This is a genomic window from Amycolatopsis sp. NPDC051371 (assembly GCF_040682155.1).
Lineage (GTDB): Bacteria > Actinomycetota > Actinomycetes > Mycobacteriales > Pseudonocardiaceae > Amycolatopsis.
The window spans coordinates 27952-83895 of record NZ_JBFBAG010000042.1; the positions used below are offsets into that span (position 1 = coordinate 27952).

Sequence of the window (55944 nt, forward strand, 5' to 3'; positions counted from 1 at the left end):
GACTTTCTCCTTTGCGGTACGGCGCGGCGGAGGGAGGATCGTCCGATGGTGAGCCCGTGCCCGTTGAGTGGGAAACAGTGTTCTAACCCTGTTTCCCACTCACGACGGCGTTGTGGTGGTAACGGCAGATCAGCGCGTCGCTACTTCTTCAGGACCTCGATGGACGGGTAGTCCGGCATGCGCCGGAAGTCCAGGGCCGCGGACTTGAGGTTCTTCGACTTCGCCGCGACGCCCTTCTCGTCCCACGTCGGGATCGACGGCAGGTCCTTCGCGATCAGGTCCTCGGCCTGCTGGTACAGCTTGACCGCGGCGTCCTTGTCGGCGGTGGCGTCGGCCTGCGCAAGGAGCGCGTCGACCTGCGGGTTCGAGTAGTTGGAGTCGTTCGAGGAGCCGCCGGTCTTGTAGATCGGGTTGAGGAAGTCCTCGATGGACGGGTAGTCCGCGGACCAGTCGGAGCGGCCCATGCCGGTCAGCTTCTTGCCCGTGACGATGCTGCGCCACTGGCCGAAGTCGGTGGCCGGCACGAAGTCGCATTCGACGCCGAGGGTGTTCTTGATGCTGTTGCACGCCGCGACCAGCGGTTCCTTGCGGCCGCCGTCCGCATTGGACGCGATGGTCAGCTTGCCCTTGAAGCCGGACTTCGCGAAGGCCTCCTTGGCCGCCGCCGGGTCGAACTTGCAGTACTGGCAGACCCCCGAGCGGGCACCGGTGATGCCCTGGGCGACGTACCCGTCCAGCGGGACGTAGGTGTCGTTCATGACGGTCTTGGTGATCTGCGCGCGGTCGATCGCCATCGAGATGGCCTTGCGCAGCTCGAGGTTGTCGTAGCCCGGCACGTAGTACGGCACGGCGATGGTGCTGACCCCGAGCAGGTGGCCGGTGACGAGCCGGTCGCCGAGGTCGGCCTTGTACTTGCCGCCCGCGACCGCCGACGGCGGCAGCGCCTCCATGAAGTCGAGCCGCCCGCTCAGCAGGTCCTGGTAGGCGGTCTCCTGGCTGGAGTAGATCTTGATGTCGAGGTCCTTGAAGTGGACCTTGTCGTCACCCTTGTAGTCGTCGTTGCGGGTGAGCTTGATGTCCTGGTTCGGCGTCCGCGAGACGAACTTCATCGGGCCGTTGCCGATCGGGTGCTGCTCGAAGGCCTTGGGGTCCTTGAAGAACGAGTCGGGCAGCGGCGCGAACGCCTGGTAGCCGACCTTGATGTCGAACACCGAGAACGGCGAGCTGAGCGTCACCTGGAACTCGTAGTCGCCCTTCTGCACCAGGCCGGACATCTTGTCCGTGGCGGGCTTGGCGTTCTCGTCCTCGGGGTGGACGTCCTGGTACCCCTGGATGTTCGAGAAGAAGTCCGTGTTGAGCTGGCCGTTCGGCGCGTAGGCGCCGTAGTTCCAGGCGTCGATGAAGTTGTGCGCCTTCACCTCGGTGCCGTCGTGGAACTTCCAGCCCTGCTTGATCTTGATGTCGTAGACCTTGGAGTCGGTCGTGGTGATCGAGTCCGCCATCAGGTTGAACGGCTTCGCGTCCGCGCCCTTGAAGCCGACCAGCGTGGCGAACATCGCCTGGATCGCCTTGGTGCCGCCGAGGTCGTTGATGTTGGTCGGGACCAGTGCGTTCTGCGGTTCGGTGCCGTAGACGCTGACCGTGCCGTCCGGGTCCGTCTCGCCGGCGCCCGCGGAGCTGCCCGAGCCGCCGCCGCACGCGGCGAGCGCGAGCGCCAGCGAGGTCATCACCACCGTGGGTCCCCAGAGCCTGCGCGAACGACGCATGTCCCCTCCATCTCCGTCTGTCCGAAAGGTGAGACGCACGCTATCGGGGGCGGCGAAGCTGATCACAGGACTGCGGTGTTGCAAATCAGTGACGACCGTCAGGACCACCTGGTTGGAGCACAACCAAGGTAGGAAACCGGGTACTCCGGACGGCCTAGCGCGGACACGTGGTCATCACGCGCTCACGTTCGGTTCGTTTTGGATTCTCGTTGCGGCACAAGCCCTTTCGGATGTCCGAACAGGCCGGCGGGGAGGTTGTCAAGGCCCCGGCGTGACCAGAACCGGAACTCGCGTGACCAGACCCGGATCTCGCGTGATTGGAGCCGTAACTCGCGAGTCACGGGCTCAGTCACGCGAGTTACGGGCTCAATCACGCGAGTTACGGGCTCAGTCACGCCAGTTACGGCCTCGATCACAGCGGGTCAGGCGAGCGAGAGGGCGATGCCGTCCAGGATGTCGTGCTCGCTGACCACCAGCTCGGTCGGGCCGCCGCGGGCCGCGAGCTGCTCGGCGAGGGTCTGGACCACCACCGCGCCGCCGGCGATCACGTCGACGCGGCCCGGGTGGATCACCGGGTTCGCCGCCCGGGTGGCGTGGTTCTCGGCCAGCAGCTTCGTCGCGAGCCGGTCGATGTCCGCGGGGCCGAGCTTCGACAGGTGGACGCGCTCGCTGTCGTACTCCGGCAGCCCGAGCGCGATCGCCGAGAGCGTGGTCACCGTGCCGGCGACGCCCATCCACGTGCGGGCGCGGGCGACGTCGACGACGTCGAACGCCTCGGTGAGGACCTTGCCGGCCAGGTCGCGGGCGGCGGCGATCTCCTCGGCGGTCGGCGGGTCGCTCCTCAGCGCGCGCTCGGTGATCCGGACGCAGCCGATGTCGACCGACTTCGCCGCGATCACCTCGGCCTGCTTGCCGTCCCAGGTGCCGAGGACGAGCTCGGTCGAACCGCCGCCGACGTCGGCCACCACGAACGGGCCGTCGTCCGGGTCCTGCTCCCCGACCGCGCCGGTGAAGCTGAGCCGGGCCTCCTCGTCGCCGGTGATCACCTCGGCCTCGACGCCGAGGGTCTCGCGCGTCATGCGGAAGAAGTCGTCGCGGTTCTTCGCGTCGCGGGTGGCGGAGGTGGCGACCATCCGCACCTTCTCGACGCCCTTGCGCCGGGCGGCGACCGTGTAGTCGGCGAGCGCCGCGCGGGTGCGCTCGAGTGCCTCGGGAGCGAGCTCGCCGGTGGCGTCGACGCCCTGGCCGAGCCGGACGATCCGCATCTCGCGGTGCAGGTCGCGCAGGTCGACCGTGCCGTCGTGGCGCGGCGTCAGCTCGGCGACGAGCAGGCGGATGGAGTTGGTCCCACAGTCGATCGCGGCAACACGAGGCATGCGATCACCCTAACCGGCGGCACCCCGCCGACTCAGCTCGACGGCCCCGTGGTGATCGTGGTCGGAGTGGTCGTCGTGGTGACCGAGGTGACCGTCTCCCCGCACGTCGGTGTCGTCGACGGCGGAGGCGGCGTCGTGGTCGGCTGGCCGGTCGTCGTGTCCGGTGTCGTCGACGGCGGCGGGGTCGTCGTCGTGGTCACGCTCGTGACCGTCGTCGTGGTGGTCGTCGTGGTCGGCGGCACGCACGTCGGTTCCTCGGACGTCGGCGGCTGGGACGTGGTCGGCGGCGGGCTGGTCGGCGTCGTCGTCGGGACCGGGGGCGGCGGGATCGACGGCGGAGCCGGGGCCGAAGCCGCGTTCGGGGCGCCGATCGGGACCGTGCTGTCCGGCACCTGCATGATCCCGTCGCGGTAGGCCTCAGCCCACAGGATCACGGTGTTCACGTACGTGTCGGAGTTGTTGTAGCGGTAGATCGCCCCGCGCAGCTGGTCCGGGTTCGCCAGGTCGAAGCCGCCGGAGCAGAGGTAGCGGCCTGTTGCCAGGGCCGCGTCGAAGATGTTGTTGGGGTCGGACTTGCCGTCGCCGTTGCCGTCGGAGGCGTAGCCGCGCCAGGTCGCCGGGATGAACTGGGTCGGGCCGACCGCGCGGTCCCACACCGGGTCCGTGTCGAGCTCGCCGTGGTCGGTGTCCGGGATCGCGGCGAACGCGCCCTGGCCGTTGAGCTCAGGGCCGAGGATCGGCTCGCGGGTCGTGCCGTTCGCGTCGACGTACCCGCCGCGCGCGTGGTTCGACTCGATCCGGCCGATGCTGGCGATCAGGGCCCAGTCGATGTGGCACGCGGCCTGCTCGCGGCCGAGGATGTCGGCGGCGTTCTTGTACGCGGCGAGCGCGGTGGCGGGGATGCCGAGGGGGCCGTCGGGGAGTTCGTACGCCGGGAGCGGCAGCGGGATGGGCGCGCCGGGGAGGGTGCCGTCGACGGCGATCTGCTGGATGGCGGCGTGCCCGGGGTCGTAGCCCTGGCCGAGCGCGGCGTCGCGGGTGTGGTCACCGGTGCCGCCGAGCCAGCCGAGCGTGACGCCGCCTGCGAGCAAGGCCGGGATCACCGCGAAGATGCCGGTGATCAGGGGGTACGCCGTGCGGTGGCGGATCCCGAATCTTCGGGTGTGGCTTCCGACTGCGTCAGGCAGTCGCCGCACGCGCATAACTCTGAGCCCTCCTGGCCGGTCGGTCACCCACCCTCGGGTGACAGCCTGCCGTACCCGGGGCGCGGTTTCACCCCTTCGGGAGTCTGGATCTCGCCGGACGGGGGTTTTCGCTCACCCAGCCCAGTTATCTGTTTACGCGGCGCGAGCGTTACTCGGCACAGTCCCCCGAGGGCCACCCGTTCGCCTTAAGGAGCTCCAGCGTCTCGTCACCGAACGGATTCACCCCCGGACCGACCGCGAGGGAGTGGGCGACGTGCACGTGCAGGCACTTGACGCGCCCGGGCATGCCGCCGGCGGTGACCTGGTGGCCGAGCGGCTCGATCGCGTCGCGCTCGGCCAGATACGTCTCGTGGGTGCGCTGGTAGCGGGCGGCCAGCTCGGGATCGGTGGAGAGCCGCTCGGTCATCTCCTTCATGATCCCGGACGCCTCGATGGTGCCGATCATGGAGTTCAGCTTCGGGCAGGTCAGGTAGTAGAGCGTCGGGAACGGCGTGCCGTTCTCCAGCCGCGGGCTGGTCTGCACCACCGACGGGTGCCCGCCCGGGCACCGCGCGGCCACGGCCCGCAGCGCCCGCGGCGGCCGTCCGAGCTGCTCCGCGATGATCTCGCGGTCGGCGTCGGTGACGGGCTCGAACCGGTGCTGCTGCGTGCTGTTCACGCGCTCCAGGTTAGAGCGTGACCCGGCCACCGGCCCCAAGCGCCCCAATGTGGCCTTCGGTGCGTCCAACGCACCCAAGGGGCCCTTCGGTGCGTTGGACGCAACCAAGGCCACATTGGGGCGCTGGAGACTCAGCCGCCGGAGACCTGGTTCCAGAGGTTCTCGTACCAGGAGCCGTCCGGGATCTGCTGCTGTCCCTGCTGCGGCGCCGCGTCCGGGGCCTTGTCCTCGGGCAGCTGGACGATGTACGGCGTCTCGCCCGGCTTGACGTACCGCAGCCGGCGCCGGGCCTCGGCCTCGATCTGCGCCGGGTCGCTCAGCTCCGCCTTGCGGCCCTGGAGCTGGGCGACCGTCTGCTGCAGCTGGGCCTGCTGCGCCTGCTGTTCGCGGATCTCGGTGCGCTGGGCGAGGTACGTGCGCAGGGGCACGGCGATGGTGAACGCCAGCGCGCACACCACGATCGCCACCACCGCCGCGCGGCGGGTGGTGGACATGCCGAGCACCTTCGCCGCGCCGGACGCCCGCTTCGCCGCCAGGCTCCGGCGCAGCCGGGTCCGAGTCGTCTCCACGTCGCCGGTGCGGCGCCGCGCCGCCTCGGGACGGCGGGCCGGCGCGGGCCGGTTGGCCCGCGTGGCCCCGCCGCCGCCTCGGCGGTTGCGCGTCGTCCTCCCCCGGTCGGCCATTCCCGGCTCAGCCCTCGGCGCTGAACCGCGGGAAGGCCAGCTCGCCGGCGTACCGGGCGGCGTCACCGAGGGTCTCCTCGATGCGCAGCAGCTGGTTGTACTTCGCGATCCGCTCGCCGCGCGCCGGGGCGCCGGTCTTGATCTGGCCGACGCCGGTCGCGACCGCGAGGTCGGCGATGAACGTGTCCTCGGTCTCGCCGGAGCGGTGGCTCATCATCGACTTGTAGCCGAACGACGTGGCCAGCGAGATCGCGTCGAGCGTCTCCGACAGCGTGCCGATCTGGTTGACCTTCACCAGCAGCGCGTTGGCGGCGCGGCGGGTGATGCCTTCCTCCAGGCGGTCCGGGTTGGTGACGAACAGGTCGTCGCCGACGATCTGGACCTTGTCGCCGACCTCGGCGGTCATGGTGACCCAGCCGTCCCAGTCGTCCTCGCTCAGCGGGTCCTCGATGGACACGAGCGGGTAGTTCGCCAGCAGCTCGCCGTAGTAGGCGGACATCTGCTCGGCGCTCTTCTTGCTGCCCTCGAAGGTGTACGCGCCGTCGGCGAAGAACTCCGTCGCGGCGACGTCGAGCGCGAGCGCGACGTCGCGGCCCGGGGTGTAGCCGGCCTTCTCGATGGCCTGCAGGATCAGGTCGAGCGCCTCGCGGTTGTTCGCCAGGTTCGGCGCGAAACCGCCTTCGTCGCCGAGACCGGTCGAGAGGCCGCGGCCCTTCAGCACCGACTTCAGCGAGTGGTAGACCTCGGTGCCCCAGCGCAGGGCCTCGCGGAAGGTCTCCGCGCCGATCGGCGCGATCATGAACTCCTGGACGTCGACGTTGCTGTCCGCGTGCGAACCACCGTTGAGGATGTTCAGCATCGGCACGGGCAGCACGTGCGCGTTCGGCCCGCCCAGGTAGCGGAACAGCTCCAGCTCGGCCGACTCGGCGGCGGCCTTCGCGACGGCCAGCGAGACGCCGAGGATGGCGTTCGCGCCGAGGCGGGACTTCGCCGGCGTGCCGTCGAGGTCGACCAGCTTCTGGTCCACGATCCGCTGGTCGACGGCTTCGATGCCGACCATCTCCGGGCCGATCTCGTCGAGCACCGCGGCGACCGCGCGCTCCACGCCCTTGCCGTTGTAGCGGCCGGTGTCGCCGTCGCGGAGCTCGACCGCCTCGTGTTCGCCGGTGGACGCACCCGACGGGACCGCGGCCCGCGCGAGCGTGCCGTCGTCGAGAGCCACCTCCACCTCGACGGTCGGGTTGCCGCGCGAGTCCAGAATCTCGCGCGCGCCTACCTGCTCGATGAGAGCCACGCCATGCTCCTCGGTGCGTCGTGCCTGCGGTTTCGCGCCCAGCCTAGCCGTCGTGGCAGTTCACCCGTTGGAGGCACGGCCGGTCAGTCCCCCGCTCGCACCGCCTGCCAGCCCGGCGGCAGCTCCACGGTCTCGGACGTCTGCTGCCAGAACGTCCAGCTGTTGCCGCCGAGGTCTGCGACGGTGAACACCCGGGCGCCGTAGGGCTGGTCCTGCGGCGGCTCGAGTTCGCCCTCGTCACCGAGCGCCACCTCGATCCGCTGGTACGCCTCGTCGACGTCGTCGACGTACAGGATGTTGAGCTGGCCGACCGGCCCGTCGACGCCCTTGGCCTGGAAGTAGTCCGGCCCGACGCCGGCGATCTGGATGCGCGCGTCGCCCGCGCGCAGCGTCGCCTGGAAGACCTCGCCGGCCCCGTCGCAGAACCGGACCTCCTCGCTGAACCCGAAGACCCTGGTCAGCCAGGCGAGCGCCGCCGTGGCATCGGAGTAGTACAGGTAGGGCGCCAGGCCCCGGTACGGGCTGCTCATGGCGGGACAGTCCATCACGTCCCGATCGGCGGCGTGTGCAAGCCCCTCTTCCGAGGTACTGCGCCGATGGTTACCAATCCGGCCACAGTCACGGCCAAATGGCTCCGTAGCAGCGGTCACGCGCCGCCCGAAGGGTTGGCCTCCTTTTGGTCGGATTGGTAACGTGGGATGACCATGACGGACGCCGCAGCTGCTTCGCAGCCTCCCGAGGAGTCGCGGTTCCATGCCTTCCGCCAGGCCGAGGATCTGGTCGCCCGCCGCCGCCCGCTGGAAGCGCTGAAGGCGTTGCAGCCCTTGCTGGAATCCGAGACGGACAAGCCGTCGGTCCACCTCCTGGCCGGGCGCGCGTACTTCCACTCCGCCCAGCTGCGGCGCGCCGAGCAGGCGTTCACGCGGGTGCTCGAGCTGGACCCCACGGACCACTACGCCCGGTTCATCCTCGGCCGGACCCTGCAGCGCCTCGGCCGGTTCGTCGAGGCGCTCGCCCAGATGCGGATGGCGGCGGCGATGAACCCGGTGCCGGAGTACCTCGAGGCGATCAGCGAGGTCAAGGCGCGCATCGCGCTGCACGGATCCTGACCACCAGTGCCGATCGGCCCCCCGGAGATCAGACTTTCGGCCGATCGGACCGGGCCCCTCGGCCGATCCGCGGCACCCCTCTTCCGGCGAAGCTGGTTCCAGACCGAATGAGGGAGGAACCGGAAATGTCGATCTTCGCCACGCTGGGTGCTTACGCCGGCTTGCTGCTGCTGGTGCTCATGGCCGTCACGCCGCTGTTCGCCGACCGGGAGCTCTGACTCAGGGCGCGACGCTCGCCTCCGCGTAGGCGTCCGCCGCGCTGAAGACGTCCTGGCCGTACGCGACTCCCGGGTTGTAGAACAGGGTCGCGCGCCACCAGCCTGCCGGGGTGCCCAGGTCGTCGCCGCCCGAACACAGGTAGCGCGCCGCCGTGAAGGCCGCGTCGTCGACGTTCTGCGGGTCCGGCGTACCGCCGTCGCCGTTGGCCCGCTCCTGGTACTTCTTCCACGTCGACGGCAGGAACTGCAGCGGGCCGATCGCGTGGTCCCACGACTTGTCGCCGTCGAGCTTGCCGCCGTCGGTGTCGTGCACCGCCGGGACGCCGGGCGAGCCGTCCAGCGGCGGGCCGACGATCGGCTTCGCGACGCGGCCGTTGGCGCCGATCGCCGAAAGGTCGAAGTCCCCGCGCCCGGCCTCGACCCGGCCGATGCCCGCCAGCGTCGCCCACGACAGGTGACACGTCGGCTTCTGCCGCTGCATCCACATCTCCGCCCGGCCGTACGCGGCGAGCACGCGTCCCGGGAGGTGCGTCTTGTCCGCGACGCGCGTCGCCCACGCGTCCAGCTCGGCCTGGTCGGACACCGCCGGCCGGTCGACCGGGGCGGCGAGCCCGGCGCGCGGCGACTCGGCGCCGGGCTGCGGGCGCTGCTCCGGGATGGACAGCGCCGGTTGCGGCGGCGGGGAGGCGGCGGCCGGCGCGTCCGGGTTCCGGATGCCGATCGTGACGACGAGGACCACGCCGGTGACCACGAGCCCGAGCGCGAGGGCCACCCGGCCGACGTACCGCCTGGGCGGGCCGCCCGAAGGCGACGACGGAGGCGTGACGGTCGGCTGAGCGGTTTCGGCCACCCGAACAGGTTACGGAGCCACTCAAGGGGGTCCCCTGACAGCCTGACCAGGCAAGCGGAGGGTAAAAACAGGTCCGCTGCCAGCGACGTCACAAAATTCGTTATCGAGTCGACGCGCAAGCCCCTGACCTGCGGTTACCCTAACCTAACTTCGTAGCCGAGTCCTGTTTGTCCGATTGCATCGTTTCGGGCCGACGTAGGCTCGCTGGACTTACAGGTGAGCCTTACCTAAAAACTTCCTGGACGCACACAGAAACATCCAAGGGAGGCGGACCGGTGTTGTTCTCGAGCGCGCTGATCGGGCTGCGCGAAGGCCTGGAAGCCGCACTGGTCGTCAGCATCCTGGTGGCCTTCCTGGTCAAGACCGAGCGGCGGCACGCGCTGCGCTGGGTCTGGCCGGGCGTCGGCGCCGCGGTACTGCTGTCGGTCGCGGTCGGCGCGATCCTCACCTTCACGACCGCCCAGCTGTCCTTCGAGCACCAGGAGCTGCTCGGCGGGAGCCTGTCGATCGTCGCCGTCGTGTTCGTCACCGCGATGATCTTCTGGATGCGCAAGGCGGCCAAGAGCATCGCCGCCGAACTGCGCGGGAAGATGGACGACGCGCTGGACGTCGGCCCGGCGGCCGTGCTGCTGCTGTCGTTCCTCGCGGTCGGGCGCGAAGGGCTGGAGACCGCGGTCTTCTTCTACTCGACCGTCCAGGCCGCGCAGTCGGACACCGTGCAGCCGCTGATCGGCTTCGCCGTCGGCATCGCGGCCGCGGTCGTGCTCGCGTACTTGCTCTACAAGGGCGCGGTGCGGTTCAACCTCTCGAAGTTCTTCATGATCACCGGCGTCCTCCTGGTGTTCGTCGCCGCGGGCGTGCTCGGCTACGGCCTGCACGACCTCCAGGAGGCCGCGTTCCTCCCGGGCATCCACACGCTGGCCTTCGACGCCTCGGCCACGCTGCCCGAGACTTCCTGGTACGGCGCGCTACTGAAGGGCATCTTCAACTACTCGCAGCAGACGACCGTGCTGCAGGCCGTCGCCTGGGTCGCCTACGTCGTCATCGTGCTGCCCCTTTTCCTCAAGCCCAGCAAGAAGACCGCGCCGGCGCCCGCCGCCGCGGCCGCCTCGAAGGAGTGACCGTGCGCAAGTCCCCCAAAACCCCGCTGGCCGTGCTGGCCGGCGCCGCCGTGTTGGTGACGCTGGCCGCGTGCGACAGCCGGGGCAGCACCGGGAACGAGACGGGGACCACTCCCGGCCCCGTCAAGGTCGAGGCGTCCGACACCGCGTGCAACGTCTCCGTGAACACGGCCGCGGCGGGCAACGTCACCTTCGAGATCACCAACAAGGGCACCAAGGTCACCGAGTTCTACCTCTACGCCGAGGGCGACCGGATCATGGGCGAGGTCGAGAACATCGCGCCCGGGCTCAACCGGCGGCTGATCGTCGAGGTCGCCGACGCCGGCAAGTACCAGACCGCGTGCAAGCCGGGCATGGCCGGCGACGGCATCCGCGGCGACTTCACCGTCACCGGCGGCGCGCCGAAGCAGAGCGACGCCAACGCGCAGAAGGCCCAGGCCACCAAGAGCTACGCCGACTACATCGCGAACAACACCGCCGCGCTCGAAGAGGAGACGGGCAAGTTCGTCGACCTCGTCAAGGCCGGCAAGGTCGACGAGGCGAAGGCCGCGTACGCCCGCACGCGCACCTACTACGAGCGCATCGAGCCGGTGGCCGAGAAGTTCGGCGACCTCGACCCGGCCATCGACGTCCGTGAGGCCGATCTCGAGCCCGGCCAGGAGTTCACCGGCTTCCACCGGCTGGAGAAGGACCTCTACGTCTCCGGCCTGCAGGCCGACAGCACGAAGATCGCCGACAAGCTGCTGACCGACGTCAAGGACCTGGTCGCGAAGTCGAAGACCCTGCAGCTGACGGCGCTCGACCTGGCGAACGGCGCGAAGGGCCTGCTCGACGAGGTCGCGACCGGCAAGATCACCGGCGAGGAAGAGACCTTCTCGCACACCGACCTCTGGGACTTCCAGGCCAACGTGGACGGTTCGAAGGGCGCGATCACCGCACTGCGGCCGCTCCTGCAGCAGCGCGACGCCGCTCTCGTGTCCACTTTGGACAAGGAGTTCACGAACGTCCAGGGTCTGCTCGACAAGACGCGCGTCGGTGACGGCTTCAAGCTCTACAACGAACTGTCCCAGGACCAGGTCAAGGAGTTCGCCTCGGCCGTCGACGCGCTGAGCGAGCCGCTGAGCAAGGTTGCGGAGGTCGTCTCGCAGTGACGTCGACAGAGGGCACGCGGGTATCGCGACGGAAGCTCTTCGGCCTGGCGGGCGCGGGTGTCGCGCTCGCCGGAGCGGGGGCCGCCGCGGGAATCGGGATCGACAAGGCGACCGGCGGCAGCGCCGAGGCGGCGGTCACCACCGTCGACTTCCACGGGGAACACCAGGCCGGGATCGTCACGCCGGCCCAGGCGAACCTGCACTTCGCGGCTTTGGATGTGACGGCCACCGATCCCGAGAAGCTGCGGCAGTTGCTGAAGACGTGGACCGACGCGGCCCGCCGGATGACGGCGGGCCAGGAGGTCGTGGCGAACGGCGCGGTCGGCGGCGGCGAGTTCGCCCCGCCCGGCGACACCGGCGAGGCGCTCGACCTGCCCGCGTCGCACCTGACGCTGACGATCGGCTTCGGGCCTTCGCTGTTCGACGGCCGCTTCGGCCTCGCGGGGAAGCGGCCGCCGCAGCTGATCGACCTGCCGCTGTTCCCGAAGGACAAGCTCGACCCCGCCCGCGGCGGCGGCGACCTGTGCATCCAGGCCTGCGCGGACGACCCGCAGGTGGCGGTGCACGCGGTCCGCAACCTGGTGCGGCTCGGCTTCGGCGTCACCGAGGTCCGCTGGTCGCAGCTCGGCTTCGGCCGCAGCTCGTCGACGTCGCGGGCGCAGCAGACGCCCCGGAACCTGTTCGGGTTCAAGGACGGCACGAACAACATCAAGTCCGAGGACACCGACTTCCTGCGCGACCAGGTGTGGGCCACCGCGGCCGACGGCCAGGCGTGGATGGCCGGCGGCAGCTACCTGGTGGCCCGCCGGATCCGGATGCACATCGAGACGTGGGACCGCGAAACCCTCGACGGCCAGCAGCAGATCGTCGGCCGCACGAAGGGCACCGGCGCCCCGCTGGGCCAGACCGCGGAGTTCGACGAGCTGGACCTCGACGTCGGCGGCGCGGGCGGCGAGAAGGTGATCCCGGAGGACGCGCACGTCCGGCTGGCCTCGCACCAGGCGCTGAACGGCGTGCGGATCCTGCGCCGCGGCTACAACTTCGTCGACGGTTCCGACGGCGTCGGCCACCTCGAGGCGGGGCTGTTCTTCCTGGCGTTCAACCGCGACACCCGGAAGCAGTACGTGCCGATGCAGCAGTCGCTGTCGTCGAAGGACGCGATGATGGAGTACGTCCAGCACACGGGTTCGGCGCACTTCGCGGTGCCGCCGGGCGTCTCGAAGACCGGCTACTGGGGCGAAGGGCTCTTCGCCTAGCCGACCTGTTCGGTCGGATACACGTCCCGGATCTTCTGGTTGAAGAAGCGGCCGTGGCTCGAGGACGCCATCAGCTCCCGGTGCACGGACTCGGGCACCAGCCGGTACCGGTAGACGCTGCCGTTGACGAATTCGATCTCCAGGAGGTGCTCCTCCCGGGCGTAGCCGATCGACGCGATCGTCGAGGAGCTGACGGCTTGCCTGCGCATGACCGTCATCATATCGCCTTGCCTAAAGCCTTTAGGAAGTTCTATGTTGGGCTTAGGCAAAGGAGGTAGTGATGATGGCACGCGCCGGGGTGACGACCGAGCGGCTGGTCCACGCGGGCGCCGAGCTGGCCGACGAAATCGGGTTCGACGCGGTGACGCCGTCGGAGCTGGCGCGGCGGTTCGACGTCAAGGTCGCGAGCCTGTATTCGCACGTCAAGAACGCACACGACCTGCGGACGAGGATCGCGTTGCTCGCGCTGGACGAGCTCGCCGACCGGGCCGCCGCCGCGCTCGCCGGCCGGGCCGGGCGGGAAGCGCTGGTCGCGTTCGCCGGCGTCTACCGCGACTACGCCCATGAGCACCCAGGCCGGTTCGCCGCGGCGCAGCTGCGGCTCGACCCGGAGACCGCGGCGGCGAGCGCGGGCGTGCGGCACGCGGAACTGATGCGCGCCATCCTGCGCGGCTACGACCTGACCGGGCCGGACCAGACGCACGCCGTCCGGCTGCTCGGCAGCTTCTTCCGCGGGTTCGTCGCCCTCGAAGCCGACGGCGGCTTCGACCACAGCCTCCCCGCGTCCACCGACAGCTGGACCCGCCTCCTCGACGTCCTCGATTCCCTTCTCCGTGATTGGCCACGACTGTGATCACCACCCCGCTGACCGCCGGCCTGGTACGCGGCGCCCTCGAACTCGAAGACACTCCCCGCGGTTTGGTGCCGCACCGGTTGCCCGCTCGCGCGCGGGCTCGGAACACCGATCCGCGGCTCGCGATGGCCGAGGCGCAGCCCGCCGGAGTCCGCCTGCGGTTCCGCACGACGGCCGCCGTCATCGAACTGGAGACGCTGCCGACGAAGGTCGAGTACCCGGGCGCGCCACCCCGTCCGGACGGCGTGTACGACCTGCTCGTGGACGGCAAGCTCGCCGCCCAGGCGACCGCGGCCGGCGGTGTGCGGTTCCCCGGCCTGCCCGGGCACCTCAAGGACGTCGAGATCTGGTTGCCGCACAACGAGCTGACGGCGCTGGTGGAGCTCCGGACGGACGCTCCGGTCCTGCCTGCGTCGTCCCGGGATCGGGTGTGGCTGCACCACGGCAGTTCGATCAGCCAGGGCTCGAACGCTCTCAGCCCCTCGACGACGTGGGCCGCGCTGACCGCGGTCTCCGCCGGGGTCGAGCTGGTCAACCTGGGTTTCAGCGGCAACGCGCTGCTGGACCCGTTTACCGCCCGTGCGTTGCGGGACACCCCGGCCGACGTGGTCAGCCTCGAACTCGGCATCAACATCGTCAACGCCGACCTGATGCGCCTGCGCGCGTTCGGCCCGGCGGTGCACGGGTTCCTGGACACGATCCGCGAGGGCCACCCGTCGGCGCCGCTGCTGGTCGTCTCGCCGTTGTACTGCCCGATCCACGAGCGGACGCCCGGTCCGGGCGACTTCGACCACGCGGCGCTGGCTTCCGGGGTCGTGCGCTTCCGGGCCACCGGCGACCCGGCCGAGGTCGCGGCCGGGAAGCTGACGCTCGAGGTGGTCCGCGAGGAACTGACGCGCATCGTCGCGCAGCGCCAGGACCCTCATCTGCACTACCTGGACGGGCTTTCGCTGTACGGGCCGGCCGACTACGCCGAGTTCCCGCTGCCGGACGAGCTGCACCCGGACGCGGCGGCGCACCGGGTGATCGCGTCGCGCTTCACGGAACTCGCCTTCGGCGGCCCGCTCGCTTGACTTCAACCTCTCTTGAAGTTGAATGCTTCGGGCATGTTCACCGAAGCAGAGCTCGCCTACCTCGACGCCCAGCCGCTGGGCCGGCTCGCCACCCGGCAACCGAACGGAACCCTGCAGGTCAACCCGGTCGGCTTCCGGTACAACCCGGACGAGAAGACGATCGACGTCACCGGCCACAACCTGCGCGGCAGCAAGAAGTTCCGCAACCTGGCGGCCGACGACCACGTCGCGTTCGTCGTCGACGACCTGCCGTCCACGAACCCGTGGCGGGTGCGCTGCCTGGAGATCCGCGGCCGCGCGGAGGCGCTGACCGAGGTGAACCTCCCGGACAACCACTTCGACGACGCCGTGATCCGGATCCACCCTTCGCGGATCCTCGCGTTCGGAGTGGAGGACTGGAACCGGGAGCCGCTGGAGCTGGAGACGAACATCCGCGACGTGTGACGTCCGGTCCGGCGGAGGCCACCACGGGACTCCGGGGGTTCTCGTGGCGGCCTCGCCGGGTCACCAGAAGCGGCACCTCGCGTGACTGGGCAGGCATCTCGCGTGACTGGGCGGGCATCACTCCGGTCGCCGCTGGAAGTCGCCGGGTCAGCGGCGGCCGCCCCGTGCGGTGTAGGTCGCTGTGCCAGCGGTAGCCAGCACCAGCGCTGTCCAGGTGGCCGGTGCCGAGTGCGGCGGCTGCGTCATCCAGGCGACGATGTGGCTCGTCGTCGTGCCGTCGTCCTGGACGAAGGGCGTTATGCCTGCCCACAGCAGCGGGAGCGTCCAGCCGTACTGGCCGCCCGCGATCGTCGCCGCCAGGCCGGTCAGGCCCAGCACTCCGGCCGCGTCGCGTAGGATGATCGACATGTCGACAGTGGTCGCGCCCAGCTCCTGGACCGCCAGCACCGCGCCCCCGGCCGCCAAGCCGATCAAGGCCAAGTGCGCGAAGCGGCGGGCCGGCCACGGGAGCGCCGCGGTGCGGTCGAGGTCGGTGTCCTGGCCGCTGAGCCCGATCGCCGCCACCGCGATGCCCGCCGTCAGCGTCAGCATGACCGGCAGCGGTGACCACGAGTCGCGCGCCAGGAACCACACGCCCGCCGTGGCCACCAGCAGGGCCGTGATCGCCGCCGGGACCTGGCGCGAACGCGCGTAGAGCGTCGCCCACCTCATCCCATCGCCCCCGGCACCAGCGTGTCGAGCGGGTCGCCGTGGCAGGTCAGCAGCACCTGGCGCACGGCGACCACCCGGGCGAACTGGACCTCCGGCGGCAACGCGCGGAACTTCTCCCACGCCTGCTGGACCGGCCCGGACTCCTGGCGGAACCAGCTTCGGGCGTACTCGGGCAACGCCCGCAGCTCACCGGTGAAGTACGCCGCCGCGATCATCCGGCCGCCCTGGTCGCTCATGCTCCCCGAGTTCGGCATCTCGCACGACGGCACCCCGGCCCCGGACAGCACCGCCAGCCGCAGGTCCGTCGCGTCCGCCGTGAGCAGCGGCTCGTGGCGCTGGAAGTCCAGGTAGACGACACCGGGATCGCGGACGGGCGGGCTGGCGAAGGAGTTCGGCGCGATCTGCTCCTCGATCCGCGTCGGTGCGCCGGGCAGCTTCGCCAGCATGGCCAGCGCTTCGCGCCCCGGCCCGGCCAGCGCGGCGAGCCTGTCCTCGTGCGCCCGGCTGAGGCAGATCGGGCCGTCGCAACGCTTTTCGACGGCAACGCTGTCCGGAGTCAGGAGCCCCGCGTCGGAAGCCGGGAAGACGGGCAAGGCGATCGCGGCGCCGGCCACCACCGGCAGCAGGCCGAGGAGCCGGGCCCGCACGGAACCGGCCGCCAGCAGCAGGAATCCCGTCGCGGCCAGACCGGCGAACCACACCACCTGCCCGACGTCCACCGAAGCCGCCGTCGTCACCAGCGAGCCCTCCGGCTGCCCGAGCGGCGGCGCCAGCAACCCGAACCGGCTGTACGACATCGACAGCACCGACGCCTCGAGCGACGTCCACGCCAGGATCGACCCGATCAGCGTCAGCACGGCCAGCGCGGGTGCGGTCAGCGGGTGCGGCAGCAGCCGCCCGATCGCCAGGCCCACCCAGCTCCCCGCCACGACGGCGAGCAGGCCGACGAGGACGACCGGCAGGAAGCTCGCCGAGACGAACCCGCCGTGCCCGAGCACCTCCGCGAGGCCGACGACGAACACCAGCAGGAACGCGAGCGCGCTCAGCGCTCCCATCGCACCGGCCAGCCTGATTGCCCGGTGCCAGCCCGGCCGCGACGTCGTGGACAGCAGCTCGACCATCCCGGAGCGGCTGTCGCGCATGCCTTGGATCGCCCCGGCGCCGACGACGATCGGCCACAGGAACACCAGCAGGAACCGCAGCCACAGCGCGGTGGTCGTCGTGTTCGCCGTCCACGGCGCAGGCACCTTCCACCACGGCCCGGACAGCAGGAACAGGAACCCGAGCGCCACCACGAGCAGCGCCAGCCCGGCCCAGGGCGCGATCGAGCGCCGCAGTTCGATGCGCAGGATCATCACCAGGCCCCCTTGCCCGTTTCGTGGTTCAGCAGCGCCGAGTAGCCACGCTCGATCGGGCTGTCCCCCACGTGAGCCGCGGTGCCGGCCGCGGCCAGCTCGTCCGGCGTCCCCTGGAACACCAGCTTGCCCTCGGCGAACAGGACGACGTCGGAGCACGCCGTGCCCACGTCCTCGACCAGGTGCGTCGAGATCAGCACGCACGAGTCCCGGCCGAGCTCCTGCACCAGCTCGCGGAACCGCACGCGCTGCGCCGGGTCGAGCCCGGCGGTCGGCTCGTCCAGCAGCAGGATGTCCGGGTCGTTGACGATCGCCTGCGCGATCCCCACCCGCCGCACCATGCCCCCCGACAGCGTCTTCATCCGGTCGTCCGCGCGGTCGGCGAGCCCCACCCGCTCGATCGCCCGCTGCACCGCACCGGGAATGTCCTCTTTAGACACTTCCTTGAGCCACGCGATGTACTCGACGAACTCCCGGACGGTGAACCGCTTGTAGAACCCGAAAGTCTGCGGCAGGTAGCCGATCCGCCGGCGCAGACTGCGCTGCCCGGTGTGCCCCCCGGCCTGCGCACCGAGCAGCGACAGCCTGCCTTCCGCCGGCCGGAGCACCGTCGCCAGCGCCCGGATCAGCGTCGTCTTGCCCGCGCCGTTGGGCCCGAGCAAGCCGTGCACCCCCTTGCCGAGCGACAGGTCCAGCCCGTCCACGGCCATTTTCCGCCGTCCCACCCGCACTTTCAGCCCTTCGGCCTGGATTTCCCAGGCGTAGGCCGTTGGCGCGACCTCGGCGGCCCCTACAGCACGCATGTTCTTCCTCCCTAGTTGCGCGCACCGAGCCGGGTGAACGCGCCCTTGTGCAGGGCGACGACCACCGACGTCAGCGCGAAGATCCCCGCCCAGACCGGCACCGCGCCGGTGCTGAGCGCAAACGTTTGCTGGTGGGCCGCCACAGTGGGCAGCACCAGTCCCGCCACCCACACCGCGACCAGCGCGTACGCCGCCCGGGTGACCCCGATCAGCCCTCCCAGCGCGAGCGTTCCCGTGGTGAAGGCCAGGCTCGGCACCAGCCACAGCGCGAGGGCCGTCCCGGTCAGCCAGCCGGCGACCCCCAGCACCGGCAGGACGACGATGAGCACGGCCAGCGTCCGCCGCGCGATGAGGTACAGCCCGGCCCGCGGCGTCGCGACGACGACTTCGTACGCCGGGTCCAGCCCCCGCGCCCACGACGCGGCTACGCCGAGCACCGGCAGCACCGGCGCGAAGAGCTGCACCGCCGTCACGTCCAGCATCGAGTGCGCGACCTGGTCGAACGCCACCGCGAGCAGCGTGACCAGCACGATCATCCCCAGCCACGGCAGCATCACCGGGGTGATCCACGTGTCGAGCCACCGCCGCCGCCTCCGGTAGGGAGCCCGCGCCGGAGGCGGCGGCCCGTGGAACGGAACGCCCGACAGCTCGATTTCGACGCCGAGCCGGTTCCAGACGGCGTCCACCACCGGCTGGACGGGCGCCACCGCGGCGAGCCGCGCCCGGCACACCGGACACGTCTCGAGGTGCGCTTCGAGGCCCCACAGCCGGTCACCCGGGAGGTCGTCACCCGCCACGTAGCCGGCGATGAGCTCGTCCGACGCATGGGTCATGACAGTGCCTCCTTCATCGCGAACCGCGCCCGGCGCGCGCGGGTCTTGACGGTTCCTTCCGGCAGCCCGAGCAGGACGGCGGTCTCCCGGACGGTCAGCCCGTCGAGCACCATCGCCTGCAGCACCGCCCGCAGTTCGGGCGCGAGATCCCGCAGTGCGTCACCGACCTCGTCGCCGATCGTCGCCGCCAAGGCCACGTCCTCCGCCGCCGGCACGGGCGCGACGTCGAGGGCCACCTCCGCCGGCAGCTCGGCGTGGTGCGCCCGGCGCCGGAACGCGTCGACGAGCCGGCGTGCGGCGATCGTCCACACCCAGCCGACCGCGGTACCGCCGGTCGAGGCCCCCGCGAACGACGCCGCCGCGCGCCACACGGCCAGGTACGTCTCCTGCATGACCTCGGCGACGACCTGGTCGTCGGCGCACCGGCGGCGCAGGCGCACGGCGAGCCAGGGCGACGTGCGGCGGTAGAGCTCCTCGAACGCCGCGCGGTCGCCCTTGGCCGTGCGCCGGACGAGGTGCTCCTCGTCGGCGTCCTCCAGTGGCAGTTTCCTCACACCAGGCAAGACGCCGGATCGCCCGGAACGGTTCTCACTCGATTGTGTGCTGCGTCACACCGAGGGCGGGGGCCAGAACTTCCGCCAGCCGTCGGCCTCCAGGGTCGTCGGCTCCAGCCCGGCGTCCCGCGCCGCCTGCTCGGCGGCCCGGACGTCGGTCGCGAACTGCTTCGCCAGCGCCCGCAGCTCACCCTCGGGGTCGACGCCCGCGCGCCGCGCCGTCGCCGCGATGCGGAACAGCTGGGCGGCGGCGTCGGTGCCGGCTGGGAAGAGGTCGAGCGGGATGCCCGCGCGCCCGGAACGCTGCCCGAGCTTGCCGGCCAGCGCCACCGCGGGCTGGCCGAGCGCGACCCCGTCCACAATGGACTTGCGTTGCTTCTCCTGCTGCTTCAGCTCTTCCCACTTGACGTTCTGGTGCTCGACGGTGTGCACCGAATCGGTCCCGGCGAACACGTTCGGGTGCCGGCCGACCAGCTTCGCGACGAGCTCGGCGGCGACGTCGTCGATGCCGAACGGGTCGGTGGCGTCCTCGGCCGCGACGCGCGCGTGGAAGAGCACCTGGAGCAGGACGTCGCCGAGCTCCTCGCGCAGCGCCTCGCGGTCGCCCGACTCGATGGCGTCGAGTAGCTCGTAGGTCTCCTCGACCAGGTACTGCCGGAGCGAATCGTGCGTCTGGGCCGCGTCCCACGGGCAGCCGCCCGGCGAGCGGAGCCGGTCCATCACCTCGGCGGCCTCGACGAGGGGCGGCGCCGGCGTCTCGATGACCTCCGCGCCGGTCGCGATGAGCAGCGACGCGGCGGGCTCGTCGCGGGACCCGGCGAGCAGCACGATGTCCTTCAGCGAAGGCGCCTCGGCCACGGACGGGACACCGAACACGCTCGCGTCCACGTCCGTGCCCGCGTACACGGTGGTGACGTCACACAGGATCTTCAGCGCCGCGGCGGGCAGCGTCGCCCCGCGGACGACTACGACGACGCCCGTGCTCACTGCTGTGTACGGCCGGAACCACCCGGGGGCAGCACGAGGCCCTGGGCAGCGTCCTCGTTCGGAACGACGTCCATACCCACGACGTCCCACACGCCGTAGCGCTTGTTCACCCGCACGTCGAGCTGGTCGAACAGCGGCTGCAGCTGCCGCATGCCGATCGCGGCCTTCGTGGCGTCGTCGAGGGCCGGCGCCTGCTCCGTGGCCACGGGCTTGTTGTCCACGCGCTGGCGGACCACCGCGACGAACCAGGTGCCCTCGCGGTTCGGGTACGGGAAGACCGTGACGGCTCCGACCGGCGAGCCGAAGATCGGGCCGGCGGCGAGCACCCCGGCCTGCGCCGCGGGCACGGCCTCGCCGAGGCCGGTGAGCGGCGGGATCGAATCGGTGTTCTGGCCCTGCTGGGCCGCCTGCTGCCGCAACGACGCCTCGTACTGGACGTCGGCGCCGATACGCTTGGTCGCGGCCGCCGGATCGGCGGCGAACTGCCGGGCGAGGTCGAAAGCCGCCTTCTTCGCCTCAGGCCCCTTCGGTGTGTCGCCGGTGTTCGAATCCGGCATCGAACCGATGGACGTGTAGTCGAAGGTGACCGACAGGTCGGGGATGGCCTTCTCGGCCAGCGCCTGGGCGAGGTAGGTGTCGGTCAGCGCCTCGCGGTGGTCACGGCTGCGGGCGACGACCTCGCTGACCGCCTGGGCCTCGTTGCTCGAGTTCGCGGGGACCGTTCCGTTGAGGGGGTCCTTGGCCAGCTGGGCCTCGATCCGCCCGTAGTTGGGCGTGATGCCCTGCTTTTCCGCGGCCGCGGCGAGCATCTCGTGCAGGGCGAGCTGGCTGACGGCCGCCCGGCCGAGCTCCTCGAGCTTGTGCTCACCGGCGAGCTTCTGCGCGTACGGCTGCTCGCGGACGGCCTTGTCGATGAGCGCCTGCACCTGGTCGAGGGAAACCGAGCGGTCGCCGACGAGGACGGCACTGCCGACCTGACTGGGGCCCGAGCCGCACCCGGCGAGCAGAAAAGCACCGGCAACAACCGCGACCAGCGCGCGAGGGCGCCCCATGATCCGCATCACAGCGCATACCCTCTCACACCATCGCACCCGAAACGCAACACCCGTACGGTGTCGCCGGGCGTAACCTCGACGACATGGACCACTGGCTGACCATCGAGGTCTTCGATGGCGAGTCCACGGCTTCCTTGTGGCGGCTCGCCCGCGGTGACGCACTCACCGAAGCAGCTTTGACGAACGGCGCGGAACAGTGGGTGTGGCACGAACACCGCTGGGGCGTGGTGCTGGAGATCGAGTTCAAATCGGAGGAAAGCCGCGACGCGTTCCGCGCGCTGCCGGTGGTGACGGCGGCGTTGGACGCCGTGCCGGATCCGACGCGGGGACTGCTCGTGTACCCGGGGCGCGGTGGAGGTGCGGGGTCGCGGATGCCGCGGAAGCCCCGGCCGTTGCCGATGGCGGGGGCCGGCGCGGTTCCGGTGCCGATGGAGTCGGTGAAGATGGGGTTGGCGGAGGCTGTGCCGCCGATGTTCAGCGAAGTCTGCTGAGCAGCCGGCTGCCGAGAAACCCGGGCGCCACAACGGAAATCTCCGATGTGGCGCCGGGCTTCCGCTCGTCTACACCGCCGCGGGTTTCTTGGTGAGCTGCGTCAGCAGCTTCGTGCACCAGTCCAGCAGCTCTTCGTCCCGCAACGTCGGCGCGCCGATCCGGCCACCCGCCGGGCCTTCCGTGGGCTTCGGCACCGACACCGTGTTCGTCACGGCCTTGAACAGCGCCTTCGGGTACAGCCTCTTCAACCGGACCATCTGCGAATCCTGCAACGGCAGCGGCGCGAACCGGATCGTGCTGCCCTGGACCGCCACCTCAGTCACGCCCGCCTCGCGGCACGTGTGCCGGAACCGCGCCACCGACAGCAGCTGGTTCACCGGCGCCGGGGGCTGGCCGTAGCGGTCGATCAGCTCTTCGCGGACCGCGTCCAGGCCCTCGGTGTCCGGCGCCGCCGCGATCTTGCGGTACGCCTCCAGCCGCAGACGCTCCCCCGGCACGTAGTCGTGCGGGATGTGGGCGTCGATCGGGAGGTCGACGCGGACGTCGGCCATCTCCTCGTCCTCCGCCGGCTCCGCGCCCGCGTGGCGTCGGAACGCGTCGACCGCCTCGCCGACCAACCGCACGTACAGGTCGAACCCGACACCCGCGATGTGCCCGGACTGCTCCGCCCCGAGGATGTTGCCCGCGCCGCGGATCTCGAGGTCCTTCATCGCGACCGCCATGCCCGCACCGAGCTCGGTGTTCTGGGCGATCGTCGCCAGCCGGTCGTGCGCGGTCTCCGTCAGCGGCGCCTCCGGCGGGTACAGGAAGTACGCGTACCCGCGCTCGCGCCCACGTCCGACGCGCCCGCGAAGCTGGTGCAGCTGCGCCAATCCGAGCAGGTCGCCGCGCTCGACCAGCAACGTGTTCGCGTTCGAGATGTCCAGCCCGGTCTCGACGATCGTGGTGCACACCAGGACGTCGTACTCGTTCTCCCAGAAGCCCTGGATGATCTTCTCGAGCTTGTCCTCGTTCATCTGCCCGTGCGCGGTGACGACCCGCGCCTCCGGCACCAGCTCCCGGATCCGCCGCGCGGCCTTCTCGATCGACGAGACGCGGTTGTGGACGTAGAAGACCTGGCCGTCCCGCAGCAGCTCACGGCGAATCGCCGCGCCGACCTGCTTGTCGTCGTACGCGCCGACGTACGTCAGGATCGGGTGGCGGTCTTCCGGCGGGGTCAGGATCGTCGACATCTCGCGAATGCCCGCCAGCGACATCTCCAGCGTCCGCGGGATCGGCGTCGCCGACATGGTGAGGACGTCGACGTGCGTGCGCAGCGCCTTGATGTGTTCCTTGTGCTCGACGCCGAAGCGCTGCTCCTCGTCGACGATCACGAGACCGAGGTCCTTGTAGCGGATCCCCGTCTGCAGCAGGCGGTGCGTGCCGATCACGATGTCGACCTCGCCGCCGGCCAGCTGCTCCAGGATGATGTCCGACTCGGTCTTGTTCGTGAACCGGGACAGGCCCTTGATCGTCACCGGGAACGAGCGCATGCGCTCGTGGAAGGTGTTCAGGTGCTGCTGGGCGAGCAGCGTCGTCGGGACGAGCACCGCGACCTGCTTGCCGTCCTGCACCGCCTTGAACGCGGCGCGGACGGCGATCTCCGTCTTGCCGTAGCCGACGTCGCCGCAGATGACGCGGTCCATCGGGACGCCGCGTTCCATGTCCGCCTTGACCTCGTCGATCGCGGCGAGCTGGTCGTTGGTCTCGGTGAACGGGAAAGCGTCCTCGAGCTCGCCCTGCCACGGCGTGTCCGAGCCGAACGCGTGTCCGGGCGCGGCTTGGCGCGCCGCGTACAGCTGGACGAGCTCGGCCGCGATCTCCTTGACCGCTTTCTTGGCCTTGGCCTTGGTGTTCTTCCAGTCGGAGCCGCCCAGCTTGTTGAGCGTGGGCAGCTCACCCCCGACGTAGCGGGAGACCTCGTCGAGCTGGTCGGTGGGGACGAACAGCCGGTCGCCCGGGTGGCCGCGCTTCGACGACGCGTACTCGAGCAGCAGGTACTCGCGGGTGGCACCGGCGACCGTGCGCTGGACCATCTCGACGAACCGGCCGATGCCGTGCTGGTCGTGCACGACGTAGTCGCCGGTCTTCAGCGCCAGCGGGTCGACGGCGTTGCGCCGCCGGGACGGCATCTTGGTGTTGAAGTCCTTTGTGGACGTTCCGGCGCCCGCGCCGCGGCCGGTGAGGTCCGCTTCGCTCAGCACGACCAGGGCGCACTCCGGCGAGACGAAGCCGTCCGTCAGGCCGCCGCAGGTGACGGTGACCATGCCGGGCGACGGGGCGCTCTTCAGGCCGTCGCCGGCCTGGGTCGCGGGGACGTCCGCGGCCGAGAGCTGCTCGACCGCGCGCGCCGCGGTGCCCTGGCCGGCGACGACGAGCACCGCCGTGCCGCCCGACGCCGTGTGGGCGCGCAGGTCCGTCATCGCGCGCTCGAGCTCGCCGCGGTACGACGGCGCGGCCTCGACCGAGACGCGGTAGACGTCCGGGTCTTCGCTGGTCAGCTGCGTGAGCGTCCACCAGGAGCGCTTGGTGTCCTGCGCGCGGGACGCGATTTCGTCGAGCGCGCGGTACGCGGACGCGCCGAGGTCGATCGGGGCCTGGCCGCCCGCCGCGGCCGTCGTCCACGACGCTTCGAGGAACTCCTGGCCGGTGCGGACGAGGTCGGCGGCCCGGGCGCGGATCTTCTCGGGGTCGGCAAGGAGGACGTGGGTGCCGGCCGGCATCGCGTCGGTGAGCAGCTCCAGCTCGCCTTCGCAGAGCACCGGGATGAGGGCCTCCATGCCCTCGACCGGGATGCCGTCGGCGAGCTTGGTGAGCATCTCGGCCAGGTGGGCGTCGGCCTCGTACGTCTTCGCCAGCTCCGCGGCCTTCTCCTTGACCGGCGGCGTGAGCAGCAGCTCGCGGCACGGCGGCGCGGTGACGCGCGGGATCTCGCCGGGCAGCGACCGCTGGTCGGAGACGGCGAACGCGCGGATCTCGCTGACCTCGTCGCCCCAGAACTCGACGCGTACGGGGTGCTGCGCGGTCGGCCCGAACAGGTCGAGGATGCCGCCGCGGACGGCGAACTCGCCGCGCTTCTCGACCATGTCGACGCGGGTGTAGGCCAGCTCGACGAGCCGTTCGAGCAGGCCCTCGAAACTTTGTTCTTCGCCGACGACGAGGTCGATCGGGGCGAGGGACCCGAGACCGGGCGCCATGGGCTGGATGAGGCTGCGGACGGTCGCGACGACGACGCGCAGGGTGTCGTCCTCGGTCTTCAGCCGGTGCAGCACCTCCAGCCGGCGGCCGACGGTGTCGGCGCGCGGGGAGAGCCGCTCGTGCGGAAGGGTCTCCCAGGAGGGGAAGTCGGCTACTTTGTGCGCGCCGAGCAGCGCACCGAGGGCCGCGGTCAGCTCGTCGGCCTCGCGGCCGGTGGCGGTGACGGCGAGGACGTGTTTCGCGGCCCCGTCATCGGCGGCGAGGGCGGCGGCGACGAGCTGCCGGGCGGCGATCGGGCCTTGCAGCTCGAGCAGCGGCGCACCGGCGCGCTCGACCACGCCGCGCAGGGCCGGGTCGGGAAGGATGGCGGTGAGGAGTCCGGACAATGGAGCGTTTGTCACGGTCCCAGCCTACGTGCCACCCCCGACAGGTTTCCGATCACGGCTGGTCGGGGGCCGGAACGCAGGCCGTCAAGAGCGGAGCAGGTCCGCCACCTCCGCGAGCCGCGGCAACTGCTCGTCGAACACCTTCGGATCGGTGCTCGCGATCCGCAGCAGCACGTGCTCCGCCCCTTCGTACTCGCGTAGCCGCGCAGCCACCTCCGCGGCGCTTCCCGTCACCTGCATCTGGATCCCCTGCACGAAGTCCGCCGGCATCCCGTAGTTGCGCTGGCAGTACTCCTCCAGCAGCGCGCGTCCCCGGTCCACGTCGTCCTCGACCAGGACCGTCGCGAACAGCGCCGGGGTCGCCGGGCGGGACGAAAGAGCACGGATCCGCGCCAGACCGGACACGTAGTCCGCGGGGTCCGGCGGGTAGGGCAGCCACCCGTCGTACAGCCGGCCGACGCGCTCCAGCGCCCCCGGCGTGTACGCCGCCAGCCACACCGGCGGACCACCCGGCCGCGAAGGCGCCGGAAAGGACGGCAGCGAGTCGTAGTGCAGCACCGATCCGTGAAACGACGCAGAGCCGCTCCACGCCGCCCGCCACAAGCCCACGATGTCGTCCAGCCGCGCTCGCCGACGCTCCCAAGGCACCCCCACGAACGCGAACTCCGGCTCGCTCCGCCCGGCGAACCCCGCGCCGACCGCCACGGTCAGCCGGCCGCCGCTGAGCAGGTCGAGCGAAAGCAGCTGGTTCGCCGAAAGGACCGGGTCCCGCAACGCCGGGAGCAGCGCGGACGTCCCCAGGGTCACCCGCGAAGTCCGGGCGGCGAAGGCACCCAGCACGGTGAAAGCGTCCAGCGGAGCCCGGGCGAGGGTGTCGCCCACCCAGACCGAGTCGAGGCCGAGCTCCTCGGCGGAGACGGCGACGTCGACCAGCTCGGGCGCGGTCCGCCCGGCGTCGAGGATGGGCTGGTAGGTCGGCACGACCAAGCCGAATTTCGTCATACGGGAAGCGTCGCCGAAGCGGGGAATGCCCTCAATTCCCCGCGGGGAATGGCGCGGTGCGAGCAGGATGGAGCCGTGGACTTCGGAACGGCGCTCAAGGACTGGCGCACCCGGCGGCGGCTGAGCCAGCTCGACCTGGCCCTGCGCGCGGGCACGACGCAGCGGCACGTCAGCTTCATGGAAAGCGGGCGCTCGGTGCCCGGCCGCGGCATGGTGCTGCGCGTCGCCGAGTCCCTCGAACTGCCCCTGCGCGAGCGCAACGGCCTGCTCCACGCCGCCGGCTACGCGCCGACCTACCCCGAGACCAAGCTCGGCGACCCGGCGATCCGGCCGGTGCTCGACGGGCTGCGGCGGCTGCTCGACGGCCACCGGCCCTACCCCGCGATCGTCGTCGACCGCTACGGCCTGCTCGTCGCGAAGAACGACGCGTTTTCGCTGCTCGTCGAGGGTGTCGCGCCGGAGCTCCTCGAAGAACCGGTCGACACGCTGCGGCTCGCGCTGCACCCGCGCGGGATGGCGCCGCGCGTGCGGAACCTCGACGACTGGGCCCGGCACATCCTCGAGCGCCTTCGCAACGACCTCGCGCGCACCCCGGACGACCGGCTCGCCGCGCAGCTCGCCGAGCTGACGGGGTACCTGCCGCCGGAGCGGCCGCCGAGCGCGGACCACCTCGGCTTCGCCGTGCCCGTGCGACTGTCCACTTCGGCCGGTGAGCTGCGGCTGATCACGGCGATCACGACGTTCGCGACCGCCGCCGACGTCACGGTGTCGGAGCTCAAGCTGGAGACGTTCCTGCCCGCGGACGCCGAAACCGCGGAACGCCTTCAGAGCACCAGCGCCGTCACCTGACCCATCAGCAGTTCCGTGCTCGCCCACAGCACGGCCGCGCACACGCTGCCCGCGGCGAACCGGCGGTACGGCATCGCCGCCGAGCCCGCGACGCGCGGCACCAGCGTCCGGACGCCGGCCAGGCAGCGGCCCGCGATCACCGCCGGGACGCCGTAGCGCGCGACCGCCGCTTCGGCGCGGTCCCAGCGGTCCTGGCCGATGCGGCGGACGAGCCGCGATCGGCGGAGCCGCCGCCCTTCGAGGTACGCCAGCTGATCGCCGACGACGGCCGCGAGCACGGCCACCGGCAAAGCGAGTCCGAAGTGGAGCGTGCCCCGCTCGGCGAGGAACCCCATCAGCAGCAGCGCCGACAACGTCGGCAGCACGATTCCGGGCAGCAGCGCGGTTTCCGCCGTGATCAGCACCGCGCAGACGAGGTAGACGACCAGCGGGGGCGCGTCAAGCAGTGGCCGCAGCAGGCTGTCCATGGCTCGTCCTCCCCACCGCCACCGGCAGCGCCGCGCGGTAGACGAACGCGGGCGGCAGGTTGCCCCAAACCACCGAAGTGCGTTCCACAACCGCGAAACGGCTTCGCAGCGAAGCGGCGAAGCGACGCGCGGGTGGCGTCCAGGCCGCATGGGCGTACGCGAACGTCGTGAACCGGCCGTTCGGGGCGAGCGCCGCCGTGACCGCGTCGAGGATGCGGTGCTGCCGGTCCGCGGTCATGGCCGTCCACGGCAGTCCGGAGACGACGACGTCGATGTCGTCGAGTGCGAGGTGCTCCGCCGAGCCGCCGACGACGTCGACATGTGGAAACCGCTCGCGAAGAGAGGATGCGAAACGCGGGTTGATCTCGTACGCGGTCAGGCGCGCTTCGGCGCGAAGCAGCGCGAGGACCGCTTCGGTGAACACGCCGGTGCCCGGACCGAGCTCGGCGACGCGCGACGCGCGTTCCAGACCGAGGCCCGCGGTCATCGTTTCGGCCAGCCGCGGCGAGCTGGGCGCGATCGCGCCCGTCAGCATCGGGTGGCGGAGGAATTCCCTGGTGATCGACATGATCCCGACGCTAGGAACGGCGGCGGTGGCCGCGAATCCGCCGGATCGGCCGGTCCGGTCCTCCCGGGGGAGGACACGGTCTGGCCGGCGGGATGACGACCCGGGCCGGGTCCCGGCATTACGTTCGGTGGCGTGGAACGACTCGTGAGGTGGATGCGCAGGCACCGGTGGACGGTGGACCTGCCGCTGTACGCCGTGTTCGTCTTCCTCGGGCCCAACTGGAACGGGGAGCCGGCGTGGGGTGTCCGCGCGCTCTCGATGCTCTTCCTGCTCCCGATCCTGGTGCGCCGCCGGTACCCGCGCACGGCCGCGGTGCTGATCATCGCCGGGGCGGCGGCGGTGTACCTCACCGAGATCTGGGCCTACGACCGCGGCCGGACCGAGCTGGCGATGACGGTCGTGCTGTTCAACCTCGTGAAGCTGGGCGACCGGCGCTTCGCCGCGCTCATCGCGGCCGCCATCGTCGTGCTCGACTTCCAGTGGGGCGTCCTGTGGGGCCCGGGCACCCAGAACCCCACGTTGACGATCATCGGCATCCTGCCGCTGCACTTCGCCGCGTGGGCGCTCGCGGAGTTCTTCCGCAAGCGGGACCAGCTCACCGCCGAAGAAGAGAAGCGCGCCGACGCCCAGGCCCGCGCGGCCGTCGCGGAGGAACGCACCCGGATCGCGCGCGAGCTCCACGACGTCCTCGCGCACAGCATGAGCGTGATCGTGCTGAACGCCGAGGGCGCGAAGCTCGCCCGGCACCGCGACCCCGAAGCCGTCGACCGCACGCTCGACACGATCGGCCGCACGGGCCGGGACGCGCTCGCCGAGCTGCGGCGGCTCCTCGAAGTCCTGCACGCCGGCCAGGCGGCGCGCAGTCCCCAGCCCAGCATCGACGAGCTGCGCGAGCTCGTCGGCCAGTGCGGGCGCGCCGTCACGCTCGAGGTCACCGGCGACCCCGCCGGCCTGTCCGCGAGCGCCGCGCTGCAGGCGTACCGGATCGTCCAGGAGGCCCTGACCAACATGATCAAGCACGCCCCGGCCGACGCGACCGGCCGCGTCGAAGTCGCGTTCGAGCCGGACGAGGTCCGGATCGAGGTGACGAACACCGGCGGGCAGGCCCCACCCGCGCCGGCGCCCGCGTTGCCCTCGTCCGGGCGCGGGCTGGCCGGGATGCGCCAGCGCGTCGAGATGTACCACGGCGAGCTGGCGGCCGGGCCGTCGCCGGACGGCGGCTACCGGGTCTGCGCGAGCCTGGTGGTCGGGTCGTGACCACGCGGGTGCTGCTCTGCGACGACCAGGAGCTGGTGCGCGTCGGGTTGCGGATGATCGTCGAAAGCCAGGACGACCTCGTCGTCGCGGCCGAGGCCGCGAACGGCGCCGAGGCCGTCGCGAAGGCCCGGGAACTGCGGCCGGACCTGGTGCTGATGGACGTCCGGATGCCGGTGCTCGACGGCGTCACGGCGACCGGGCGGATCTGCGCCGAGCTGCCGGACGTGCGCGTCCTGATCATCACGACGTTCGACCTCGACGAGTACGCGTACGCGGCCTTGCGCGCGGGCGCCAGCGGGTTCCTGGTGAAGGACGCGCCGTCCGAAGAGATGCTCGTGGCGATCCGCGGTGTGCTGCGCGGCGACTCGATGGTCTCGCCGTCGGTCACGCGGCGGCTGCTCGACCGCTACCTCGCCGACGACCGCGATCCGGTGGACGTCGCGAAGCTCGACGTGCTGACCGAGCGCGAGAAGGACGTGCTGGGGCTCATCGCGCGCGGGCACTCCAACGGCGAGATCGCGGCGAAGCTGTACATCGGCGAGACGACGGTGAAGACGCACGTCGGGCGGATCCTCGGCAAGCTGCGGCTGCGCGACCGGGTGCACGCGGTGGTGTTCGCCTACGAATCCGGCCTGGTGCGTCCAGGTTCTTGATCACTCCCTATTTATCCACTTGATAGGGAACGATAGAGTACTTTGCATGACGATATACAAGTCCGAAGGCGGCGCGCGTCTCCTGCGTGAGCGCTATCTCGAAGCGCTGAAGACCTGGCCCGTCCCGCACGAGGAGGTGCGGGTGCCGACACCCGAAGGCGAGACGTTCGTGCTGGCCTCCGGCCCGGAGAGCGCACCGCCGCTGGTGCTGCTGCACGGCTCCGGCAGCAACTCCGCGGAGTGGGCGCACCGGATCCCGTCGCTGGTGGAGCGGTTCCGGGTGTACGCGGCCGACATCATCGGCGAGCCGGGGATGAGCGCCGAGACCCGGCCACCACTCGACAGCGACCGGTACGCGCGGTGGCTGGACGCGGTGCTGGACCACTTCGCCGTCTCGCGGGCCGCCTTCCTGACGTCGTCGTTCGGCGGCTGGCTCGCGCTCGACTACGCGACGCGGCGGCCCGAGCGCGTCGCCGCGCTGGCGCTGCGGTGCCCGATCGGCCTCGGCCCGATGAAGAAGGGGTTCGTCGTCAAGGCCGTGTTCCTGTCCCTGCTCGGGGAGAAGGGACGGCGCAAGTCCGTGGCCGGCGTCGTGGGCGAGCCGGAGTCGTCGCCGATCGTCGAGCAGCAGCTGCTCGTGTCGGCGAACTACCGGTACCGCACCGGCCCGTTCCCGGTCTTCGGCGACGCTGCGCTGAAGCGGCTGACCATGCCGGTGTACGCCGTCGTCGGAGCGGAGGACGCCATGGTCGACTCCGCGACGACCCAGCGGCGGCTCGAAGCGGCCGGTGCGGTCGTGGACCTGGTGCCCGGCACCGGGCACTACATCCCCGGCTCGGCCGACCTGGAGTTCCTGAAGGGAGCAGCGACGAACGGCGATTTCACCGCTTGATGGCAGGATGGGCCGTATGCGGCGTGTGCTGGGTCTCATCGGTGCGGTGTCCCTGCTGGTCGCGGGCTGCTCGGGAGCGTCGAGCGCGCCCGTCCAGAGCGTCCCGCCCGTGCCCACACCGGCGGCGTCGACCGGGAAGTTCAAGGTCGAGACGGTGACCGCCGGGCTGGAGCACGGCTGGGACATCGGTTTCCTGCCCGACGGCGGCATCCTCGTGCCGCAGCGGCCCGGCAAGCTCGCGCTCGTCCGCGACGGGCGGGCCACCGACGTCCGGGCCGACTTCTCCGACGTCCTCGTGCAGGGCGAAGGCGGGCTGCTCGGCATGGTGATCAGCCCCGACTTCACGACCAGCCGCGAGTTCATCACCTGCCAGGACCACCAGGAGGACGGCAAGGCCGTCGACATCCGGCTGGTCACGTGGAAGCTGGCCGAGGACGGCGCGAGCGCCGCGAAGGTCAAAGACCTCCTGACCGGGCTGCCGGTGAACCCGAGCGGCCGGCACTCCGGCTGCCGGCCGACGTTCGCGCCGGACGGCGCGCTGCTGGTCGGCACCGGCGACACGGCCCGCTCGACGATCGCGCAGGACCGCCACTCCCTGGGCGGCAAGGTGCTGCGACTGGACGCGAAGACCGGGAACCCGTTGCCGGACAACCCGTTCATCACCTCGTCGAACCCGAAGGAACGGCTGATCTACACCTTCGGCCACCGCAACGTCCAAGGCGTGGCGATCCGGCCGGGCAGCGGCCAGGTGATCACGGCCGAGCACGGGCCGACCTTCGACGACGAGGTCAACCTGCTGAAGCCCGGCGCGAACTACGGCTGGGACCCGTCGAAGGGCGGCACGGACTCGAGCTACGACGAGAGCGTGCCGATGACCGACCTCAAGCGCTTCCCGGACGCGGTCAGTCCACTGTGGACGTCCGGCAAGATCACCGAGGCGATCAGCGGCGACGCGTTCCTGACGGGCGCGCAGTGGGGCCCGAACGACGGCGCGCTGGTCGTGGTGGCGTTGAAGGGCCAGAAGCTGCTGCTGTACCACTTGGACGCGGCGGGCAAGGTCCTGGACGTCTCGCTCCCCCCGGAGTTCGACGACAAGTTCGGCCGGCTGCGGGCCGTGCGGACCGGCCCGGACGGCGCTCTGTACGTGACGACTTCGGACGGGACGGACGACAAGCTGCTGAAGGTCACACCGGCCTGAGCATGCGAAAACCACGGCCGCGGGATGCCGTGGACACTTCCGCCGGGGCGGCGGATCGCGGAACATGGTTCACACCAAGAGTTTTCGCCCGCCCCCGACGAGTGTTGGACGCGGTCCGAAGATAGCGTTCCCGCGGCAGCACCCCGCCGGTCCCCGAGCGCCATCGCCGACCTGGCGATCGGGGACCGGCCTCCAACGTTCCTAGTTACCCAGGTGAGCCCCGCCGTTCACGTGCACCACCTGTCCGGTGACGTGCCCGGCGGCGGGGCTCGCCAAAAACGTCACGACGGCCGCGACGTCCTCCGGCGTGCCCGGTCGCTTGTTCATCGTGTTGCCGATCAGCCACTCGCGGCGGCGGTCCGAAAGCTTGCCGTGGAAGAACTCAGTCTCCCCGATCAGCCCCGGCGCGACGACGTTCGCCGTGATCCCGCGCGACCCGAGCTCCTGCGCCACGCTGATGTTCCACGCCTCGACGGCGGCCTTCGCGGCCCCGTACGAGCCGGCGCCGGTGCGGGCGGCGATCGAGCCGATCGTGACGATCCGCGCGTCGTCGGCGAGGCGTTCGCGCAGCGCGTGCGTCACCAGCGCGGCACTGACCACATTGGACCGGAGGTTGCGCTCGAACGCTTCCGCGAAGCCGGCCAGCCCCTCGCCGCCGCCCTCGCCGTCGAGGAAGTCGGTGTTGCCCCCGGCGTTGTTGACGAGCACGTCCACGCGGTCGGGCAACTCCTCGAGTGCGGCTTCGACCGCCGCGGCGTCGGCGGCGTCGAACACGACGGGCCGCGCGCCCAGGAGCGTCGCGGCCTCGGTGAGCACCTGCTCGCGGCGCCCGGTGATCGTGACCCGGTCCCCCGCTTCGGCGAAGGCCGCCGCGACGGCGTACCCGATGCCCGTGCCGCCGCCCGTCACCACTACTTCCCTGCTGTTCCCCATGCGGCCGAGCCTAGTGCCTAGGATCGGGGCATGACCAAGATCGATCCGGCCACGTCCGCGCTCGTGCTCGTCGACCTGCAGGAACGGATCGTGGCACTGCCGACCACGCCGTACCGCGGGGAAGAGGTCGTCGCGAACGCGCTGCGGCTGCGGACGGCGTTCCGTGAGGCCGGCGCGCCCGTGGTGATCGTCAAGGTGTCGCGGCCGGACAACCCGCCGGGCAACGAGCTCGTCTTCGACGCGCAGGACGACAAGATCGTCACCAAGTACACGATCGGTGGTTTCGCGAACACGGACCTCGACGAGTTCCTGCGCGGCAAGGGCATCCGCACGGTGGTGTTCGGCGGCATCGCGACGGAGTTCGGCGTCGAGTCGACCCTGCGCGCGGCGGCCGACCACGGCTACGACACGGTCGCGGTGTCGGACGCGATGACCGCGCTTTCCGAAATCTCGCACGAGAACGCGATCACCAAGATCTTCCCCCGGCTCGGCACGGTCGTGACGACCGACGAAGCACTGGCGGGCTTGGCGTGATCGACAAGGTCGCGTGGATCCACCTGGTGGGCGGCCGGATCCTGAGCACGCGCTCACGCGGCAAGGAGGTGTACTACCTGCCGGGCGGCAAGCGCGAGCCGGGTGAATCGGATGCCGAGACGCTGATCCGCGAGATCCGCGAGGAACTCGACGTGGCGATCGCGCCGGAGTCGATCGCCGCGGCAGGCGTGTTCGAAGCGGAGGCGCACGGCCACGCGGGCACCCTGGTCCGGATGACCTGCTACACGGCGGATTACCGCGGGACACCGACCGCCAGCAGCGAAATCGACGAGATCGCTTGGCTCGGATATGAGGACAGGGACCGCGTTTCGGCGGTGGACAAGATCATTTTCGACCACCTGCACGAGACCGGGCAGCTGACCTAACCGAGCCGGAGCTTCGGCTTGTCTTCCAAGTGTGACAGCCCGTTCCAGGCCAAGTTGACCAGATGCGCCGCGACCTCGTCCCGCTTCGGCTTGCGCGCGTCCAGCCACCACTGGCCCGTCAATGCGACCATCCCCACCAAAGCCTGCGCGTACAGCGCCGCCAGTTTCTCGTCGTACCCGCGCGCCGCGAACTGCTGCGCCAGGATGTGCTCCACCTGGCTCGCGATGTCGTTCAGCACCGTCGAGAACGTCCCCGTCGAACTCGCCACCGGCGAATCGCGGACCAGAATCCGGAAACCGTCGTGGGAATCCTCGACGTACGACAGCAACGCGATCGCCGCCTGTTCGAGCATCACGCGGGGGTGGCCGCCGTGCAGCGTGGACACCATGCGGTCCAGCAGCAGCTGCGTTTCGCGGTCCACGACCACCGCGTAGATGCCCTCTTTGCCGCCGAAGTGTTCGTAAACCACGGGTTTCGACACGTTGGCGCGGTGCGCGATCTCCTCGATCGACGTGCCGTCGAAACCCTTCTCGGCGAACAACGCCCGCGCCACGTTGAGCAGCTGCTGACGCCGCTCGCTGCCGGTCATCCGGACGCGCGTCACCGGGGCGACCGGACGCGCCCCGGTGACCTGCTCACGCTTCGAACGTCGTCTCCCCGCCATCGGGGCAGCCTAGTTGACTAGCCCTTTTCGGTGGCGATACGGGCCAAGCGCTGCGGCGTCGGCCAGCGCACGTCGTGCACCCAGCCGAACTTCTCGAAGATCCAGATCAGGCGCGCGGAAATGTCGATCTGGCCGCGCTTCACGCCGTGGCGCGCGGACGTCGGGTCGGCGTGGTGCAGGTTGTGCCACGACTCGCCGAACGAGAAGATCGCCAGCGGCCAGAAGTTCGCCGACTTGTCGCGCGCCGCGAACGGGCGCTCGCCGATCATGTGGCAGATCGAGTTGACCGACCACGTCACGTGGTGCAGCACGCAGATGCGCACCAGCCCGGCCCAGAAGAACGCCGTCACGGCGCCCCACAGCGACCACGAGATCAGCCCGCCCAGCAGGGCCGGCAGCGCCAGGCTGACCAGCGCCCACAGCCAGAACAGGTCGTCGACCTTCTTGATCGCCGGGTCCTTCACCAGGTCCGGCGCGAAGCGCTCGGCGTTCGTCTGGTCGCGCTCGAACAGCCAGCCCATGTGCGCGTGCCAGAAGCCCTTGGCGATGGCCCACGGCGAGGTGCCGAACGCCCACGGGGAGTGCGGGTCGCCGTCGCGGTCGGAGAACGCGTGGTGCCGGCGGTGGTCGGCGACCCAGGTGATCACCGGGCCCTGGAGGGCGATGCTGCCCGCGATGGCCATGACCACCCGCAGCCACGGCTTGGCCTTGAACGAGCCGTGCGTGAAGTAGCGGTGGTAGGACACCGTGATGCCGAGCCCGCTGATCGCGTAGAACACCACGAAGATGCCGACGTCGACCCAGCTCAGTCCCCAGCCCCAGGCGAACGGCACCGCGACCAGCAGTGCCACCAGCGGCGCGATCACGCCGAAGTAGACCGACAGTTGCACGCCGATGCCGCGCGTGCCTTCGATAACGGGTTTGGGCCCCTTGGGAGCCGAAGGCTCCCCGGTGGGCTGAGAACGGTCGAGCGTGGCCGTCATACGCTTCACTTCTCCCTATGCGGGCGCCCCTTTTCGTAGGGTGCCCTAACCTACGATGCCGTAAGTTACGGTACAGGAGGTTCCGGCGACTGGGGAGTGCCGGAATCCTCACACCCGTACTTCGGAACCGGGGTACCCGGCAGACTGGGCGCTAACGCATCCCCCGCGCGGACGACACCCGATCGTCGCTATCCTGACCAGGATCGATCCGCCGTAGTGTAATCGGCAGCACTTCAGATTTTGGTTCTGACAGTTCAGGTTCGAATCCTGGCGGCGGAGCAGCTCGAGGACCCGAACCCACGACACCGGGAGGTTGGCGCTGACCGACGAGGCGACCGACCCGGTGGCGGCCAGGCGTCCTGCGCTCGCCGAAATGTCCGATGCCTGGCTCGTCGGGCGAGCGCGGGAGCTCATCGCCGCGGTCCAGCGGCAGGAGTACACCCAGCAGCTCCAGATCGTCGAGCTGATGGACGAGCTGCTCGACGAGACCCAGCGGCGCGGCGAACCGACGATGATCGCGCAGCTGCTGCGCGCGTCCGCGATCGCCCGCCTGATCACCAGGGGCCTGGCCGCGGAGGCCGAACCGCGGCTCGACGAGATGCTCGCGCACACCCGGCGTCACGGCCTCGCGCTGCTGCGGGCCGACGCGCACGCGCTGCGCGGCCGCCGGCTGGTGATCGCCGCGCAGGAGGACCCCGCGCTCACCGAGATCGCCCGCGCGCTGGCCATCCTCGACGACTCCGCGATCCCGAACCGGCAGATCGGCATCCGCCAGTGGAACCGGATGCTGTGGTCGGCGCTGAACGACTGCTGGATCGTGCTCAACCAGCTCGGCGTGTACGAAGCCGCCGAAGAGGTCATCGGCCGCGCCGCCTCCGCGATCCGCGAGAGCGCGAGCCCGCACGAGATCACGCTGCAGCTGATGAACCGCGTCAAGATGCTGCTCGGCTGGGGCCTGCGGCTCGAGCGCATCGACGAGTACGACGAGAGCGCCGAGAAGTTCCGCACCGCCGCGTCGATGGCCGTGGCCGCCGAAGGTCCGTTCACCGAGTCGCTCTTCCCGCGGAAGGCGGGCGTCGCGGCCGTCGACCAGGTCGGCGTCCTCGCCTCGGCGCAGGCGCTGCACAGCCCGAGCGCCGACCAGATCGACCGGCTCCGGGCGCTGCACGAAGGCACCGGCTACCCGGGCGAGCGCGAGATCGTCGCCATCGCGCTGGCCCGCTGCCTCGACCAGGCCGGCCGCCGCGAAGACGCCCTCGGCGTGCTGCGGCACGCCCGCGAGTCGCTGACCGACGACACCTCCCAGCCGTCGATGCGGCTGAACATCGCCCGCGAGCTGGCCCGGCTGGACACCAGCCCGGACTACGCGTCCGGCGCCAGCCAGTCGCTCATCGACTACGCGACCCGGCTCGAGTCCGAGATGTGGAGCCTGCGCGAGTCGCAGATCGCCACGCTGAACGCGCGCCGCGAGCACGAACGGCTCTCCGCCGAGCACGGCGCGATCACCCAGCAGGCCCTGCAGGACCCGCTCACCGGCCTGCCGAACCGGCGCGCGCTGGACGAGAAGCTGCGTCAGCTCGCGTCGTCGGCCGACGCCCAGCCGCTCGCCGTCGCGCTGGTCGACCTCGACGGCTTCAAGGGCGTCAACGACAAGGCCTCGCACGCCGAAGGCGACAACGTGCTGCGTGTCGTCGCGAGCACGCTTCGTGACGCGCTGCGCGGCGACGACCTCGTGGCGCGCTACGGCGGCGACGAGTTCATCGTCCTGCTCCCGGGCACGCCGGCGTCCGCGGCGAAGATGGCGCTCGGCCGCGCGGTGAAGTCCGTCGCGGGCCTGCCGCACCACCTTTCGCACGGCGTCACGCTGTCCATCGGGCTCGTTTCGCTGCGGCCGCAGGAGCGTGGCGAGCAGGTCCTCGCGCGCGCGGATGCGGCCATGTACCAGGCGAAACGCGGGGGCGGCAACCAGGTGGCGTCGGCCAACTCGATGGCCGCCGACCCGGCCGCCGCGTGGGCGAGCGAGGCCCCACCGACCGACCCCGCGTGGGACGCCGAGGACCACAGTTAGCGATCCGGCCGAAAGGAGGCGGACACGGCCAGTGGACGAACCGCTCACCGGCGCCTGTTCCGCCGTGGCTGCCGGTCGGATTGCTGATAATCGGCACAGTTAGGATCGGTCCCCGACCAAAGCGCCACTTTCACGTGAAAGTGACCTGGAGAGCGCCTCCGGATCACTTTCACGTGAAAGTGACGGCCAGAGCCACTGTTGGGAGCGCCGTTGACCGGCCCGCTGAGCACGTTGATCCTCGCCGCGGGTGAGGGCACCCGCATGCGATCCGCGACCCCGAAGGTGCTGCACCCGATCGCCGGGCGGCCCCTCGTGGAGCACGCCGTCCGGGCCGCCGCCGGCCTGGATCCCGAGCACCTCGTGGTCGTGACCGGCCACGGCCGCGAAGCCGTCGGAGAGCACCTGGCGCGGGTCGGGGAAGCCCTCGGGCGCGCGGTCGGCACCGCGGTGCAGGACCAGCAGAAGGGCACCGGCCACGCCGTGTCCTGCGCGCTCGCGACGCTGCCGGCGGACCTCACCGGCACGGTGATCGTCAGCTACGGCGACGTCCCGCTGCTGGACACCGCGACGCTGCGCGCCCTGCTCGACGAGCACACCGAGGCGAAGAACGCGGTCACCGTGCTCACCGCCGTGGTCACCGATGCGACCGGCTACGGCCGCATCACGCGGGACTCGGCCGGCAAGGTCACCGGGATCGTCGAGCACAAGGACGCCACCCCGGAGCAGGCGGCGATCACCGAGATCAACTCGGGGGTGTACGCCTTCGACGCCGCTGTATTGCGCGACGGCCTTTCGCGCCTGTCGACCGACAACGCGCAGGGCGAGCTCTACCTCACCGACGTCCTGGGCATCGCGAACGGCGACGGCCTGCACGTGGGCGCGCTCGTCGTCGACGACCCGTGGCTGACCGAGGGCGTCAACGACCGCGTCCAGCTGTCGGTGCTCGGCGCCGAGCTCAACCGCCGGATCGTGCAGCGCTGGCAGCGCGAGGGCGTCACGGTCGTCGACCCCGCGACGACGTGGATCGACGCCGGCGTGACGCTGTCGCGGGACGTCGTCATCGAGCCCGGCGTCCAGCTCAAGGGCACGACGTCGGTCGGCGAAGGCACGACGGTCGGGCCGGACAGCACGCTGACGAACATGATCATCGGGGCGGGCGCCTCGGTGGTGCGGGTCCACGGCTCCGACTCCGAGCTGGGCGACCGCGTCAACGTCGGCCCGTTCACCTACCTGCGGCCGGGCACGAAGCTGGGCGAGAAGGGGAAGCTCGGCGCGTTCGTCGAGACGAAGTCCGCCGACATCGGCGCCGGCACGAAGGTGCCGCACCTGACCTACGTCGGTGACGCCACGATCGGCGAGCACAGCAACATCGGCTGCTCGAGCGTGTTCGTGAACTACGACGGCGTGCACAAGCACCGGACCGTTATCGGATCCTATGTCCGGTTGGGCGCGGACAACACGTTCGTCGCTCCGGTGCAGGTCGGTGACGGCGCTTACAGTGGAGCGGGTGCCGTGATCCGCGAAGACGTCCCCCCGGGCACACTCGCGGTGTCGGCGCCGCCGCAGCGCAACATCGAAGGCTGGGCGATCCGGCGCCGGCCGGGTACACCCGCGGCGGAGGCGGCCCAGGCCGCCCTCGACGCCGAGTCAGCAGCAGGAACCGACGGGGAGTCGCCAGCATGAGTCCGAAGCAAGGCACGCCGAAGAAGAACCTGATGCTCTTCTCCGGACGCGCGCACCGCGAACTCGCCGAAGAGGTGGCCGAGCACCTCAACGTGACGATCACCCCCCAGACGGCTCACACGTTCGCCAACGGCGAGCTGTTCGTCCGGTTCGAGGAGTCCGTCCGCGGCACCGACGCCTTCGTCATCCAGGCGCACACCACGCCCATCAACGAGTTCGTGATGGAGCAGCTGATCATGGTGGACGCGCTCAAGCGGGCGAGCGCGAAGCGGATCACCGTGGTGATGCCGTTCTACCCGTACGCGCGCCAGGACAAGAAGCACAAGGGCCGCGAGCCCATCTCGGCGCGGCTGATAGCGGACCTGTTCAAGACCGCGGGCGCCGACCGGATCATGACGGTCGACCTGCACACCGCGCAGATCCAGGGCTTCTTCGACGGCCCCGTCGACCACCTGATGGCCCAGAGCGTGCTGGCCGACCACATCAAGAAGACCTACGGCGACGCCGACATCACGGTCGTCTCGCCGGACTCGGGCCGCGTGCGGCTGGCCGAGAAGTGGGCGCAGCAGCTGGGTGACCGGCCGATCGCGTTCATCCACAAGACCCGCGACCCGGACAAGCCGAACCAGGCCGTCGCCAACCGCGTGGTCGGCAAGGTCGAGGGCAAGCTCTGCGTCCTGATCGACGACATGATCGACACCGGCGGCACGATCGTGAAGGCCACGGAGGCCCTGATCGACGAGGGCGCGGCGGACGTGGTCATCGCGACGACCCACGGCATCCTGTCGGACCCGGCGACCGAGCGGCTCTCGCAGTGCAAGGCGCGCGAGGTCATCGTGACGAACTCGCTGCCGATCCCGGAGGAGAAGCGCTTCGAGGGGCTGACGGTCCTGTCGATCGCCCCGATGCTGGCGGAGGCCATCCAGCAGGTCTTCGAGGACGGCTCGGTGACTTCGCTCTTCGACGGCAACGCCTGATCGTTCTCGCTCGGAAGCCCGCTCTCCCGCTCGCGGAGGGCGGGCTTTCCGCTGCCCGGCGGGCGCTGCTCGGCGACTCGGTTTCGACTCGCGCCACCGCTGCCCGCTCTCGGGGCCGGCGTCGGGTCGGCCGGTGTCTTGAATGAGTCATTCAGGACCTCCGAAGACCTGAATGACTCATTCAAGACGTTGGGTGGGGCCGGCGGCGACCGGGACTTTGCCGGAGCCCCGGCGTCCGCTGCCCGCGAAAGCGCGCGCCTCCGCGGCCACCGCGGCGCTAGCGTCGCCGGCATGGGGAACTTCAAGTTCGGCGTCAGCTTCCGCGAAATCGGCAGCCGCGACGCCTGGATCGCCAAGTGCCGCCGGGCCGAAGAGCTCGGCTACGACGTCATCACCGTGCCCGACCACCTCGGCACCGGGCGGTTCGCGCCGTTCCCCGTGCTCGCCATGGCCGCCGCCGTCACCGAGCGGCCGCGGCTAGGCACGCTCGTGTCCAATGTGCCCTTCTACAACCTCGCGCTCTTCGCCCGCGAAGCCTCTTCGACGGCCGCGCTGCTCGACGGGCGGCTCGATCTCGGGCTCGGCGCCGGGCACATGAAAGCCGAGTTCGACGCCGCCGGACTGCCGTGGCAGAACGCCGCCGGCCGGATCGGCTACCTCGAAGACAGCCTCGACTACCTGCGGAAACACTTCGAAGACGAAGGCATCGACCAGCCGCGGCTGCTGATCGCGGGCAACAGCGACGGCGTCCTGGACCTGGCCGCCGAGCACGCCGACATCGTCGGGTTCGGCGGACTCCGCCAGCAGCCCGGCAAGCCGCCGGGCACCTTCAAGCTCGACAACGCCGAGGCGATGGACGAGCGCGTCGCGTACTTCCGGTCGAAAACGCGCCGCGACCCCGAATACAACATGCTCGTCCAGCACGTCGAGGTCACCGACGACCGCGAGAAGGCCGCGGCGCACTGGCACGAGTTGACCGAACGCAGCGCCGTCGCGGACGCCCGCGAACTCCTCGACGCGCCCCAGCTCCTGCTGGGCACGGTCGAGGAGATCGCCGGACAGCTCGAAAACCGGCGCGAGCGCTACGGCTTCTCGTACATCACGGTCTTCGAGCCGAACCTCGAGACGTTCGCACCCGTGCTGAAAGAACTTCAGTGCACAACCGAGGCTTCGCCTCGGGCCGGGGGCTCCGCCACCCGGACCCCCGAACGCCGTCAGTAAGCCACCGTGAACCGCGCGCGGCGGTGCTTCGGCTGCTCGATCTCGTCGACGTACGCGGTCGCGAAGTCGTCGCCGCCGATGTGCGACTTGCCGTTTTCGTCGGTCAGCAGGATGTCGCCACCGACCCTGAACTCGCCCCGGCGCTCGCCTGGCGTCCAGGCACCGAATTCGGCGGCGGGGCTGACGTAGAACCAGTCCAGCTCCTCCGGCTGCTCGCGCACCAAATCGAGCACCTCGGCGTGGCTGCCGGCCTCGTCCTTGTACTCGTCCGGGAACTCCGGGGTGTCGAACAGCCGCGGGCCGCCCTCGGCGACGAGCAGGCTCGCCGCGCCGCCGACGAACGACAGCCGGACGCCGTTCTCACGCGCGATCCGCGCCAGCGCCGGCACGGCGTCGACGAGCTTCTTGCCGTCGATCGCGCGCGCCGGGGTGGCGATCACGATGACGTCCGCGTCCTTGGCGACCCGCACGACGAACTCCTCGTCGTGCAGCGAGCCCTGCACCGCTTCGACGCCTTCGGGCACCGCGCCGGTGTTCCGCGCGACGCCGACCACCTCGTGCCCGCGCCGCAGCGCCTCGGCGCCGATCTTGCCCCCGGCGTACCCGGTCCCCCCGAAAACCACCAGCTTGGCCATGTCTTTTCTCCCGTTCGTAGTCGGCCTTCAAGGCCGATGCTAAGAACGGAAGATCACCTACTTCAACGGAAGAAACGCACCCCCGGGTAGGTGTCCAGCTCAGCCGCCCAGGCCGGCGAACTCCGCCGCGACCTTCTGCTTGACGGCGTTGACGTCGAGGGCCGCGCGGACCTCCGCCGTCGCGTTCGGCTTGGACAGCACCTGGTAGCTGGCCGTGCGGTTCGGCAGCTTGAACTTGACCGTGCAGGACATCTTCACCGTCGCGTACGGCTCGGCGTCGGCCGCGGTCGTGCAGGTCTGCGCGCCGAGCGAGTCGGCGCTGACCTCGACCGAGAGGTTGATGTGCACGACGCTCTTCCCGCCCGCCGCGGGCGTGCCGACCACGCTGGTGGAGACGTCGACGGTCGTCGTGCAGGAGCCGACGAAGTCCTTGCAGTCGAGGGTGTCGTTCGTGACGACGGCGCTGGCCTGCACCAGGCCCTCGAACGGCTGCCCCAGCCCGCCGACGGCGTTGTCCAGGTCGGTGTGGAACGTCTTCAGCGCGTCGCCGGCGACCGGGTCGACGCGGAACTCGGCGCCGAACTTCGGCCCGGCCTGGGGGTCGAGCAGCGCCGGGGCGAAGCTGACGACCCGGTTCGGCTGGGCGGTGGTGACGCGCAGGACGCTCGGTGCGGCGCCGAGCTGGTAGACCTCGGTGCCGTCCGGGAGCTTCGCCTTGACCGGGTCGCCCAGCCGGTCGAGGCCGATCAGGGCCTTGCGCAGCCCGTCGGCCAGCGCCTGCGGGGCGAACCGGGCCGCGGGGTCGAAGGGCAGCTCGGAGCCGAGCGAGCGCACCCAGCTCGTGCCGAACTGCGTGCCCTCGTCGATGGCGTGCGCCTTCCAGTAGTCGGCGTCGGCCTGCAGGTAGAACTGGCCCGCGGCCGAGGTCACCTGGATGACGCGGCCTTCGAGCGGCAGCCCGCCGAAGGCGTTGCCGCCGCGGGTGACCCGGAACTGCTGCTCGGCACCCTTGGTCGTGGACTTCAGGGAGAGCGCGGGCGCCCGGCCCAGCGCGGTGAGGGCCGCGTCGACCGCGGCGCGCTGCTCGGCGCGCCGGTCGGCCGTCTGCTGACCGGCGGCGGACACCCCGGCGCTGCCGGGGACCGCCACCTGGCAGCCGGCCAGCACTCCGCCCAGCAGCAGCACCGCCGCCACCATGGCCCGTCGAGCCCGCATCTTCCGCCCCCTGCTTCGCGCCTGCGTCCGAGCACACCTCGGCCGGTGAAGTCCCGCCACCGGATTTGTGTCGTCACGCACCGGGGTTCAGGAGGGTTCTAGCCTGGCCCGGGCCCCCGCCGCAACCCACCGTGATGAGGTTGGTTTACACTCTTGAGGTTGTCTCGGCGAGGCGGGGCCCTAAGAGGGTGCCCGGCGTGATCGACGCGGCGGCTCGGAGTAGCTCCCGGCTGTCGTGCACGCCCGGAAACTCGCCGCCGAACACAACCACCGAACAGAAGATCACCGGAATTCCCCCGCCGCAGCATGCTGTCTCCCGCACCATGTTCGTGATTTGAAGGAGTGCCACACCGTGTCCGAGGTACGTCTGTCCGTCGAGCCGCGCAACGAGTTCGGCAAGGGCGCCGCGCGCCGCACGCGTCGCGCCGGCAAGATCCCCGCCGTGCTGTACGGCCACGGCTCGGACCCGCGGCACTTCGCGCTGCCGGCCATCGAGTTCGCCCGCGTCGTCCGTGAGAACGGCTCCAACGCCGTCATCACCCTCGCCATCGAGGGCTCCGACGAGCTCGCGCTGACGAAGACCATCGTCGTGCACCCGCTGAAGAACTACATCGAGCACGTCGACCTGCTGGTCGTGAAGCGCGGCGAGAAGATCGTCGTCGACGTCCCGGTCGTCGTCACGGGCAACCCCGGCCCCGGTGGCCTGGTCAACCAGGACGTCGACACCCTGACCGTCGAGGTCGAGGCGCTGCACATCCCGGAGCAGTTCGAGGTCTCGATCGAGGGCCTCGAGGTCGGCAGCCAGGTCCTGGCCGGCCAGGTCGAGCTGCCGCAGGGCGCCACCCTGGTCACCGACCCCGAGTCGCTGGTCGTCGCCGTCAACGAGCCGCAGCGTGAAGAGGCCGACGACGACGCCGCCGAAGCGGGCGAAGAGTCGGCCGACGCCGCCGAATAGAGTCACCGCGTGACCGAAGACCTGCCCGGGGCCGGCGAGCTGATCCTGCTCGCCGGCCTTGGCAATCCCGGACCCCAGTACGCCGGAAACCGGCACAATGTCGGTTTCATGGTGCTGGACGAGCTCGCCGCCCGGATCGGCGGCAAGTTCAAGACGCACAAGAGCGGCGGCGAGGTGCTCGAGGGCCGGCTGGCCGGCCGTCGTGTCGTGCTCGTGAAGCCGCGCTCCTACATGAACCTCTCCGGCGGCCCGGTGGTCGGCGCGGCGCGGTTCTACAAGGTGCCGCCGACCGGCGTGGTCGTGGTGCACGACGAGCTGGACGTCGACTTCGGCGCGCTGAAGCTCAAGTTCGGCGGCGGCGACAACGGCCACAACGGGCTCCGCTCGATCACGAAGTCGATCGGCACCCGCGACTACTACCGGGTCCGGTTCGGCATCGGCCGCCCGCCCGGCCGCCAGGACCCCGCGGACTTCGTGCTGAAGGACTTCTCGACGGTGGAGCGCAAGGAGCTCCCGTTCGAGGTGGACCGGTGCGCGGACGCGACCGAAGCGCTGGTCGGCACGGGTCTCGCGGCCGCGCAAAACGCCTTCCATGCGGGCTGACATCGGTGGCAAGGTGAGCTCATGACCCCCGACGAAGTCCGGGCGATCGCGTTCGGCAAACCCCGCTTCGGCCGGCGCGGCTACAACGAGGACGAGGTCGACGCCTTCCTCGACCTGATCGCCGACGCGCTGGACGGCCGGAACATCCTGACCGCCGACGACATCCACTACGTCGACTTCACGATCATGCCGGTCGGCATGCGCAGCTACGACCAGGCTCAGGTGGACCTGTTCCTGGACGAGGCCGAGGCGGCGCTGATCGAGCTGCGGAACCCGCGCCCGGCGGTCGAGGAGCAGCGCCCGCAGGGCCCGCGGAAGTGGTTCGGCCGGCCCTGACGGTGTGAGACCGGACACACTGCGCTGAGTAGTCCCGGCTCACTCACAGGCGGACGGCGGCCGCCCATCGGGGTGAGCTTCGAGGTCCGCCCCTTCCGGGGGAGCCCGTCCGCGGGCTAGGACGGTGTACGGCAGTTCGCACCGCCCAACCCCGGAATCGGAGAATTGCATGTCGTTCACCGCCGAAGACCTCGCCGAGGTCACCTTCGGTAACGCCCCGATCGGCCGCCGTGGTTACGCGAAGCACGAGGTCGACGAGTTCGTCCGGCGCATCGCCAAGACGTTCGCCGAGGAGGACGACCTGACCGCCGCCGAAGTGCACCACGTCATCTTCGCGAAGCCGCTGATCGGCAAGCGCGGCTACGACGAGCGCGAGGTCGACGACTTCCTCGACGCGGTGGAGGACCAGCTCGCCACCCGCACCGGTCACGCCCCGGACCTCCCGGGCGCCCGCACGGCCTCGGAAGCCACGACCGAACGCGCGGCCCCGCCGACGATCCGCGCGGAGCGGCTCCAGCAGCGCTAAGACGTCACTTTCCCGTGAAAGCTCCGCTCCCAGGTGGGAGCTTTCACGGGAAAGCTCCGGTCAGGAGTCGGCGTTCTTCTTGATCCGGTCCGCGAACTGCTGGGCCGTGGCCGCGCGCTTGACCTTGCCCGACGGGGTCTTCGGCAGGCTCCCTGCCGGCAGCACCACCACCGCGTACGGCCGCATGTCGACCGCGTCGCGGACCCGCGCCGAGACCTGCTTCATCAAAGTCTTCTCGGCCTCGGCGTCGCCCGCCAGCTTCGACTCGACGACCACCGCGAACCGCTCGCGACGGCTGCCCGCGTCCAGCCGCACCGCCACCGCGTTGCCGGCCCGCACGCCCTCGACCGACGTCGCCGCGCGCTCGATGTCCGTCGGGTACAGGTTGCGGCCGCCCATGATGATGACGTCCTTGCGGCGGCCGCAGATGACGATCTGGCCGTCCACCAGGTACCCGAGGTCGCCGGTGTTGAGCCACCCTTCGTCGTCCTGGGTGGCGACCGGGCCCTCCATGGTCAGGTAGCCGGGCGTCACGGCCTCGCCGCGCAGCCGGATCTCGCCGACCTCCCGCTCGCCGACGCGCGCACCCGCGTCGTTGACGATCTCGGCTTCCAGCCCGTCCAGCGGCGGGCCGAGCAGCGCGAACGACCGGACGCTGTCGGTGCCGCGCCGCGGGTCGCCCTCGGGCACCGGCACCGCGCGGTTGTCCGCCTCGAGCGCGTCGGCCTCGACGACGTCGAGCGTGAGCCCGGTGAACAGCGGCGCGAAGGACACCGCGAGCGTCGCCTCGGCCATGCCGTAGGCCGGGAAAACGCATTCCGCCGGCATCTTGAACCGGGCGCCGGCGTCCACGAAGGTCTGGACGGCGGTCTCGTCGATGGGCTCGGCGCCGTTCAGGGCGATCCGCAGCTTCGAGAGGTCGTAAGCGTCGTCCTCGTCGACGCGCGCCATCCGGCGTCCGACGATCGCGTACGCGAAGTTGGGCGCCGCCGTCGTCGTGCCGTGGTACTTGGTGATCAGCTCCGGCCAGATCAACGGCCCCGAGAGGAACTCGACCGGCGTGATCTTGACGAGCTCGACGCCGAAGGTCATCGGCACGGTCAGGAAGCCGACCATCCCCATGTCGTGGAACGTCGGCAGCCAGGACACCATCACGTCGGTGTCGAAGTCGAACTCCGCGCGGTCGACCATGGCCTTGACGTTGGAGTACAGGTTCCCGTAGGTGATCCGCACGGCCTTCGGGTCGGCGGTCGAGCCGCTCGTCAGCTGCAGGAGCGCGGTTTCGCCCTCGTCGGTGGTGACGACGTCGGCCAGGGGCTCGCCGCCGGCCAGGTCGCTGATCAGCTTGAAGCCGATCCCCTTCTGCTCCAGGACCGGCGCGAGCTGGTCGAAGGGCTCGCCCAGCAGCACGAGGTCCGAGCCGATCATCCCGAGCACGCGCACGGTGTCCTCGGCCCACTCGGCGAGGTCGGTGCGCGGGGTGGGCTGGTGCAGCATGGTGACGCTGCCCCCGGCCAGCCAGACGGCCTGCACGGTCGGCGCGATCAGCACCGGCGCGGCGGCCAGCACGCCGACCGCCGTGCCCCGCCGGAATCCACCCGCGACAAGACTACCGGCGATCCGCCGGGCTTCTTCGTGCACCTCGGCCCAGGTCCGCCGGACCGGCTCCTTGGGCTCCCCGGTGACCATGCCACGCTGCTGACCTCGCCCCGCCGCGGTAGCGACGAGCGTGTCCACGAACCTGCTCATGCGCGTCAGATTACTGTCTGGGTGTCAACATCCGCCGACCAAGGCGGAAACAGCTCATTCGAGCAGCTCGGACGTCTCCAGCCAGCGGGCTTCGACGTCCTCGATCTCGCCCTTGACGCCCTTCAGCTGCGCGTTCAGCTCCATCAGCTTCGCCGGATCGGTCGCCGCCTCCAGCAGGGCCGCGTGGAGCTTCTCCTCCTTGCTGTGCAACTGGTCCAGCTTGCGCTCCAGCCGCCCGAGGTCCTTCTGCGCCGCCCGCAAGTCCGCCGCCGACTTCTTGGCCTCGGCCTTCGCCGCCGTCGGCGCCGCCGCGCCCGCGGGCTCCTTGTCGGCGGCGCGCCGGTTCAGGTACTCCTCGATGCCGCCCGGCAGGTGCGTGATCCGGCCGTCGCCGAAGAGGGCGACGATCGTGTCGCAGACGCGTTCCACCAGGTAGCGGTCGTGCGAGACGACGACCATCGTGCCCGGCCAGCCGTCGAGGAGGTCCTCCAGCTGCTGCAGCGTGTCGATGTCCAGGTCGTTCGTCGGCTCGTCGAGCAGCAACACGTTCGGCTCGGCCATCAGCAGCCGGCACAGTTGCAGCCGGCGCCGCTCGCCGCCGGAAAGATCCCCGACCGGGGTCCACTGGCGGGCCTGCGGGAACCCGAGCTTCTCGCCCAGCTGCGACGCCGTCATCTCCTGCTTGCCGAACACCACGCGCCCGGCCACCTGCTCGATCGCCTGCAGCACACGCAGGCCGGCGGGCAGGTCGTCGAGCTCCTGGCGCAGGTGCGCGAGCGCGACCGTCTTGCCCTCGATCCGGCGCCCGGTCGAGCCTTCGACGTCACCGCCGAGCAGCTTCAGCAGGGATGTCTTGCCGGAGCCGTTGACCCCGACCAGGCCGATCCGGTCGCCCGGCCCGACCCGCCAGGTGACGTGGTCGAGCAACGTCCGGTCGCCGACCGTGTACGTCGTGTCTTCCAGCTCCAGCACGGTCTTGCCCAGCCGCCGCTTCGCGAACGCCATCAGCTCGACGGTGTCGCGCGGCGGCGGCACGTCCGCGATCAGCGCCTCGGCGGCGTCGATGCGGTAGCGCGGCTTCGACGAACGCGCCTGCGGGCCGCGGCGCAGCCACGCCAGCTCCTTGCGGGCCAGGTTCTGCCGCTTCTCCTCGGCCGTCGCGGCCAGCCGCGCCCGCTCGGCGCGCGCGAAGATCCAGTCGGCGTAACCACCTTCGTACATCTCGACGCGGCCGTTCGCGACCTCCCACGTCAGGCTCGCGACGGTGTCGAGGAACCACCGGTCGTGCGTGACGACCACGACCGCGATCCGCCGGGTCAGCAGGTGGTCGGCGAGCCACTGGACACCTTCGACGTCCAGGTGGTTGGTCGGCTCGTCGAGCACGACGAGGTCGAGCTCACCGGTAAGTGCGGCGGCCAGCGAAACCCGCCGCCGCTCTCCGCCGGAGAGGTTCGCGGTGGGCGTGTCGAGCCCGATCGCGGTGATACCCAGTCCGTCCACAATGGACCGAACGCGCGCGTCGGCGGCCCATTCGTGCTCGGCGCCGTAACGTTCGAGCACGACCTCGCCGACGCTGCTGCCGTCCGGCAGCTCGGTCCGCTGGGTGACCACGGCCATCCGCAGGCCACCGACATGGCTGACCCGCCCGGAATCCGGCTCGGCGAGTCCGGAAAGGACTTCCAGGAGGGTGGTCTTGCCACCCCCGTTGAGGCCGACGACGCCGATGCGCTGCCCGGCCGCGACGCCCAGCGAGACGCCGTCCAGCAGCGGCTTGATCCCGTAGGACTTGCTCACCGCTTCCAGGTTGACCAGGTTGGCCATGCGCTCAGCCGATCCTTTCCGAGAAACAGAGGTAATCCGACCATCCACAGTGGAGGGTCAGGCGTGCACCCGCGGCGACGCCGGGCGCGGTGCGTCGTCCCCGCCGACCACGCGGGCGCCGGGGACCGGGCCGTGCGCCACCCGGACCGTGCGGCACACCCCCGCGCCCGACAGCTCCGCGGCGACCTCGACCGCCGACTGCGCACCCTCGCAGAGGAACGCGCACGTCGGGCCGGAGCCGGAGACCGTGCCGGCGAGCGCGCCCGCGTTGACGCCGGCCCGCAGCGTCCGGCGTAGCCCGGGCCGCAGCGAAACCGCCGCCGCCTGGAGGTCGTTGCCCAGCAGCAGCGCCAGCTGACGCGGGTCGCCGGAGGCCAGTGCCTCGACGACCGGGGTGTGCGAGCCGATCCGCGGCGGGTTGCCGTCGGCGCGCAGGCGATCCAGCTCCTTGAACACCTTCGGCGTCGACAGCCCTTCGGAGTCGAAGGCCAGCACCCAGTGGAAGGTGTGCCGCGACAGCACCGGGACGAGTTGCTCGCCCCGCCCGGTGCCCAGCGCGGTGCCGCCGTAGAGCGCGAACGGGACGTCGCTGCCCAGCCCGGCGGCGATTTCGGCCAGCTCGTCGCGCGTGACGTCGAGGTTCCACAGGCTCGCCAGCCCGACCAGCGTCGCCGCCGCGTCGGCGCTGCCGCCCGCCATGCCGCCCGCGGCCGGGATGCCCTTGCGCAGCACCACCCGGACGTTCGGCTCTTCGGTGCGGCCGACGTGCGCGGACAGCGCTTCGACCGCGCGCCAGGCCAGGTTGGTGCCGTCCGCGGGCACCGAGCCCTCGCCCTCGCCGTAGATCTCCAGGCCCGGCTCTTCGGTGACCGCGACGGTCACCTCGTCGGTCAGCGACAGGGCCTGGAACACGGTCACCAGCTCGTGGTAACCGTCTTCGCGCAGGTCGTCGACCGCCAAGTGCAGGTTGATCTTGGCCGGGACCCGGACGGTGACTGGGGGCGGAACTACGGCGAGCACCCGACCAGCCTACGTGCCCGCGAAAACGCCCCGATGCGAAGTGCGCATCGGGGCGTTTTACGGGAGCGAACTCAGGCTGCCGCGACACCCTGCGGGCCGCGCGCGGTGTGCGTCACGTGACCGCCGCGCTCGGCGACCCACGCCAGCGCCGCGTCGGCCCGCTCGCCGCGGACACCGAGGCGGAACCGGCCGACCGGGGTGTCGCCGATCCGGGTCAGGCCGCCGCCGATCGTGGCGAACTCGACGTCGAAGCGGCCCGCCGCCTCGGGCAGCAGCGCGCCGACCGACGCGAAGCCGACCAGCACGACGTCTGCCGAGCGGTCGTAGCGCGCCACCTGCGCGCGGGTCGTCTCGATCGCCGGCAGCAGCGCCTGCGCGGTGCGGCTCGTGGGGTTCGAGACCAGGTCGAGGACGGTGCCGCGCTCGACGACCGTGCCGTCTTCGAGCACCGCGACGTCGTCGCAGACCCGGCGGACCACGCCGGCGTCCGGGGTCGTGACCACGATGGTGGTGCCCAGCTCGGCGCGGGCGCGGTCGAGCACGGTGAGCACCGCGCCGGCCTCCTCCGGGTCGATGCCGGCGGTCGGGTCGTCGGCGAGCAGCACCGCCGGGGCGGCGGCCAGCGCCTTCGCGACCGCGACGCGGCGGAGCTGACCCTCGGTCAGCTCGCCGGGACGCTGAGTCGCGCGCTGGGTCAGGCCGACGAGGTCGAGCAGCGAGCCGACCCGGCTGCGGCGCTGCGGGCCGTCGATGCCGAGCTGCTCGAGCGGGGAGGCGATGTTGCCGGCGATCGTGCGCTCGGCGATCAGCTCCGGCTTCGTCGAGACGACGCCGAGCTGGCGGCGGATCTCCCGCAGGCGACGGCCGTCGAGGGTGCCGGTGTTGAGGCCGTCGAGGCGGACGACGCCGCGGTCGGGCCGCTCCTGCAGCGCGATGCAGCGGGCGAGGACGGACTTGCCGGACCCGGCCGGGCCGACCACGCCGAACAGCGAGCCGGCCTGGACCTCGACGCTCACGTCCCGCAGGGCGACGACCGAGTTTCCGTTGGTGGCAAAGGTTTTGGACAGATTTTCGACGGTGATCACGAAGGCTCCAGAAAACGGGGTGCGCGGAGGACGCGGCACCCGGCCGCAAGCGAAGTCCGTCCTTTATGGACGGTGCGTGAAGAAGAGGTGGACCGGCTCGGACAAGCTCAGTTGGAGCGCCGACATGCGGTCACGGAGCGGCGGCCTTCGTCGACTACGCGACGCTTGGTCAGGAGCAGGGGGCGAGCGACCCTCTTCATCGGAAACGGCCTCCATCGGTCCTGGCGGTAGCACCTGCCCTGTGGAGGGTGGTTGCTGCGACTTCGGCGAGCCAGGTCTCTCAGTCGCTCGGGATGGACACTTCCGAGTAAAGCCGATCCCGAGGAGCGAAAGCAAGCCTGTTGGCCCAGATCACACGAGTGGAGGTGTCCGAATCGCGAGATGGCACGTCAAGAGGCGTATTTTCGCCGGACCGCGTTGACTTCCACAGTGGACGTGCTAACGCGCGGCAGCCAGCCTCGCGAAGTCGTGCACGCCGAGCTGCTCGCCCCGGGTCTTCGGGTCGATCCCGGCGGCCGTGAGCAGCTCTCCGGCCCGCTCGGCCGACCCCGCCCAGCCGGCGAGCGCGGCGCGGAGCGTCTTCCTGCGCTGTGAGAAAGCCGCGTCGACGAGGCCGAAGAGCCGATCGCGGTCGTCCGACGCCGGAACGTCACCGCGTTCGAAGGCGACGAGCGCGGAGTCGACGTTCGGCACCGGCCAGAACACCGAGCGCGGCACGGCGGCGACCTTGCGCGCCGGGCCGTACCAGGCGAGCTTGACGCTGGGCACGCCGTAGATCCGGCTGCCGGGACCGGCCGCCATCCGGTCGGCGACCTCCGTCTGGACCATGACGAGGCCGGCCTTGAGAGACGGAACCTCGGCGAGCAGGTGCAGCACGACCGGGACGGCGATGTTGTAGGGCAGGTTGGCGACGAGCGCGGTCGGCTCGCCCAGTTCGCCGCGGGTGACGCGCAGCGCGTCGGCCCCGACGACGGTCAGCCGTTCCGCGGCTTCGGGGGCCCGTTCGGCGACGGTCTTGGGCAGCCGCTCGGCGAGCTTGGGATCGATCTCGACGGCGACGACCCGCGCGCCGGTGGCGAGCAGGCCGAGGGTGAGCGACCCGAGCCCGGGCCCGACCTCGAGGACGACGTCGTCCGGACCGACGTTCGCCAGCTCGACGATCCGCCGGACGGTGTTGGGATCGTGCACGAAGTTCTGCCCGAGCTTCTTGGTCGGCCGCACGTCCAGCTCGGCCGCCAGCCCGCGGATCTCGGCAGGTCCCAACAGTTCAACCACCGGTGGAGCTTACCGATGGGGCAGCACGCACACGCGAAACGGCCCCCACCTCGGCGAGGTGAGGGCCGTTCGAAAAGCGGGTCAGGCCTTCTTGCCGCAGACCGGCCAGGCGCTGTAGCTGCCGCCACGGCCGGCCTTGACCTTCTCCGCGATCGCGATCTGCTGCTCGCGCGAAGCCTGGTTCGGGAGCGCCGCGTACTCGTCGCCGCCGTAGGCGTCCCACGTGCGCTTGTCGAACTGGAGGCCGCCGTAGTAGCCGTTGCCGGTGTTGATGGCCCAGTTGCCGCCCGACTCGCACTGCGCGATGCGGTCCCAGGCGGAGCCGTCGCCGATGGCCGGCGTCGGGGCCTGCTTGGTGCCGACGTGGACGATCTTCGGCTTCGGCTGGGTGATGACCTGCTCGGAGATGCTCTCGCGGGAGACCTCTTTGCCGTTCTTCTGCGTGACCTTGTAGGTCACCATCTTCTCGCCGGGAGTGCCCGGGTCCTCGACCGAGGTCTTGCCCTTGGCGAGGTCCGGGTCGTCGACGCGCTGCTCGGGCGGGTCGATGCTCTCCTTCTGGACGACCGTCGAGACGCCGGTGCGGCTGATGTGCACCTCGGCGCCGTCGGTCAGCTTGACGTCCAGGCCGCCCTCGGCCTGGTCCTCCGGCCCCAGGGTGAGCTTGTACTCGCCCAGGAACTCCTTCGTCGTGACCGCGGTCGTGGTGATCTTCTTCGGCTCGTTGGCGCCGTCGTAGAGCGTGATGTTCTTGAGGGTCTTGATCTCGACGGTGGCGCCTTGGAGGGGCAGCTCGCCGTCCTTCGGCATCGACATCCACGTGCCGGGCTTGTCCACGCCCGCCATGCCGAGCTGGCCCAGCGCGTCGCCGAGGTGCGTCGCGCGGACCCAGGAGGTGTGCTCCGAGCCGTCGACGATCATCTTCAGCTGACGGCCGCGCTCGAGCTTGATGACACCGCCGTCGCCGACCTCCGCCTGCGGGGACGGGGAGAGCGAGTCGTGCGCGCCGACGGACAGGCCCGCGTCCTCCAGCACCTCGCCGACGGTGTCGCCGAACGAGTGCACGGTGGTCTGCTGGCCGTCGACGTCGACCGTGATGCTCTTGTTCATCGCCAGCGCGGCCGCGCCGCCGCCGGCGACGCTGATCATGACGCTGAGGACGGCACCCTTGAGGAAGCGGCGCTTCCAGACCTTCGAGGTCTGGCGCATGCTCTCGTCCAGCGCGGCCCTCTTGGCCTGCGGGGACGCGGTGCGGTCCGCCTCGATCTCGTCCGGGATGACGATCGGCGGCAGGTACGTCGTCTCGGCGTTGATGAGCCGGATCAGTTCGTCGACGTCGACGTCGATCTCGGCCATCATCGCGTCGGCGTCGGGGCCGAGCGCGGCGAGGATGTCCTGCTGCGTGATGTTCGGGTCGTCGGAGAAGTCGAGCTGGCCGTAGGCGGTGTCCTCGTAACGACGATCGAGGACGGCCGCGGAGCGCGCTCCAGCCTGTCTGCTACCTGTCACCGGGTCGTTCCCTTTCCCAAGACGCCGTTCGGGGCGGCATCTTTACGTCTGGGCCCGCAGCCGGCGCCATCGTCACGGTCCCGGTCGTACCTACCCGGTTCCGCTTCCCCGACGTGCACTGACGTGACTGTGGGCGTAACAGTCGGCAACTGCAGTCTGCAGTACCGACCGGCACGATCACGGGACAGTAACGGGTCCCGCCGGGTTGCGCAAACACCCCCCGGAGTGTCGTGATCCCCGTCACTCCATCAGGTGGACGATCAAGGAACCCTGATGTCGCAATGCGTTCAACCCGTTGTGACACTGGGGAGTCGGTACACGCGCTCGGCAGTGGTCCGGACCGATTCGGCGACTTCGTGGACAGCTTCGCCCCTGAGCGCCGCGAGGTGACGGACGGTGTAGGCCGCGCCGAACGGCTCGTTCGGCCGCCCACGGAACGGGTGGGGGGTCAGAAACGGTGCGTCGGTTTCGACGAGGTACTGATCGGCCGGGCAGAGCCGGGCCGCCTCGTGGAGCCCCTTCGCGTTCTTGAACGTCACCGTGCCGGCGAAGGAAAGGACGTATCCCGCGTCGACGCACTTGCGCGCCATTTCGGCGTCGCCGGAAAAACAATGGAAGATTACGGCATTCGGCGCATTCTCTTCGGCCAGGATGCGCAGCACGTCGTCGTGGGCCTCGCGGTCGTGGATCATCAGGGGCTTGTCGAGCCGCTTCGCGAGGTCGATGTGCCAGCGGAACGCCTCCTGCTGGGCGTCGTGCGGCGAGTAGTCCCAGTAGTAGTCGAGGCCGGTCTCGCCGACCGCGACGACGCGGTCCTGCGCGGCCAGGCGCTCCACTTCGGACTTCTCGGCCTCGCCGAACTCCTTGGTGCGCGTCGGGTGGATCGCGACGGCGGCGAACACCCGGGGGTCCCAGGTCGCCGCCTCGGCGGCCCAGCGGGCGGAGGCGAGGTCGTCGGCGACCGTGACGACGCGGGCGACGCCGGCGCGCTCGGCGCGGTCGACCATGGCCGTGACATCGGCCGCGGTGACCGCGCCGCACGCGTCGAGATGGGTGTGCGCGTCCACCACCGACACCGGGAGCCGGTCCGGGACCGGCGGCAGCTCGCGCTTCTCGTCACCCATGCATACCTCTTACTCCTTGGTGATCGGCGCCCACTCCGGGCCGGTCTCGCCGAGCGCCGGGTCGAGCTTCGTGAACAGCGGGGACGGCTTGGCGAGCGGCTTGCCGACCTCGATCGGCTTCGACTCCCACTTCGCCTGCTCGCCCGCGTAGTCGCCGGTGAGGATCGGGTTGACCCGGCCGGCGATGTCGAGGTCGTCGACCTCCTTGAGCTCCGGCTGGGCGGCCCAGACGCCGGTGCCGCCGAGGGCCTCGTGCACCTTCTGCGCCGAGTGCGGCAGGAACGG

General features: G+C 70.8%; 56 protein-coding genes, 1 tRNA gene and 1 riboswitch (1 of these 58 only partly in view). Of the genes, 24 read left to right on the top strand and 33 right to left on the bottom strand.

Annotated features, from left to right (window positions below):
- Positions 1-140: 140 nt before the first annotated feature.
- The 7 genes from AB0M59_RS39145 to AB0M59_RS39175 form a co-directional block, all read right to left on the bottom strand.
- A complete protein-coding gene (locus AB0M59_RS39145) occupies positions 141-1766 on the bottom strand; it encodes an ABC transporter substrate-binding protein (protein WP_364625708.1) in 1626 nt (541 codons plus the stop codon).
- Between the two features lie 422 nt (positions 1767-2188).
- The gene (locus AB0M59_RS39150) at positions 2189-3142 is read right to left on the bottom strand and encodes a Ppx/GppA phosphatase family protein (RefSeq protein ID WP_364625711.1); all 954 of its coding nucleotides are present in this window, start codon (positions 3140-3142) and stop codon (positions 2189-2191) included.
- Positions 3143-3174: 32 nt separating this feature from the next.
- Entirely contained in the window at positions 3175-4344 is a 1170-nt protein-coding gene (locus AB0M59_RS39155) for a lytic murein transglycosylase (RefSeq protein ID WP_364625714.1), read from the bottom strand.
- A 151-nt stretch (positions 4345-4495) separates the two neighbouring features.
- Positions 4496-5005 carry a DUF501 domain-containing protein gene (locus AB0M59_RS39160; RefSeq protein WP_364625717.1) on the bottom strand — a complete coding sequence of 170 codons (510 nt, stop codon included), beginning with the start codon at positions 5003-5005 and terminating at the stop codon, positions 4496-4498.
- A 131-nt stretch (positions 5006-5136) separates the two neighbouring features.
- Positions 5137-5688 carry a septum formation initiator family protein gene (locus AB0M59_RS39165; RefSeq protein WP_364625720.1) on the bottom strand — a complete coding sequence of 184 codons (552 nt, stop codon included), beginning with the start codon at positions 5686-5688 and terminating at the stop codon, positions 5137-5139.
- 7 nt (positions 5689-5695) lie between these two features.
- Entirely contained in the window at positions 5696-6982 is a 1287-nt protein-coding gene (eno, locus tag AB0M59_RS39170; RefSeq protein WP_364625723.1) for a phosphopyruvate hydratase, read from the bottom strand.
- Positions 6983-7065: 83 nt separating this feature from the next.
- Complete coding sequence (locus AB0M59_RS39175) at positions 7066-7512, bottom strand: VOC family protein (protein WP_364625726.1); 447 nt, start codon at positions 7510-7512, stop codon at positions 7066-7068.
- A 174-nt stretch (positions 7513-7686) separates the two neighbouring features.
- Here AB0M59_RS39175 and AB0M59_RS39180 point away from each other — a divergent pair, with 174 nt between their 5' ends.
- On the top strand, positions 7687-8091 hold the full coding sequence (locus tag AB0M59_RS39180; protein WP_364625729.1) for a tetratricopeptide repeat protein: 405 nt from the start codon (positions 7687-7689) through the stop codon (positions 8089-8091).
- 219 nt (positions 8092-8310) lie between these two features.
- Here AB0M59_RS39180 and AB0M59_RS39185 read toward each other — a convergent pair whose 3' ends face one another.
- On the bottom strand, positions 8311-9060 hold the full coding sequence (locus AB0M59_RS39185) for a lytic murein transglycosylase (RefSeq protein WP_364625881.1): 750 nt from the start codon (positions 9058-9060) through the stop codon (positions 8311-8313).
- A 374-nt stretch (positions 9061-9434) separates the two neighbouring features.
- Here AB0M59_RS39185 and efeU point away from each other — a divergent pair, with 374 nt between their 5' ends.
- The 3 genes from efeU to efeB are packed head-to-tail and all read left to right on the top strand — an operon-like array spanning position 9435 to position 12687.
- Entirely contained in the window at positions 9435-10280 is an 846-nt protein-coding gene (efeU, locus tag AB0M59_RS39190; protein ID WP_364625731.1) for an iron uptake transporter permease EfeU, read from the top strand.
- The gene (gene efeO / locus AB0M59_RS39195) at positions 10277-11431 is read left to right on the top strand and encodes an iron uptake system protein EfeO (RefSeq protein ID WP_364625734.1); all 1155 of its coding nucleotides are present in this window, start codon (positions 10277-10279) and stop codon (positions 11429-11431) included. The genes efeU and efeO overlap by 4 nt, the downstream gene beginning before the upstream one ends.
- A complete protein-coding gene (gene efeB, locus AB0M59_RS39200; protein ID WP_364625737.1) occupies positions 11428-12687 on the top strand; it encodes an iron uptake transporter deferrochelatase/peroxidase subunit in 1260 nt (419 codons plus the stop codon). The genes efeO and efeB overlap by 4 nt, the downstream gene beginning before the upstream one ends.
- Here the strand turns inward: efeB and AB0M59_RS39205 are convergent.
- Positions 12684-12896, bottom strand: a complete 213-nt coding sequence (locus tag AB0M59_RS39205; RefSeq protein WP_364625739.1) for a KTSC domain-containing protein — start codon at positions 12894-12896, stop codon at positions 12684-12686. The genes efeB and AB0M59_RS39205 overlap by 4 nt on opposite strands.
- 74 nt (positions 12897-12970) lie before the next feature.
- Between AB0M59_RS39205 and AB0M59_RS39210 the strand changes: the two genes are divergently transcribed.
- The 3 genes from AB0M59_RS39210 to AB0M59_RS39220 are packed head-to-tail and all read left to right on the top strand — an operon-like array spanning position 12971 to position 15057.
- The gene (locus AB0M59_RS39210; RefSeq protein WP_364625884.1) at positions 12971-13540 is read left to right on the top strand and encodes a TetR/AcrR family transcriptional regulator; all 570 of its coding nucleotides are present in this window, start codon (positions 12971-12973) and stop codon (positions 13538-13540) included.
- Positions 13537-14613 carry an SGNH/GDSL hydrolase family protein gene (locus AB0M59_RS39215; protein WP_364625887.1) on the top strand — a complete coding sequence of 359 codons (1077 nt, stop codon included), beginning with the start codon at positions 13537-13539 and terminating at the stop codon, positions 14611-14613. Before AB0M59_RS39210 ends, AB0M59_RS39215 begins: the two co-directional genes overlap by 4 nt.
- 33 nt (positions 14614-14646) lie before the next feature.
- Positions 14647-15057 (top strand): PPOX class F420-dependent oxidoreductase, encoded by a 411-nt coding sequence (locus AB0M59_RS39220; RefSeq protein ID WP_285476584.1) that lies wholly within the window; start codon positions 14647-14649, stop codon positions 15055-15057.
- A 147-nt stretch (positions 15058-15204) separates the two neighbouring features.
- Here the strand turns inward: AB0M59_RS39220 and AB0M59_RS39225 are convergent, their stop codons facing one another.
- Genes AB0M59_RS39225 through AB0M59_RS39255 form a run of 7 tightly spaced genes read right to left on the bottom strand, consistent with a single transcriptional unit; the run spans position 15205 to position 21352 of the window.
- A complete protein-coding gene (locus AB0M59_RS39225) occupies positions 15205-15768 on the bottom strand; it encodes a hypothetical protein (protein ID WP_364625742.1) in 564 nt (187 codons plus the stop codon).
- Positions 15765-17123: a hypothetical protein gene (locus AB0M59_RS39230; RefSeq protein WP_364625745.1), complete on the bottom strand. Its 1359-nt coding sequence runs from the start codon at positions 17121-17123 to the stop codon at positions 15765-15767. Before AB0M59_RS39230 ends, AB0M59_RS39225 begins: the two co-directional genes overlap by 4 nt.
- Positions 17123-17926 (bottom strand): ABC transporter ATP-binding protein, encoded by an 804-nt coding sequence (locus tag AB0M59_RS39235; RefSeq protein ID WP_364625748.1) that lies wholly within the window; start codon positions 17924-17926, stop codon positions 17123-17125. Before AB0M59_RS39235 ends, AB0M59_RS39230 begins: the two co-directional genes overlap by 1 nt.
- An 11-nt stretch (positions 17927-17937) precedes the next feature.
- Positions 17938-18759 (bottom strand): zf-HC2 domain-containing protein, encoded by an 822-nt coding sequence (locus AB0M59_RS39240; protein ID WP_364625751.1) that lies wholly within the window; start codon positions 18757-18759, stop codon positions 17938-17940.
- Positions 18756-19313, bottom strand: a complete 558-nt coding sequence (locus AB0M59_RS39245) for a sigma-70 family RNA polymerase sigma factor (protein ID WP_364625754.1) — start codon at positions 19311-19313, stop codon at positions 18756-18758. Before AB0M59_RS39245 ends, AB0M59_RS39240 begins: the two co-directional genes overlap by 4 nt.
- A 54-nt stretch (positions 19314-19367) precedes the next feature.
- Entirely contained in the window at positions 19368-20300 is a 933-nt protein-coding gene (locus tag AB0M59_RS39250; RefSeq protein WP_364625757.1) for a MazG family protein, read from the bottom strand.
- Positions 20297-21352 carry a hypothetical protein gene (locus tag AB0M59_RS39255; RefSeq protein WP_364625760.1) on the bottom strand — a complete coding sequence of 352 codons (1056 nt, stop codon included), beginning with the start codon at positions 21350-21352 and terminating at the stop codon, positions 20297-20299. Before AB0M59_RS39255 ends, AB0M59_RS39250 begins: the two co-directional genes overlap by 4 nt.
- 86 nt (positions 21353-21438) lie before the next feature.
- On the opposite strand from AB0M59_RS39255, the gene AB0M59_RS39260 reads away from it, so the two are divergent.
- Complete coding sequence (locus tag AB0M59_RS39260) at positions 21439-21846, top strand: hypothetical protein (protein WP_364625762.1); 408 nt, start codon at positions 21439-21441, stop codon at positions 21844-21846.
- Positions 21847-21915: 69 nt separating this feature from the next.
- Here the strand turns inward: AB0M59_RS39260 and mfd are convergent, their stop codons facing one another.
- Together mfd and AB0M59_RS39270 are read right to left on the bottom strand one after the other, a co-directional pair.
- A complete protein-coding gene (gene mfd, locus AB0M59_RS39265) occupies positions 21916-25470 on the bottom strand; it encodes a transcription-repair coupling factor (protein ID WP_364625890.1) in 3555 nt (1184 codons plus the stop codon).
- Positions 25471-25554: 84 nt separating this feature from the next.
- Positions 25555-26472: an LLM class flavin-dependent oxidoreductase gene (locus AB0M59_RS39270; RefSeq protein ID WP_364625765.1), complete on the bottom strand. Its 918-nt coding sequence runs from the start codon at positions 26470-26472 to the stop codon at positions 25555-25557.
- Positions 26473-26547: 75 nt separating this feature from the next.
- Between AB0M59_RS39270 and AB0M59_RS39275 the strand changes: the two genes are divergently transcribed.
- On the top strand, positions 26548-27321 hold the full coding sequence (locus AB0M59_RS39275) for a helix-turn-helix transcriptional regulator (RefSeq protein ID WP_364625768.1): 774 nt from the start codon (positions 26548-26550) through the stop codon (positions 27319-27321).
- Here AB0M59_RS39275 and AB0M59_RS39280 read toward each other — a convergent pair.
- Together AB0M59_RS39280 and AB0M59_RS39285 are read right to left on the bottom strand one after the other, a co-directional pair.
- Positions 27297-27788 carry a DedA family protein gene (locus AB0M59_RS39280; protein WP_364625771.1) on the bottom strand — a complete coding sequence of 164 codons (492 nt, stop codon included), beginning with the start codon at positions 27786-27788 and terminating at the stop codon, positions 27297-27299. The two genes, AB0M59_RS39275 and AB0M59_RS39280, sit on opposite strands and share 25 nt — an antisense overlap.
- A complete protein-coding gene (locus AB0M59_RS39285) occupies positions 27760-28356 on the bottom strand; it encodes a methyltransferase domain-containing protein (RefSeq protein ID WP_364625774.1) in 597 nt (198 codons plus the stop codon). Before AB0M59_RS39285 ends, AB0M59_RS39280 begins: the two co-directional genes overlap by 29 nt.
- Before the next feature lie 153 nt (positions 28357-28509).
- Between AB0M59_RS39285 and AB0M59_RS39290 the strand changes: the two genes are divergently transcribed.
- The 4 genes from AB0M59_RS39290 to AB0M59_RS39305 are packed head-to-tail and all read left to right on the top strand — an operon-like array spanning position 28510 to position 32356.
- A complete protein-coding gene (locus tag AB0M59_RS39290) occupies positions 28510-29613 on the top strand; it encodes a histidine kinase (RefSeq protein ID WP_364625893.1) in 1104 nt (367 codons plus the stop codon).
- Positions 29610-30266, top strand: coding sequence for a response regulator transcription factor (locus AB0M59_RS39295; protein WP_364625777.1), 657 nt, complete (start codon positions 29610-29612; stop codon positions 30264-30266). Before AB0M59_RS39290 ends, AB0M59_RS39295 begins: the two co-directional genes overlap by 4 nt.
- A gap of 46 nt (positions 30267-30312) precedes the next feature.
- Complete coding sequence (locus tag AB0M59_RS39300; protein WP_364625780.1) at positions 30313-31158, top strand: alpha/beta fold hydrolase; 846 nt, start codon at positions 30313-30315, stop codon at positions 31156-31158.
- A gap of 16 nt (positions 31159-31174) precedes the next feature.
- Positions 31175-32356 (top strand): PQQ-dependent sugar dehydrogenase, encoded by a 1182-nt coding sequence (locus AB0M59_RS39305; RefSeq protein ID WP_364625783.1) that lies wholly within the window; start codon positions 31175-31177, stop codon positions 32354-32356.
- A gap of 201 nt (positions 32357-32557) precedes the next feature.
- Here AB0M59_RS39305 and AB0M59_RS39310 read toward each other — a convergent pair whose 3' ends face one another.
- Positions 32558-33289 carry an SDR family oxidoreductase gene (locus AB0M59_RS39310; RefSeq protein WP_364625785.1) on the bottom strand — a complete coding sequence of 244 codons (732 nt, stop codon included), beginning with the start codon at positions 33287-33289 and terminating at the stop codon, positions 32558-32560.
- 30 nt (positions 33290-33319) lie between these two features.
- Between AB0M59_RS39310 and AB0M59_RS39315 the strand changes: the two genes are divergently transcribed.
- Positions 33320-33823 carry an isochorismatase family protein gene (locus tag AB0M59_RS39315; RefSeq protein WP_364625788.1) on the top strand — a complete coding sequence of 168 codons (504 nt, stop codon included), beginning with the start codon at positions 33320-33322 and terminating at the stop codon, positions 33821-33823.
- A complete protein-coding gene (locus AB0M59_RS39320) occupies positions 33820-34209 on the top strand; it encodes an NUDIX domain-containing protein (protein WP_364625791.1) in 390 nt (129 codons plus the stop codon). The genes AB0M59_RS39315 and AB0M59_RS39320 overlap by 4 nt, the downstream gene beginning before the upstream one ends.
- On the opposite strand, the gene AB0M59_RS39325 is transcribed toward AB0M59_RS39320, so the two are convergent.
- Positions 34206-34799 carry a TetR/AcrR family transcriptional regulator gene (locus AB0M59_RS39325; protein ID WP_364625895.1) on the bottom strand — a complete coding sequence of 198 codons (594 nt, stop codon included), beginning with the start codon at positions 34797-34799 and terminating at the stop codon, positions 34206-34208. The two genes, AB0M59_RS39320 and AB0M59_RS39325, sit on opposite strands and share 4 nt — an antisense overlap.
- 92 nt (positions 34800-34891) lie before the next feature.
- Entirely contained in the window at positions 34892-35857 is a 966-nt protein-coding gene (locus tag AB0M59_RS39330; protein WP_364625898.1) for an acyl-CoA desaturase, read from the bottom strand.
- 207 nt (positions 35858-36064) lie between these two features.
- Here AB0M59_RS39330 and AB0M59_RS39335 point away from each other — a divergent pair.
- From AB0M59_RS39335 to AB0M59_RS39355, 5 genes are all read left to right on the top strand, one after another.
- Positions 36065-36136 (top strand) — tRNA-Gln (locus tag AB0M59_RS39335).
- Positions 36137-36170: 34 nt separating this feature from the next.
- A complete protein-coding gene (locus tag AB0M59_RS39340; RefSeq protein WP_364625794.1) occupies positions 36171-37925 on the top strand; it encodes a GGDEF domain-containing protein in 1755 nt (584 codons plus the stop codon).
- Positions 37926-38135: 210 nt separating this feature from the next.
- Positions 38136-39608 (top strand): bifunctional UDP-N-acetylglucosamine diphosphorylase/glucosamine-1-phosphate N-acetyltransferase GlmU, encoded by a 1473-nt coding sequence (glmU, locus tag AB0M59_RS39345; RefSeq protein ID WP_364625797.1) that lies wholly within the window; start codon positions 38136-38138, stop codon positions 39606-39608.
- Positions 39605-40585, top strand: a complete 981-nt coding sequence (locus AB0M59_RS39350) for a ribose-phosphate diphosphokinase (RefSeq protein WP_364625800.1) — start codon at positions 39605-39607, stop codon at positions 40583-40585. Before glmU ends, AB0M59_RS39350 begins: the two co-directional genes overlap by 4 nt.
- A gap of 291 nt (positions 40586-40876) precedes the next feature.
- Positions 40877-41806 carry a TIGR03621 family F420-dependent LLM class oxidoreductase gene (locus AB0M59_RS39355; protein ID WP_364625803.1) on the top strand — a complete coding sequence of 310 codons (930 nt, stop codon included), beginning with the start codon at positions 40877-40879 and terminating at the stop codon, positions 41804-41806.
- On the opposite strand, the gene AB0M59_RS39360 is transcribed toward AB0M59_RS39355, so the two are convergent.
- Both AB0M59_RS39360 and AB0M59_RS39365 read right to left on the bottom strand, forming a co-directional pair.
- Positions 41800-42441: an NAD(P)H-binding protein gene (locus AB0M59_RS39360; RefSeq protein WP_364625806.1), complete on the bottom strand. Its 642-nt coding sequence runs from the start codon at positions 42439-42441 to the stop codon at positions 41800-41802. The genes AB0M59_RS39355 and AB0M59_RS39360 overlap by 7 nt on opposite strands.
- A gap of 99 nt (positions 42442-42540) precedes the next feature.
- A complete protein-coding gene (locus AB0M59_RS39365; RefSeq protein ID WP_364625901.1) occupies positions 42541-43635 on the bottom strand; it encodes a hypothetical protein in 1095 nt (364 codons plus the stop codon).
- A 373-nt stretch (positions 43636-44008) separates the two neighbouring features.
- On the opposite strand from AB0M59_RS39365, the gene AB0M59_RS39370 reads away from it, so the two are divergent.
- The 4 genes from AB0M59_RS39370 to AB0M59_RS39385 all read left to right on the top strand — a co-directional run bounded on the left by AB0M59_RS39370 (position 44009) and on the right by AB0M59_RS39385 (position 46076).
- Positions 44009-44611, top strand: coding sequence for a 50S ribosomal protein L25/general stress protein Ctc (locus AB0M59_RS39370; protein WP_364625809.1), 603 nt, complete (start codon positions 44009-44011; stop codon positions 44609-44611).
- 9 nt (positions 44612-44620) lie between these two features.
- Positions 44621-45214, top strand: coding sequence for an aminoacyl-tRNA hydrolase (gene pth, locus AB0M59_RS39375; protein ID WP_364625812.1), 594 nt, complete (start codon positions 44621-44623; stop codon positions 45212-45214).
- A 21-nt stretch (positions 45215-45235) separates the two neighbouring features.
- On the top strand, positions 45236-45550 hold the full coding sequence (locus AB0M59_RS39380; RefSeq protein WP_364625814.1) for a DivIVA domain-containing protein: 315 nt from the start codon (positions 45236-45238) through the stop codon (positions 45548-45550).
- A gap of 169 nt (positions 45551-45719) precedes the next feature.
- Entirely contained in the window at positions 45720-46076 is a 357-nt protein-coding gene (locus tag AB0M59_RS39385) for a DivIVA domain-containing protein (RefSeq protein ID WP_364625817.1), read from the top strand.
- Positions 46077-46136: 60 nt separating this feature from the next.
- On the opposite strand, the gene AB0M59_RS39390 is transcribed toward AB0M59_RS39385, so the two are convergent.
- From AB0M59_RS39390 to metG, 8 genes are all read right to left on the bottom strand, one after another.
- Positions 46137-47825 (bottom strand): fatty acyl-AMP ligase, encoded by a 1689-nt coding sequence (locus AB0M59_RS39390; protein ID WP_364625819.1) that lies wholly within the window; start codon positions 47823-47825, stop codon positions 46137-46139.
- 54 nt (positions 47826-47879) lie between these two features.
- Positions 47880-49646: an ABC-F family ATP-binding cassette domain-containing protein gene (locus AB0M59_RS39395; RefSeq protein WP_364625822.1), complete on the bottom strand. Its 1767-nt coding sequence runs from the start codon at positions 49644-49646 to the stop codon at positions 47880-47882.
- A 57-nt stretch (positions 49647-49703) separates the two neighbouring features.
- A complete protein-coding gene (locus AB0M59_RS39400; RefSeq protein ID WP_364625825.1) occupies positions 49704-50666 on the bottom strand; it encodes a 4-(cytidine 5'-diphospho)-2-C-methyl-D-erythritol kinase in 963 nt (320 codons plus the stop codon).
- A gap of 71 nt (positions 50667-50737) precedes the next feature.
- Positions 50738-51751: an ATP-binding cassette domain-containing protein gene (locus AB0M59_RS39405; protein WP_364625828.1), complete on the bottom strand. Its 1014-nt coding sequence runs from the start codon at positions 51749-51751 to the stop codon at positions 50738-50740.
- Between the two features lie 193 nt (positions 51752-51944).
- Positions 51945-52051: riboswitch (SAM riboswitch) on the bottom strand.
- A gap of 138 nt (positions 52052-52189) precedes the next feature.
- The gene (gene rsmA, locus AB0M59_RS39410; RefSeq protein WP_364625831.1) at positions 52190-53026 is read right to left on the bottom strand and encodes a 16S rRNA (adenine(1518)-N(6)/adenine(1519)-N(6))-dimethyltransferase RsmA; all 837 of its coding nucleotides are present in this window, start codon (positions 53024-53026) and stop codon (positions 52190-52192) included.
- Between the two features lie 81 nt (positions 53027-53107).
- Complete coding sequence (locus AB0M59_RS39415; protein ID WP_364625834.1) at positions 53108-54535, bottom strand: transglycosylase family protein; 1428 nt, start codon at positions 54533-54535, stop codon at positions 53108-53110.
- A gap of 287 nt (positions 54536-54822) precedes the next feature.
- Entirely contained in the window at positions 54823-55659 is an 837-nt protein-coding gene (locus tag AB0M59_RS39420) for a TatD family hydrolase (RefSeq protein ID WP_364625837.1), read from the bottom strand.
- A 9-nt stretch (positions 55660-55668) separates the two neighbouring features.
- On the bottom strand, positions 55669-55944 hold the 3' end of the coding sequence (gene metG, locus AB0M59_RS39425) for a methionine--tRNA ligase (RefSeq protein ID WP_364625840.1). It continues 1521 nt past the right edge of the window; only the last 276 of its 1797 coding nucleotides appear in the window; the start codon falls outside the window, past its right edge — the gene reads right to left on this strand; the stop codon is at positions 55669-55671.

Coding starts and splice junctions, on each gene's coding strand:
- AB0M59_RS39145 (WP_364625708.1), bottom strand. CDS start 1,766: ATGCGTCGTTCGCGCAGGCTCTGGGGACCCACGGTGGTGATGACCTCG.
- AB0M59_RS39150 (WP_364625711.1), bottom strand. CDS start 3,142: ATGCCTCGTGTTGCCGCGATCGACTGTGGGACCAACTCCATCCGCCTG.
- AB0M59_RS39155 (WP_364625714.1), bottom strand. CDS start 4,344: ATGCGCGTGCGGCGACTGCCTGACGCAGTCGGAAGCCACACCCGAAGA.
- AB0M59_RS39165 (WP_364625720.1), bottom strand. CDS start 5,688: ATGGCCGACCGGGGGAGGACGACGCGCAACCGCCGAGGCGGCGGCGGG.
- AB0M59_RS39175 (WP_364625726.1), bottom strand. CDS start 7,512: ATGAGCAGCCCGTACCGGGGCCTGGCGCCCTACCTGTACTACTCCGAT.
- AB0M59_RS39180 (WP_364625729.1), top strand. CDS start 7,687: ATGACGGACGCCGCAGCTGCTTCGCAGCCTCCCGAGGAGTCGCGGTTC.
- AB0M59_RS39205 (WP_364625739.1), bottom strand. CDS start 12,896: ATGCGCAGGCAAGCCGTCAGCTCCTCGACGATCGCGTCGATCGGCTAC.
- AB0M59_RS39210 (WP_364625884.1), top strand. CDS start 12,971: ATGGCACGCGCCGGGGTGACGACCGAGCGGCTGGTCCACGCGGGCGCC.
- AB0M59_RS39220 (WP_285476584.1), top strand. CDS start 14,647: ATGTTCACCGAAGCAGAGCTCGCCTACCTCGACGCCCAGCCGCTGGGC.
- AB0M59_RS39225 (WP_364625742.1), bottom strand. CDS start 15,768: ATGAGGTGGGCGACGCTCTACGCGCGTTCGCGCCAGGTCCCGGCGGCG.
- AB0M59_RS39230 (WP_364625745.1), bottom strand. CDS start 17,123: ATGATCCTGCGCATCGAACTGCGGCGCTCGATCGCGCCCTGGGCCGGG.
- AB0M59_RS39235 (WP_364625748.1), bottom strand. CDS start 17,926: ATGCGTGCTGTAGGGGCCGCCGAGGTCGCGCCAACGGCCTACGCCTGG.
- AB0M59_RS39240 (WP_364625751.1), bottom strand. CDS start 18,759: ATGACCCATGCGTCGGACGAGCTCATCGCCGGCTACGTGGCGGGTGAC.
- AB0M59_RS39255 (WP_364625760.1), bottom strand. CDS start 21,352: ATGGGGCGCCCTCGCGCGCTGGTCGCGGTTGTTGCCGGTGCTTTTCTG.
- AB0M59_RS39260 (WP_364625762.1), top strand. CDS start 21,439: ATGGACCACTGGCTGACCATCGAGGTCTTCGATGGCGAGTCCACGGCT.
- AB0M59_RS39270 (WP_364625765.1), bottom strand. CDS start 26,472: ATGACGAAATTCGGCTTGGTCGTGCCGACCTACCAGCCCATCCTCGAC.
- AB0M59_RS39280 (WP_364625771.1), bottom strand. CDS start 27,788: ATGGACAGCCTGCTGCGGCCACTGCTTGACGCGCCCCCGCTGGTCGTC.
- AB0M59_RS39285 (WP_364625774.1), bottom strand. CDS start 28,356: ATGTCGATCACCAGGGAATTCCTCCGCCACCCGATGCTGACGGGCGCG.
- AB0M59_RS39290 (WP_364625893.1), top strand. CDS start 28,510: ATGCGCAGGCACCGGTGGACGGTGGACCTGCCGCTGTACGCCGTGTTC.
- AB0M59_RS39300 (WP_364625780.1), top strand. CDS start 30,313: ATGACGATATACAAGTCCGAAGGCGGCGCGCGTCTCCTGCGTGAGCGC.
- AB0M59_RS39305 (WP_364625783.1), top strand. CDS start 31,175: ATGCGGCGTGTGCTGGGTCTCATCGGTGCGGTGTCCCTGCTGGTCGCG.
- AB0M59_RS39310 (WP_364625785.1), bottom strand. CDS start 33,289: ATGGGGAACAGCAGGGAAGTAGTGGTGACGGGCGGCGGCACGGGCATC.
- AB0M59_RS39315 (WP_364625788.1), top strand. CDS start 33,320: ATGACCAAGATCGATCCGGCCACGTCCGCGCTCGTGCTCGTCGACCTG.
- AB0M59_RS39325 (WP_364625895.1), bottom strand. CDS start 34,799: ATGACCGGCAGCGAGCGGCGTCAGCAGCTGCTCAACGTGGCGCGGGCG.
- AB0M59_RS39330 (WP_364625898.1), bottom strand. CDS start 35,857: ATGACGGCCACGCTCGACCGTTCTCAGCCCACCGGGGAGCCTTCGGCT.
- AB0M59_RS39350 (WP_364625800.1), top strand. CDS start 39,605: ATGAGTCCGAAGCAAGGCACGCCGAAGAAGAACCTGATGCTCTTCTCC.
- AB0M59_RS39355 (WP_364625803.1), top strand. CDS start 40,877: ATGGGGAACTTCAAGTTCGGCGTCAGCTTCCGCGAAATCGGCAGCCGC.
- AB0M59_RS39360 (WP_364625806.1), bottom strand. CDS start 42,441: ATGGCCAAGCTGGTGGTTTTCGGGGGGACCGGGTACGCCGGGGGCAAG.
- AB0M59_RS39380 (WP_364625814.1), top strand. CDS start 45,236: ATGACCCCCGACGAAGTCCGGGCGATCGCGTTCGGCAAACCCCGCTTC.
- AB0M59_RS39385 (WP_364625817.1), top strand. CDS start 45,720: ATGTCGTTCACCGCCGAAGACCTCGCCGAGGTCACCTTCGGTAACGCC.
- AB0M59_RS39390 (WP_364625819.1), bottom strand. CDS start 47,825: ATGAGCAGGTTCGTGGACACGCTCGTCGCTACCGCGGCGGGGCGAGGT.
- AB0M59_RS39395 (WP_364625822.1), bottom strand. CDS start 49,646: ATGGCCAACCTGGTCAACCTGGAAGCGGTGAGCAAGTCCTACGGGATC.
- AB0M59_RS39420 (WP_364625837.1), bottom strand. CDS start 55,659: ATGGGTGACGAGAAGCGCGAGCTGCCGCCGGTCCCGGACCGGCTCCCG.